We start from the raw sequence: 57,671 nt of genomic DNA on the forward strand, positions 1-57,671 counted from the left end.
CGCACCGATCGCAGCACCGACGACCCGACCATGATATCCACGGATTTCAGCGGAGCGTAGGAAACCTTGTCGGGATAGACGTGAACCGTGTACTCGCCAGCAGGAAGACCGGTGAATTCGAAATCGCCTTCTGCCGTCGTGAACGCCTTCTGTGCCTTCACATTGTTCTCGCGGGGCAACTGCCCCTTCGGAGCGATCCCCACCCAGTTGCCGTCGCTAGCGCGATGAAACACAACGTGCCCCTTCACTCCCGCATCGCCAGACGTCTCAACCGTCAGCTGAACCTGCCTGAGCACGACTTCGCCAAATACCTCCCACTGCTTGCACCCTCCCTCAACACTGGCATCAGGCGTCCCACAGAACGACCGCGTCACATTGATCGCTGTGCCACGACCGAGAAGTAGTTCCTGCTCGTCCTCGTATTTAGCCATTGCTGCGGTCTTGCTCAGATAGGCCGTCGATGTCAGTTCAGGTATCCTCAGTCGCAGAAGGGAATTCCTCAGCTCGAAGTCGGCAGGTGGCTTGTCCATCAAAGTCGTGGAAAGAAAACCCTTGTCGGTGAGCGTTCGTCCGCGCAGCTTCTTGATCTCATCAGGCGACAGAGACAGATTCGCTCCTCTGGCCACAATATACGCTGCGTCTGCTGGATGTCCTGATAGCGCCTTGTCGGTATTGCCAACCCCGGCGACGAAATCTTTCATCTGCCTGTCGGTAAGCTTCCCCGTGCCTTCACGCAAAAGGCGATTGTGGGAGGTTGTCAACGTATATTGGATCAATTCATTCATCTGTGCGTCGGGGAGATTGACCAGGTAACTCTCCCAGTGTGCGTCCGCGGCTTTGATACGCGCTTCCTGCGTCGCATCGCGGACCCCTTTGGAGATTTCTGCTAGCGCTTTCTTTCTCTTTTCTTCAATTGGAAGGTTGTCGAAATCGTCGTCAGACGGCGCTTTCATCCATGGCTTCGGTTCGAGCGTGAATACAGGTTCCCTACTGTCCTGATTCTGCACCTCCGACCACGCAACCGGGGACATTGCCGCCATGCCCGCCGACAAAGCAAGCACGACACTAACCGCCCTGACGGCCGATCTACCTGACATATTCATTACACTTCCTTTCTCGCTTTGCGGATTGTCCCTTGTCAGAGAGAACCGTTGGCAAAAATGACAGAGTTCGTTTTATGGCAAAAGGATAAGTTAGAAATTGTCGCACTTCTTGGGCGAATTCATGATTATTGAATTTAAAGGGCCGGATAAGTTTGGCAGCAGGCAGCACCGGTCTGAACCGCTGCGAAGATTAGCACCGAAGCGATGGGACAAGCGCGGAAAATAGAAGAAATGCAAGCTGATCCTGAACGTTATCAAAGGTTCCATGCATACTATTACCCATATCAGATGAGTTTTAATGGAAGCACTCTGGCACAAGCTTAAAATGAATCTCAGCTTTATAAATGAGTAATCATCTCCACCTCTGATGAATTTCCCTATTTTATTGACTGATTTATAATATACAAGTCGATCTAACCATCAAGCATGACTTATCGTGCAACATTATCCAGAAATGAAAACAACGCGCAGTTCGCCGATGCAGCGGCAAGTATTAATTGATAACAATAATATAGGACTAGATTTATTCCACAACGTCCTCGCAAGGCATGAACGGACTGTCCTGTTTCTAGCCCCCATAACCTGACCCGAGATGCGGCTTACTTTCAGCAAAGGCCACAGATGGAGACCTTCTCTCGATACCTGGCCGATATAGGCATCTGGTTGGTGCGCTCCGGTTCGCTTAGCAAAAAAGGCATGTTCAAGGCCAGCGGGTACGCATCAAACGGTGCGCGTTGACTGACAGGGAGAGATTGCTCCGCCGATCGTCAGCCACTGGCCGTGACGCCCTGGAGAGCGTCACAACAAGTTTCATCAGCAGGGCAGCCCAAGCCCGCTGATGTTGCTTTCATATCTCGATTAACTCTCACCAAATCTCGATTTTTACGGACTTTACAGGTTCATGACAATCATGGGCAAATGCTCCAATCATGTACTGGCCGACTGGCAATTTGCTGATTTTAAACTGCGCGGGGCCGTCAGGACATGGATAATACCGGAGGGGCGGCGCATTTTGCGGGTCCGCATCCCTATTATAGACCCCTATCCAGTTATTATAAGCGTTTTCGGAAAACTCAACATGCACAATGACGAGATCTGCATCTTCATGCGTGACAGAAAGAATGGCCCCGATCTCGATCGGCGCTTTTTCAGATGCAGGCGAGGCTATGCCGTTCGAAATCTGGCGGATAGTGACGCCATCATTCTCATAATATGCGGCTGACAATGAAAACAGTCCGATGGAATCCGCCTTGTCATGAGGCAGCCATACTCCGTGAGCAGTTTTGACCTGAATTTGAGCTGCCGGCTTTGCGTTACCGTCCACTTTTACGAGCCAACCATCACCGTGTGGGTTCTTGGCCAAAGCCCGCGCCCGTCGTATCTGGGGAGCCGGCACATCGGTCAATAGCTTGTCATTTAATTCAATAGTAGTCATGAAAAATTCCTCTACTCTTCCGTTATCAATGTAGCCCGGACAACCGAATGTGGCAGGAATTCAGAACGGTAGCAACAAAAAGTTAGATATAATCTTACTTACGGGCCACGACAATCATTTGCCACCCGCCTATTTCCAGAACTCACGATGGATCACTTCGAAGTCGGTCCTTTTGACTGACACGAGGTTTTCAATGCCCTCACTTTTTCGCCGTCCGGCAGAGATGTCCTGAAAAGCAGTTCCACGCCCGGAGCGCTCCGCCAAGTTCAGTTGCTCCCCCTCCAACAAAGCAGCCAAGTTGGCGACCTGAAACCGGCTTTTACCCACTTCAAGAAGATATAAACCAAGGCGGTCTTTTGAGGGCTATTCTACCTGCCAAAGATTGATCGAACGAGAATGGCGCGAACTCGTCAATGCTTGTATTTATCACCTGCACGGATTGAAGCTTCGCTAAGGAAGCATGTCGTTGTTACCCCAACGACGGTGGCGAATGGTCGCTCGTCTCGCAGTGGTTGTCGATCCTCGCACATTTTCCGGTGTAATCTACTTACTTGCGCCTCGGCCGTTTGGTCAGCATCTGAGGTTTTGAGCCAAATGCTTGGTCCAGAAATTTCTTTGCCTCGCTGGCTGCCATCGCGTCCGGAAAGCCTTTTGGCGGTGTGGCACCATCCCCAACCAGCCTGGTGATCCATTCCATCTGCTTGGGAGAGGCCCGCCTTTGCCAACGCGATTTTTTGGCCTGATCTATCCACTCGGCAAGTTTGCGACCATCCGCCATTGCTTCACGGGACAATTCGAGATCGCGTTCGCGCGCCAGTTTCGTCGCAAATGCAATCTGCTTCTCGCTCGGCCCCAGCCTTTCCGGCTTAAGGGGACCGAGGTAAGCACGACAAGCGTCGAAGCTCTGCGCAATCTCCTTCGAAAGACACATTCCTTCCCGCTTGGCCTTGGCCGTGGCAGCTTTGATCATTGCAGGCGTCGGCGGACGTTTTACTTTGCTTATGGCGGCGGCCCGATTGGTGACGTTCGCACTCTTGAGTCCGGTTGCAAGCTGTGTCGTGCGCTCAATACATTCCGCAATAACCGTGTCTGCTTCCGCCTGTCCACGGTAAATTGCGTTCAGCTTTTCTTCCAGACGTGCAGTCGCTGCAGGATTGACAAGCTCGGGAGCGCCTGCAAGCAGAATCTCATAAAAAGAAAGACCAATCCCCGTAGGCACTATCTTGCCTTTGGCTATCTCAAGGAATTTTTGTCTTATCAGTCCTTGAACAATACTGGCTCGGGTGGCGGCGGTGCCGATACCGTTGGCTTCTTTCAGGCGCTCGCGCTCTTCTGGATCGTCAACAAACTTCCACGCTGCCTTCATGGCTGAAGGCAGTTCGGCTTCTGTATACCTCTTTGGCGGCTCGGTTGTCCTCACCTGAACTCTTGCCTCATCGACACTGACGACCGTTCCATTGGCAATTGCGGGTAGCGGACGGTCTTCGGCATCTACGGGCTCGCTGTCTGCTTCCTCTTCAGCCGCAACAGCAGACACTGCCCTCCAGCCCGGTGTGACGACCACACTGCTTTTCACACCGAACCTGTAAGCGTTCCTGCCAGACGGTATGATGATCTCCGCAACGGTCTCGTCAAACTCATGTTCGGGGGCGACCGCTGCAAGCCAGCCCCGGGCAATCGTGTCAAACACCTTGCGCTCATCCGCATTCAGTCTTGCACAACGCTCACCGAATTCATGAATGACATTGATGTTGGGAATGATTGCATGGTGAGGTTCTCCGTTCAGGCCTGCATCACAGTAGCTGCCGGACTTGCCCTTGCGAATTACAGGTTCTTGCGGTGCAATAGCCTTATACGGCTCTAAAGCAGCCAGTCCTTTCAGCAGGACAGGCGCCTCGCCAGCTAGGTTCTCGGGAAGATAACGGCTTTCGGCGCGCGGATAGGTGATGAGCGCATGGGTCTCATAAAGCGCTTGTGCAACATTGAGCACTTTAGCCGCCGACCACCCCCATGGACCGCCCAGCTTTTGGAGGGTTGTCAGGTCGAGTGGCTTTGGTGGCAAGGTCCGCTTGCGTTCCGAAAAAACGGCAATCGGGCCCTGCCAGGACAATGCAGCCGCACAGATGTCGTCGGCCAGTTCGCGCGAAAAAAGACGGGCTTCACCACGCGGACGATGCCAAAGCGTCACGCTTCCCCCGGCGGTATTCAATGTCGCGGATATCTCGAAAAAGTCGCGCGAAACGAAATTGCGGATTTCTAATTCCCGTTTGCAGACAATGCCAAGGGTCGGTGTCTTGACGCGACCGATACCAAGGGCAGACTTCCATCCCGGTGGCCGAAGCTTGATGGTGGCGACGCGTGTCAGGGTAAGATTGTAGATCTGGTCCACCTGCACCCTTGCCATGCCGGAATCGAATAATGGCCTGTAATTCGCATTGGGCTTTAGATTTGCGAAGGCGCTGCGAAACGCGAGTTCATCCTCTGTTTTCCACCAGGCCCGCATAATCTCGCCAGAAAATCCGAAATGGCGTATAATCGCTTCTCCAATCAACTGCCCTTCCCGATCACTATCGGTCGCGATTACTACACGCGTGGCAGTTGCGAGCACTGCGCCAATTTGCTCAAGAAGCTTCACCTTTCCGTTGTCATGGGCGGGAACGAAGCGATATCGCCCGCCCGGCGGAACAAGGACCTCCTCAGTCCATTTTTGCCAGTCAGGTCGCACCTCTCCCGGTTCTTCCAGACGCAGAAGGTGTCCGCGGGCTAACAGGACCTTTCCATATTCCTCGCCAATAACCTTGCGGATACGCTGCGCCTGAGACGGCTTTTCGCAAATGATCACTGAAGACATACGAACTCCACGAAGAACATCGTCGATCGCAATGAACCATTTCGATTCGAATAGATCATTTCCCGTTGCGGTGATAACGATCTTGCAAAGAATATTGGTAACGTTCTGTGGCGCTGCCATCCAGCAGAACAGGGAAACCTGTTATGGGCAACCTGTTACCGGCTCACTTGCTTAACAGGATTCTGATTGGTCAGTCTAAGTCGTATTCCATCCAAAGCAAGCGACTAATAACGATAGCCCCGAAGCTGACCCGACTGTTTCCCGCTTTGAACCGGCACTCTTCCATCAAACGATTCGACTTCATACGCTGTAGACCTGACCACGGATCACAGTAGATAGGCGCCCCAATTTTTATCGAATTATGAGCGGGATAACAGACTGTCGCCGAGCGGATCGGCTCCTTCAAAGCTGGGTTCTTCATGGTTCACTTCCCTTGCAACAGCCCCCATTTCAATTCTTGTTGCTATAGTAGTGCGCATGCATTGGATCTTCCCCACCCATCACAAGGGTTATACCCCTATCTGTTTTTATAAGCTAATCTTGATGTTGGGAGAGTTTGTAAGATAGAGACGTTATCCGATTTCCTTCAACCGTGAGACCGATAATGACAAATCAAGCCTCCCCGTTGACGATCGATGATATCACCATTGTCGATCAGTCCAAGTTGAAGAAAGCCGTCACGGCCGCCGCTTTGGGTAATACCATGGAGTGGTTTGATTTCGGGGTTTATGGTTTTGTGGCCTTTGCGCTAGGCAAAGTCTTCTTTCCCGAAGTCTCTCCGGCAATTCAAACTATTGCAGCACTGGCGACCTTCTCTGTGCCGTTTCTTATTCGCCCGCTGGGTGGATTGTTTTTCGGTATCATGGGCGACCGCTTTGGGCGGCAGAAAGTCCTGTCGCTTACGATTATAATCATGGCAGCCAGCACATTTTGTATCGGCCTGATCCCCAGCTATAGCAGCATCGGTATCCTTGCTCCCATCCTGCTCTTGCTGTGCAAACTGGCACAAGGCTTTTCGGTAGGCGGCGAATATACTGGCGCGGCAATTTTTGTGGCCGAATATGCCCCCGACCGACAGCGGGGCATCATGGGCAGTTGGCTCGATTTTGGCTCAATCGCCGGCTTTGTGCTCGGCGCCGGTTTCGTAGTTCTTTTACAAACCCTCCTGTCTGAAGGAGCTTTTTTGAGCTGGGGTTGGCGTGTTCCTTTTCTGGTAGCAGCTCCTTTGGGACTTATCGGTCTCTATCTGCGTCATGCTGCAGAGGAAACACCCGCATTCACCCAGCAGCTGGAACGTTTGGAGCAGGAAGACAAATCCGCGCTTCAAGAACGGCCCAGAGTGCCGTTCATCGAAATCTTGACCAGATATCGCAAATCTTTGCTGGTCTGTATTGGCATGGTGCTGGTAACAAATATCACCTATTATATGCTCCTTACGTATTTACCGACCTATCTAACCAGTAACCTGGGCTATTCTGAAGATCATGGGGTTATGATTATCATTGCCGTAATGATCGGCATGCTTTTTGTACAACCGCTCATTGGTTTGACCAGCGATCGCATCGGTCGACGACCATTCATATTGATAGGCAGTATCGGGCTGTTCGCCGTTGCCATTCCTGCTTTTATGTTGATTGCTAGCGATGAGCCCGCGCAGATCTTTGTCGGGCTGTTACTTCTGGCCATCGCACTTAATTGTATGATTGGCGTAATGGCTGCCACTTTGCCAGCACTATTTCCGGCACGCATTCGATATAGCGCCCTGGCCAGCTCCTTCAATATTGCCATAATATTTGCTGGCCTCACTCCCACGCTCGCAGCATGGCTGGTCGCCAGCACCCAAAATCTGCTCATGCCCGCATACTACCTGATGGTTGCGGCAGTTATCGGTGTAATCACTAGTCTGTTCCTGCCTGAAACCGCCAACCGCCCCTTGCGAGGCGACACACCGAATGCCTCAAACCGGGCAGAGGCCAAAGCATTATTGCAGGAATCGTATGATATTATCGAAGAGCGTATCGAAGATATCGACAACGAGATCGCCCTGCTTGAGGCCAAAATGGCAAAGCTCGCTGCGCAGCGTGAAAAGTTGGCAAACCGCCATCCCGACATTCATTGACGGCGCCCAATCAGGGCGACCCAGTTCTACAGTGCGCCCTTCGATTTCTGGAAAGCGGTTGGACGCTGGGGAGGCATTTGAGCGTTGAGATACGTCAGCTGAACGGATCGCCCGTTTCATTTTGCCCGCCCGACGCTGTCGCGATGGCTACCAGACTACTGGCGCACCCATCGCTGCCCGCAAAAATAGGGAGTTAGAGCAGATCGTTCTCGAGCGTGCGCTCGCACGAGCCAAGCAACACCAAAGTATCAGGCTGCTTGCGCTCTGGCGCGTCCAACCGATCACCTCGCTTCGGTGCGGAGAAAGCCGAAGAAGGGTATATGGCGGTCGCGTCTTGTACCGGCGAGCTTGCAGGTGAACAGCCAACCTTCGCGTCCGCAGCTGAGGCCGGTCCAACGTCGTCGTGGTCGGCCTTGGGCGCACGTCCTGCGGATATTTTTCCGCAGCGGCGAGACCGTCTTCGGACAGGGAATGGCGGCGAACCCAGTCATCAACGTACTTGCGCAAATCCGTGACAGCGTGATGTTTGACGACGGCCCAGCTTTCTCTCCTGTGGCGGACCAAGCACTCTTGAAGGATGCCCGTCGCCTTCAGGAGTCTGAGATCAAACGCGGGCATCCCTTTCCAAGCATGATCCAGGAATATCTCCACGATCGCCAGATGCGATCTCATCTCAGCGTCCTGGGTGCCTGTAAAGGCGACCAGCGCCCAGAAGGCGGACAGATCTACTGATCCGTCGGACTTAAGCGCCTCGATGAGGTTCTGGGGATCAATCGTAACGTAGGCTGTGCCGCCATCGCACCGCGCAACAGGCATCCGACTATTACAAGGACGCCAAACGGCGCAGCGGGCTGGCCTCGCGCCAGCTGTGTTGACCGGCTATGCGTACTGGAACGGATGCAACAGTCCAGCCTCCTGGTCAGTCTGAATTCGACAGTTCCTGTTTCAGTTCAGAGAACTTTGCTGCCATCGTCGGATTGCCACGCGTCAACCGCTTCACCGTCAGGTCCTCGGCCTTGTCGTTTGCGAGCCGCAGGTTGTTTGCCGACTTGTGAAGCGCATCTTTGGTTTTTTCCAGATCCTTGATCGCTTCGTCGATGCGTCTGACTGCTTCCTCGAAACCTTCCGAGGCCAGGCGCCAGTTCCGCCCGAACGCAGTTTTGAAATCCTCGAGCTGGGATTCAAAGTTGGTAATGTCGATATTTTGCGCCCGCACCATTGCCAGTTCCGTCTTGTACCTGAGTGAGTTCATAGCCGCATTGCGCAAGAGCGTGATAATTGGAATGAAAAACTGCGGTCTCACCACGTACATTTTGGGAAACCGATGCGATACGTCTACGATCCCAGTATTATAAAGTTCGCTTTCAGGTTCGAGCAACGAAACCAGCACCGCATACTCACAATTCTTGGCGCAACGATCCTTGTCGAGCTCTTTCAAAAAATCTTCATTCCTCTTCTTGGTAGAAGTTTCATCATTCTCGTTCTTCATCTCAAATATGATCGAAACGATTTCAGAGCCCGCATCATCCATATCTCGGAAGATAAAATCACCCTTGCTACCGGAACGGGCGTCATTATCTTTCTCAAAATAAGCTCTCGGGAAAGCGGTGGCACGAATGCGGTCAAACTCGGTCGCGCAATGCTGTTCCAGCGTCTCACCGATCATTTTTGTCGACAACTTCGACTTCATATCCCTCAGGCGTTCAATCGCCTCGTCGCGATCCTTAAGCTGCGTTTCGTACTTGTCCTTCAGGGCAGTTTCGGCAAGCTGTTTTTCCAGTGCGATACGATCCAGTCCGCTCTTCAGTTCATCTCGCTCCTTTTCAACTGCAAGTACGGCTTCGGTCACGGCGATCTTGCGCGAAAGTTCGCCCGCATCAAGCTTGGCTTTGAGACGTTCGATCTCTGCGTCCTTTAAAGACGCGGCTTTCTGTAATTCGGCGGCGAGCCTCGCCTCGGCCAGTTTTGACGCAATCTCCTGCTCCCGCCTGGCGGTTTCGAGGTCATGCAGAAGAGTATCACGTTCTTTCTCCACGACATTCAGGGCTTCGGCTACTGCAAGTTTCTGCGCCACTTCGCCGGACTCAAGCCTGGCTTTCAGCTTCTGAATTTCAGAATCCTTGGCTGCCGCAGCTTTCTGAAGTTCGCTGGTAACCTTTGTTCAGCCAACTCCAACCGCTCGTGCAGTTGTTTTTCGAAATCAGTGTCACGGACCTGCTTCAGGATATCTGCATACCCCGCCTCATCGATCTTAAATGCCTTGTTACAGTGCGGACAGATGATCTCGTGCATGATAATTCCCATTAGCCGTGGCACAACCTTTCGGAGGGCCGCCCCTGCCGGCAGTGATCTGGAGACATGTGAACGAACACTATCCTGCAGGTCAAGTTTATTTCATTTGGCTTCAGTCGACCTGAACTTTTCACCAGAAGAGGCAATGAGCACAGAACGAAAGGTATATTGAGCGAAAGACAATCACGGTTGCCGACAGCAACCTGATGGTGGACAGCCAAACCAATGATCCGAATGTCAGTTGTTGAATCGCAAGGCAACGGACGGGTCCGGTCGTTCGGCTATTTAACTCCAGTAGCTTTCGTCAACACCGCGAGGAACTCGCCATCTCACACAGCTCAAGGAGCCTATTACGGGCCGCATGTTCGCATTTAACGGATTGTATGAAACGCTTGAAGATGCATCCCAGCCTGGACAGGCACACACCATCGCCACAATGGCCTACGACACATGTTCTCAGCTGAGAACGCCGCGCCAGCCACTTCCAGCCCCAGCCGCCTCACCGGCACCCCAACCCATGGCAGCCCCGAAGACGGCGCATATAGGCGGCAGGCCGACGTCATTGCCAGGACGCTCTCCAGGCAAGACTTTCTGGCAGAGGTCCAGGAGCGCGATCCAGTGCACCGGAAGACGATGTCGTTTGCGCGGGCGGTTTAGGGAAGCGTCTTTTCCCTATACTTTTTGTTTCTTTGCAACCGGTACCCCACTTGTCGCAAATCTAATTTAGTGAGAATAAAACACTATCTATTCGCTAGGGGGGGGAGTAAGGGCAGTGGGGAAATCTGGGGCGTTTTGCTTTTATAGATGGCGTCAGTGTTTGATTGGCTTTCTTGGAATATTGGGTGTACTTCTATCGTTGGTGACCGCCAGTGCGGCTCCAGTGACTTCACCGCAATACTTCAGTGGTTCAAAGAATAATGCAATTTCGGGGAAATTGGCGGCCGCAGGGGATACGGCTTGGTTCAGTCTGGTAACCGGCCCCGCCAATGGAGCTCTCACGCTTAACTCCGACGGAAGCTTTACTTACATACCTGCTCCAGATTTTACCGGTGGCGATACCTTTGTTTTCCGGGCAACGGATATCAACCCTCCACACGAGTACTCGGAAAACTCAGTGTATTTCGCGATTTCGGCCGTCGAGCCGAGAGTAACGTCAGTCGCTGTTCCGGCTAGTGGCTATTACAACGCCGGCTCAGTGCTGAATTTTTCGGTGAATTTTGATCAAGCTGTATTTGTCTCCGGCACGCCTTCATTGTCGGTTATTATCGGCTCTGACACAAAGCCAGCAGCGTATGCGGGCGGCAGTGGTACAAACACCCTCACATTTTCTTATAATGTTCACCCCGGCGACATGGACATGAACGGGATAGCGATTGGCGCACTTTCGACCAACGGAGGATCCATCGCAAATAGCGCAAATGTTTCAGCGATTCTATCGCTCAACAATGTTGGGTCGACGTCTCAGATAATAATAAACACTGCCAACCCAACAGTGTCCCTTTCAACTACATCTTCTTCCTACGATACCGTAAAGCAAGTAACGGCTACATTTTCCGAACCGGTGACGGGTTTTACGTTAGCTGATATTGAATTCTCTAACGTCGGAACTGTCGGCGCTTCTGCCCACTCACTGGCAACCGCCGACAACACTACCTATTCTTTTGTCGTTACAATGTCGGGAATTGGCGTATCCGTAGTGCGGATACGAGCTGGATCTGTCACTAATCTGGCAGGAAATGGGAACCTCGGTTCCAACGCACTGAACCTTACGCTTAATCCTCCCCCAAACGCTGACTTGCAGAACCTCATTCCGAGCGCTGGAGCTTTAGCCCCCGCTTTTACTCCAAACACGAGCTCGTACACGGTGAATGTCGCAAACGATGTTGAGAACATTTCGTTCATACCATCGCTTGCAGACGTCAACGCAACGGTTGTCGTCAACGGGTCTCCAACGCCCAACGGAACGTCGAGTGCGGCAATTCCATTGGCGGTGGGGAACAACACGGTTACCGCGATTGTAACCGCGCAGGATGGGGCCACCACGAAGAGCTATACGGTCAACGTCATCCGCGCACAGTCTGGTAATGCCGATCTGGTAGGCCTTGTTCCGAGCGCTGGATCGCTTGACCCTGCATTTTCACCGAGCGCAACGACTTATAGGTTAACGGTTCCAACTGAAACATCGTCATTGCAGTTGACGCCTTCATCTGCTGATCCGACGGCCACCATAACGGTCAACGGAGGAACCGTCCCATCAGGTAGTGCAAGCACTGCGCTTCCGCTCAGTATCGGCAATACGACCCTGACGGTTGTCGTCACTGCGCAAAATGGAACGACACGCAGCTATACGGTAAATGTCATCAGAGCAGCATCCGCAGATGCAACGCTTGCTAGCCTTGTTCCCAGTATCGGCTCGCTGGACCCGGCATTTGATAAAGATACACTCAGCTATTCTGTGAACGTTGAGAATAGTGTCGAGAGAATTTCGTTCGCGCCAACCGTTTCCGAGCCTTCTGCCCGGGTAAGCGTCGCAGGAAGCAATGTGGCGTCGGGAAGTTCCAGCGCTCCCCTAGGACTGGCTATTGGTTCGAACACGGTTTCGATTGTCGTGACCGCGCCAAGTGGGGCCAATCGCAGCTACATGGTTGTGGTCAACCGTGCGGCCATGGTTTTCCCAGACCCGACGCTCGATCCCGAAGTGATCGGTTTGTTGAACGCGCAGGCAAGTGCCGCTAGACGCTTTGCGCAGGTTCAAACGCGGAATTTCCAAAACCGGCTTGAGCAGTTGCATGATGAAGGCGATCGGAGAAAATCTAGCCTCGGCGTGCGACTTGGCGGTCCATCGTCCGCACAGCAACAGGAAGACCCGGCCACTCCCCGTTTGTCAACATCGCCGGTCGGGATTTCAACTCTCGGCTACGCTCCCGAAAAGCGCGATAGCTTTCCGGGCAAGTCTATTGGCTTGAAAGAGCCGGAGCAACATGTGCCCGCCATAGACCCAGACCTTGGACCATTCGCATTCTGGAGCAGCGGCTTTGTGAACTTCGGTCAGCGCGATAGCGGTAAGCTCGATCTGGACTATACGCTTGTCGGCGTGAGTGGCGGCATCGACTATCGGTTCTCGGAACGTTATGTGGCGGGTTTCGGAGTCGGATACGGGCGGGATCGCACAGATATTGGAGACAACGGCACGGAGAGCCGCGCTAATGCCTACAGCGCTGCGGTCTATGGTAGCTTCAAACCGATCGACAATTTCTTTATCGATGCGCTTGTCGGCGGCAGCATTCTGGATTTTGACTCTACCCGATTCATCACGGCAGACGGCAGTTTGACCGATGGCAAACGTAATGGCCATCAATTGTTTGGATCGCTGACGGCTGCTTATGAATTTCGCCAAGAAGCATGGCTGGTCTCGCCTTATGGCCGGATGGAAATGTCGCGCTCATGGCTCGATGGTTATGCCGAAGAGGGTGGCAGTATTTACCGGTTGACCTATGGCAATCAGACCGTGGATACTGTCACGGGTGTGGTTGGTTTGCGCGCCAATTACGCCATCGACTACACATGGGGGCGTCTGACCCCCGGTGTTCGCGCCGAATATGCTCATGATTTTCAGGGCTCGAGCCGGGCCGCCATGGGATATAGCGCGCTTGGCGGGCTTCCCTATGCGCTAGATGTTGAAGGCGAGAGCAGCGATAGCGCCAATGTGGGCCTTTCGCTCGATTTCAGCTTCGATAATGCATGGACCGCGGGCGTCGAATATCGAACCGGCTTTGGTAGTTCTGGCGCAAGCGATCACGCGATGGCACTGCGGGTTGGTGCGAAGTTCTAGTTGATCCCGCAAGTCGATCATCGTCAGATCGGGAGCGGTGCAGCGCAGAGATCGGTACTTCACGTGAGAACAGCCGAGATACCGCTTTGCGAGCAGGTGGTGCGGAACAGCCGTGTGCGCATTCGCGAGCGTATCTGGCGACAACAGCAATGATATCCGTCCATCGGCGGACCCGATGGCCAAGCAGACAATCACCTGCATGCAGCACGATAGCCGGCAGCGCGGCCGCATCGTACGCCAGGCCATAGCTTGCGGAGCCTTTTCCAAAATCCGCGGCAAGAGCCGTACGGGTCCGTGCGAAGCTGGTCAGTCGCGGCGGCGATCCCGGCGAACGTGGTCACGAACCAGTCGCCGACGCGACATGCAATCCCGCGCGCAAGCAAACCGCTGGCCGATCTCGCCGTCGATGCATCGAAAACAATTGCCAGGATTATATGGCCGCGAATGCCGATACCAACGTGGTCGCGATTATTGGCCGATGCTCGTCCCTGCTGACACCGTCATTGGATCGCGATCGCCATGTCAGCAGCTGGTCTGCAACCGGACGCTCGCAGACGATGTATACTGGGCCTGCAGCCCGCGGACATTCGCTTCAAGGAAATGCTCGAAGCTGGAATGTTTCAGCCTTACTGATATCTGGCCCGCGATATAGGCTCGGTCCTCTGGAGTGGCCACTGCAATCTCCTCCACGAGTTCCTCGCGGCCGTCAACAAGCAAGAGGATGCCCTCCGCATCGCGACTGCCGATGACGTCGTCTTCGCCATTCCCGCGATAGGACTGCTTCCTTTCTCACATGCATATAGAGAAACAGATCCTTGTGCGGTAGCAACATCATAATCCCGGCAAGATGACCCAAAGCGCGTTCCGCCAGGCGCAGCCGCTCCAGACGCGCCAACACGTCGATTGCGGTAAAAGCGACGCGAATGCGCGCATGGATGTCACCAGCAACGAGGGCTTTGAGAAAGCGGCCTGGTTGGAGGCTGGATACTACTGATCAGGAGAGGCTCCCATTACACGGGAATAGGCTAATTTAAACAATCAGCCGTCGGCTTAAAAAGAGCTTGGGCTAAGGTAAGTGCTCTTAAATAACGGTTGGCCCTCACAAGCGCCTCCACGCAAGCCGTAACGAAAAACCTGGCAATACCCTTATCACGCGTGCGCCAGCCACATACGCCGTGCGGCGGACCAAAACGTTGAGGTCCTCCCCGCCTCTTTGTTGAAGCCAGGCGGGCAAACTTGCCTTAACCTCAGCGGTACACCCGATCTGGCACGCACCTAATCCAGTTTATTCTGTAAATTTCTAGGGACGCGCTCATATCCGCTGCCCATTTGACTGGCGGAGCTTGAACTCGATTTTTAGCTTCTTGATGGGCATTTCGTAGCCAAGGATTAGGCAGACGCCGGTCCGGACCTCCCTGCCCTGCCCTGCCCTGGTGCTTTCATCTCCCAGGATTTGGGCACGGACTTTTCCGTAAGCCTGAAGAGTTCGTGGCGTGGCCTGGCAGTTGCCGCCTGCACCAGAGTCCATCCCCCTACGGTCGATAGAGAGCTCTTGAACCTGTTCTGTTTGCCTGGAATTGCGTGCTACAACGACAATAAACCGGGTAAGCTATCCGATTGAAAACCCACCGCCCGCCCTCCGTTACTAAAGCGAACCCCCACTTAACTTTAGTCAGGCTGACGGTATCGATGCTGAAAAGGAAAGAGGTATCCTGGCGGACTTGATGGCATAGATGCTACGGTGATTTGGTTAAGAAATCCACTCCGTTTAGTTAAGATTCCTTCTGATCTTGGGTTGGATGCAAGCCCAGTCGTAAGAATGCCCAAACCGGTGCCTTGCCTCGGCAGGCAGACCGACATTGTCGTCAGCCGTATGGCTTACCCGCCTCGGCACCCCCTACCCTCCTATTCTGCGGCGCGCGCTACCTGCAATTCTATCGCTGTTATATCGTCAGGTCTTGCACGGGCGCGATGGCACTCGCTTCGGATGAGCTCTCTTATGGGAACAACACGAACCTTTGGCATCCAGGTTGCATTCCATACCTTCGCGCTGACCGGAGCCCGAGCTGAGCTACACGGAAGCTTGAAACGACGATGGCTGCAGAGACACTACGCCCGCTCCACATCAAGTGGGGTACGAAGCGTAGCTTAATCGACGCTCTGGAAGACGATTTGTCAATCAGTCAGCTTCTTGTCAAAAAGGGGATAGCTTACGACTACATGGCCTGATCGCTCGCAGCCGAATTTTCCGCCCTTTCCGCTCCCTCGACCATCCGTCGAAGCTGACTTTCGAATGAATTAGCGTTCTCGGATTAGCATCATTGCCGCTCGTCATTTGAGAATCGGCATCGCCGCCGGTTATGAGTAGCTTTGGAAAGAGCAGCAATTGTAATTTGTCAGCCGTTTTTTTTGAGGAAACACCCAAATATTTCAAGTGCTTGAATGAAATGAACGGATGTTGTCGTCCGCATTCAGCCGAGCCCTGGCACCAAATCCTATGACCTACGCTATTTCGTTATGATGGTGATAAACACATTGCCGCAGAAATGAGGAGACAAAAGCACAACGCATCGTATTTGCGGAAATCGGTCCGGATTGGCGCAACTTCCTTTATCGTTTCACCGGAAATGACCAACGGCCTTCGCATCGTACAGCAATTTGTCGCCCTCGCATGACGAAATCCGAAAGCGCGGCGAACCTCCAGGCAGAAAGGAAGAAGGTCTCAAGGATTACCCGCCGATCACCACGAGCGACACCGAGTGTCGCCTGATGCAAATCCAGATTGCTATCGAGGTTCGACATTCTTCTGGCGCCCCAGCCGATAGGATAAAGCTGCAAAGTTCTGGCAATTCAAGGCTTGGGGATCGTCCCGACGACTGCTCGCCTGTTAACACGCATAGCGTTATCGGCGAGGCGGATGTAACAAAGCCGACGAAATCTGGCCGCTTTCGGTCGCTTGGGAGTCCTTCCGAACGGTGGAACGCGTTAGGCTGACAAACTGCATACGTGAAAGGAAGATGCCCAAGATTGCTGAAAGTGTCCTCTCTACGAGCCAGCTGTATGGATCTGGAACAGTCTCGACGAGGAGATTCTACCTTCACTTTGGGCTTCGGAAGAATTCCGTTGGCCTCGTTGTTCGCCAAAGCGTGCTGTGGAACCCCGAAGCTGGCAGGACTGCACCTGATGCCGAACCGCCCTGCAAGTCAGCGTCTGGAAAGCCGCACACAGTATCCCCCGCCTCATCAACCTGGATTAAGGATCCGCACGCCTCGCTGTGGGACCTTGAGGAGCAACTCAAGCCGTCGCGGTCGACCCAATGTCCTAATTCCCCTTGATAGGGCGAGCCTCAGTTATTGATACTACCCTGCAAGCGCAGCTTCCGGCGGTACTGCGCGCCCACCGCGTTATCTGATGAGTCCACCTGATTACCATTCTTTGCCGGTTACAAGTGGACCAGTTGGATTGGTATATAAGGTGCAACAGGCTAGTTCAGCTTTGGATCTTCAGCGTGAATGGTCTCGTTAGCCAGACAATGTAACTTCAAGGTTCCCCGCAGGCACAATGTCGAGGCGCAGCCCTGAAGTCCTGCAAGCTCGCGCAGACCCAGGAACCACAAAGCTCCCGGCGGTAGCTTGAGTTCTGTATCCACAGCCTGCGGACAAAAATGCGTTAACGCTCCCTTAACCTTAAATTCCTTGCAGGCATCCCAGAATCGGAATTATAGTTGCGAAAATGTCTCCTCTTCGCATTGTTTTGCGAAACTATCCTGGGAAGGACTAAAGTTCTCCAAATGAGCGAGCAGCTTATAAATCGTTTTGATCATGAAATAGCCCTTCAGGGTTCAAAAATCTCTAGCGCGCTGAATATGTTACGGACGCAACAATATCCACCGGACGCACGCAAGAACCTGCGAAAATTTCAGCTCGCTGAGGTCGCTGACCTTATTGGAGTCACACAATCTCATTTGCGCCAACTGCATAACGAAGGCAAAGGGCCTGAAGTAGAAATCATTTCAGGACGCCGGTACTACACAGCTGAACAGATGCTGGAGCTGCGCGCTTATCTCGAGGATAACAAGAAATCGGACAAGCGCATCTATCAACCAAAGCGCAGGCCGGGGGAGGGGCTGCAGGTACTCTCGGTCGTAAATTTCAAAGGTGGCTCCGGCAAAACGACCACGGCCGCTCACCTTGCACAGTATCTTGCACTTACCGGCCATCGCGTACTTGCGATTGATCTTGATCCTCAGGCATCGTTGACGTCGCTATTCGGCATCCAGCCTGAACTGGATGATATCGCGTCGCTTTATGAAGCAATCCGTTTTGACGAAGAGAAAAAGCCTATTGCAGATATTGTGCAACACACAAATATCCCAAATCTGCAAATCATACCCGCGAACCTCCTGCTGCAGGAATATGAATATGATGTTCCTTTGGCTATATCTGGCAAAAAGGGAGATGAGGGTCGCCTGTTCCACCTGCGCATCGTCAACGCGCTAAAAGACATCGACGCAGATTATGATGTCGTGGTTATCGACTGTCCGCCACAACTTGGTTATCTCACAATCACAGCTCTGATGGCCTCAACAGGCATTCTGATTACAATTCATCCTCAAATGCTCGATATTATGTCGATGTCCCAGTTTCTCCAGATGTTGGGCGGCATCATGACCTCGGTGGCAGATGCCGGCGCTGAAATCAGAATCAAGTGGTTCCGGTATCTCGTGACCCGTTTTGAGCCGACAGATATCCCGCAGGCGCAAATGGTCGGGTTCATGCAATCAATGTTTGCACAGAATATGCTGAAGAACCACGTTCTAAAATCGACGGCAATTTCTGATGCATCCATCAAAAAGCAAACCTTATACGAAGTCGAAAAAAGCGACTTCGTACGCTCAACCTACGAGCGGGCCATGGAGAGTCTTAACGCAACCAATAGTGAGGTAGCGGATCTGATTCACCATGCATGGGGGAGGAGGTAGGCAATTGTCAGCCGTTCTTTTTCGCTTTTTCGCGCGATTTTACAGCGGGTTACGCGAAATGACCAATAAGGATGATTATGCTCATGTCACGTAAAAATCCATTTGCAAACCTCGATCTCGCATCAATCACAAGCGATAATTCAGCTGCAAAGAAGCCGGCTTATGGCATGACTGGAGCCGCCAAGACTGTTGTTCGATCCATTGAGGAAATGGCTGAGAACACAAAGCGGCTGATGGACGGGGAGACAATCATTGAGATTGACCCTCAGCTTCTCGACGTCTCCTTCGTTGCTGATCGACTGTCGGAAGACGAAGTTGAATATAATGAGCTAAAAGAAGCCATCAGGGAACACGGCCAGTCATCACCTATTCTCGTGCGCCCTAATCCGCAAAACGCTGAACGATATATGGTGGTTTTTGGCCATCGCCGGGCAAGGGTTGCGGTAGAACTTGGCAAGCCTGTAAAGGCTGTAGTCAAAAAACTGGACGATATTTCCTCTGCAATTGCTCAAGGCCAGGAAAATTCCGCACGTTCTAACTTATCATTTATAGAACGCGCATATTTCGCTCAGAATTTGCTATCTAACAGCCTTACAAAAGATGTCGTCAAATCCGCTCTGGGCGTCGACGATGCCATGCTGTCCAAAATGCTTAGCGTGGCTGAATCCATACCATCGACAATCATGATGGCATTGGGTGCATCAAAGAAAATCGGCCGGGATAAGTGGCTATCGCTTCGACAAATACTTCTTAATCCAGCCCATCGGAATGTTGCTCTTGAGCGAATTTCCACCGATGAATTCATCAGCCTCCCGGAAGAAGACCGGTTCGACGCCTTACACGAGTATCTGAAGAGATACAGCATACGATCAGCGGCCAAATCTCCTGCCAAAGCGTCTGCTGAGACAACCTGGTCATCGCCCGATCGTTCCGTGAACTTCTCGATGAAACAAAAAGCAAGAAAGGTTGCTGTTGAATTCTCAAATGCTGAAGCCAAGCCATTCAGTAGCTGGATATCGAACAACATGGATCGGCTTTACAACGAGTATAAACAGTCGCAATCCAAACCGAATGGAGCTTAACTAGCAAAAGAAAAAGGCCCCCAAAACGTTGCCGCATGGAAGCCTCTCTCAATCTGTAGCAAGTCTGAGAATCGCATTTCCATGATTCCCTGTCAAGAGTCTTAGCGTCGTTTTGGCGAGCAGATTTCTTTTGCCCGGAAGAGGTAAAAGGAAATGCAAATCCTGGAAACATTAACGCCTGCTTTTCGCGGGCGATCGAAGAATTGTGCCCAATTACAAGTGTCTTCCCGAACGACCGTTGTAAAAACTGTCAGCCGATGGGACGTCTACAAAAACCTGTGTATCGCAAAAACAGCATTTGGCTTGAACGACCGTAGCCTCGCCGTCCTCAATGCATTGCTGTCGTTTCTTCCCGGGAATGTTATCAGCGCCAAACAGTCTCTCGTGGTTTTTCCCTCAAACCGCCAGCTCTCACTGCGAGCTCATGGCATGCCGGAATCCACTTTGCGACGACATTTGGCTTCATTGGTAAAAGCAGGCTTGATTTCTCGCCGTAACAGCCCCAACGGTAAGCGATATGCCTACAAAGATCGGGCAGGGCAGGTAGAGGAAGCCTTCGGTTTTTCTCTGCTTCCACTCTTGGAACGCGGTGCAGAAATAGCGAAATCAGCTGAAAAAATTCGCGCTGATACCATGCTCGCGAAGCGCACCCGTGAGCAGATCACGTTGAAGCGACGTGATCTGGCGGCAAAAATTGACAGCGCACTAGCTGAGCACCCTGGCGAGCATTGGAAATGTGCCCATGTGCGTTTCCGTGCTATCGTTGATGCCATACCGCGCCGAGCAGCCCCAAACGAGCTGTGCATCATTCTTCAGGAATTATCCGCATTAGAGATCGAAATCGATAAGCATCTGAAATTGCAGGTAAATCTAACGAAATCGGGCGGCAATGCCGCTGAAAATGAGCGGCAGCATAATGAATCCCAGACTGAATCCTTTAATAAGATTCAAAAGATAAATTCAGATGATTTGAGAGAAAATTCAAAAAAGTCCAGCACCCCGAATACGCACCACGGGCTGCATCCGTCTTCCTGTTCAAAAGAGTTTCTCGACATTATCCTGAGAACATGTCCAGACATTCGAGACTATAAGCCAACCATAATCACCTCATGGCGAGATCTAGCAGATGCCGCAAAGCTAGTTGCTGGTTTTCTTGGTGTTAGCCAATCCGCATATCACAATGCTGTAGCTGTTATGGGGTTGGAAACGTCATCCGCAGCAATAGCCTGGATATTGCAACGAACAGACCAGATAAAGTGCGCTGGCGGGTATTTAAGGTCACTCACCGACAAAGCCAGAGAAGGCAAGTTTTCGATGGAAGGGCTCGTTGGGTTATGTTTAAAAACAAATGCAATCTGATCAGTGCTTTGGGCCAACGTACGCCCGGGGCTGTTTGTTTGAGACATCATGCCAAACCTGAACCTCGCGCCAAGACGGAAAGCTCCGACAGATTTTGGCATGCTGAAGCTGTATTGCAGCAGCTCTATCTGGCTCAACACAGCGGTGGGGTGAAAGTTGTACAGATGAACGAATGCCGATCCTTTTCAGCGGATCCGATCAGTTTCGTGAGCATGTTTGGCAACCGTTTTTCAGTGAGGCAGCTATGCTCTGAATTGACATGTCCAGAAGATCAGACAGCCAGACAGACCTTGGGATGAAATGATTGCGTGGCCAGTGTCTGGATGTGTCGAGCAAAATCAGCCGCTTAACACTGCGAGGAATTGGCTTGCTTCCGGCAACTATTCCCATTGACAGGACCCGGCCGAAATGTTCGCCCTTCTGGAGCAAGTCGATGGGATACTGCAAACAGTCGCGCAAGTGACGCAGCGAAGCCATTTCCCGCGCCAGACCAAAGCTGCAACCGGCGTTCAGTTCCATTAGGAATTAGAAACCGATGAACTTCATTATAGAGCAATATCGTTCCATTGCCGTCAATGAGGGCGCCGGTAGGCTCATCTGCATAGGCAATGTACTGGTCCCAACGAAAAATCGCCTTCAACGTTTTCTATAAAGGGAGCCCGGCATTCCGCCCGCATGCGTAATAATACTGTTTTCGTCCGACGCCGGGGAGGTGCCCTAATAGAAGTCGAATTGCCCTTCCAACGTCGCACAGTAATGGATATTTCCATTCATCAAAATTACCAAGCGGGCATACCGATGGCGGGTATATTTGCGCGCCTGCTCCTTGGCGATAGAGGAACCTTTATCTTCACATCGTTTCAAAGACAGTCGGCGGATTCTCGTCCTTGCCCAGTAACAGGAAAATCGTTGAACCCTGTCGTACTTTTCTCAAAATCAGCGGGAGGCATCCGATCTGCCAGGTCCGGGGTGTCACGTTCGCGTCAAGGGAGCGCGCCCAACGCGGTTCTTTAGCAGCCGATTGATCCCGTGGAAAACCTTAACAGGAAATCGAGTTTCCAAACCCGTTAAAGCATGGATATTGATCAATCCACCGGCCGAAATTCGGTATCATTATGCCTTTGGAACAAATCCCACTCCAAAACCAAACAATCGGCCAATTTTCACTAACGTTTCGAGCGTTGGATTCGCTGTTCCCGTCTCGATCTCAGCAACCTGGCGCCTGGTGAGCGAAAGTGCCCTGGCAAATTCAACTTGTGTCATCCCAAACCCTTGACGGATTTCTAAAACCGCCCCAGGTAGCCTCAAGTCGCCGTTTCGAGCACGCTCCGCCAGCATTCGCCGATTGTCAAGAATCTCTTCTTTAGTGGGCTTTTTCCAGCGAGCCATCTAGCTGTTCTCCCCTATCATTCGAACGCAGCAAGGACGCTGTCTGCTATCGCTATACAGCGCCCCATAGCATGTTCGAGAATTTCCGAAGACGCCCCCATATTTTTCGCCAGGGCTGGTGCTTGCCGCAGACGTTCAGAAAACTGGAGAAGCTCAACAACGAGCGCTTTCTGCTCCTCTGCTGCAACCATCAGCTCTGCGCAAATCTGTTTCCAATCCGGAAGATGATCGCGACCGCTGTCACGCATCCTGGCCCAACGCGTGGAGCGAACAATCCCCTCTCTGGCGAGCCGCATTGGCGCGAAATCAAAGAGCGGAGAGAGGCGGATCGTGCCGTCGGGATATTTGCTGAGCGCGGAATTTCGACCGTGATTATCGGGATTGCCGAGCGCCAGATTGGCAATGTCGCGCTTTAGATATTCGGCAATATCCGCGAAGGGATTATCAGAATATTGACGCAGAACATCGATGTAGGCCTCATGCGTGCCGACATGGCCAAAATCGGCAACGCCGATCGCGGCTACCAGGCTTTCCTGTCCCAGTCGGACGGTTCCGCCACCTTCTCTCTTCTTCCGGTCGAAACGGGGAATGATCAAAACGCCTTCGGCATAGGTTGACGGTTCGCTGACACCCAGGCCAATCTCTTGAGCGATCCGCGAATAAAGGCCTTCCCCTTCGAGGATAAGGCGATCCACAGGCTCGTTGCTGCGTACCAGCTTGACAATGACGTGGCGGACGGCCTCTTCGTCGGTCACGAAACTGTCGGGATAGTAGAGCCCATCCTCCGCCTGTGTCATCGAGACCTTCGGCCATTCGCCCTGAAGACCGCTTGAACCGGAGGCTAGCATTCCAAAACGATCGGCGACTTCCATGAAGCGATCCGACCGCTCAAGGATTTCCGCTTCCGTCACCCCTTGACGCTTCACACCGCGCAGTCGTTCCGCTTCGGCGTCCGCCGCTTCTTTGATGCGGATGTTGCCTATGCCGCCCGTAGCCGATCGCAGAAGCAATGGCAGATCAGAAGCGCGCGAACCTTCAGCAAGACCAAGGTACCCGGAAAGCTTTCGCCGCGCATGCCCCTGCGGCATAAGATCCAAGAGGAAAGGGGGCCAGCTCCCACTATATCGATTTTCAAGATCGACGGGATAGCGGACGGACAAGGCGCGCTGGTCACGAACCGTTTTTCCGGCAGAAAACTCCGCCGATGCCACGGTGACGAAATAGTCGAGATCGTAGTCGACGATCGACGCGCCCAGGTAGCCCACCGCGTCGTTCTTTAGTTCCAGTGTCGCGGCGTGATGCCATTCATCGTCAAAATGGGTTTGGAGCGTGAGGCGCATTAAATGACCCTTTCAATGGTTCAAATAATACAAATTCTTCAATTATTCAACCCATTAAAATGGGTTAATAAGAGTCAAAAGCGCCTCGGGCACACCGGCCGTTTGACATCACACAGGCAAGCGCGCGCAGTGGGCGACAGGCTGAGCGGCCAGTTTGATTCAAACTTCTGAACGGCTAGCGGAGCTGACCTGCCACTGAACTTTCATCCAACGGCGATTAGAGCCTCGGCGGTTTTGACTACGCCAATTGGCGTGTTGGTAGCAACCGGCGGAAACGCCAAGCTTTCATATTGCGCAGCGTTGGAGCCGGTTGCGGCGATGGATCCAGCATAGACCGCCGGGGTTTGGTATCCCAGCGACGAGTGTGGCCGGAAATTGTTGTAATCGTCGGCCCATTGGGCGATGGCGCTGCGGGCGTGATCGAGGCCAAAGAACAGGCTTTCGTTGAGCAATTCGTCGCGCATCCGACCGTTGAAGGATTCAACATAGCCGTTCTGCATAGGCTTTCCTGGCGCGATATAGTGCCACTCAACCTTGTGATCCTTCGACCAGGCCAGGATGGCATTCGAGGTGAGTTCCGTGCCGTTATCGGAGACAATCATTCCTGGCTTGCCGCGTCGTTCGATCAGTGTCGTCAGCTCCCGTGCGACACGGCGGCCGGAGATTGTGGTGTCCGGGATTGCTGCCAGGCATTCCCGCGTCACATCATCAACGATATTGAGAATCCGGAACCGTCTCCCGCATGCAAACTGGTCGTGCACGAAATCGAGAGACCAACGGGCATTTGCTTTCGCCTCGACCAGGATCGGCGCACGCGTGCCGACGGCCCTTCGTCGAGCCTTCCGCTTGCAAACCGAAAGCCCTTCCTCGCGATACAGCCGATAGATGCGGTTGACGCCGGATGGCTCTCCGTCCCGCCTGAGCAGGACGAACAGCCGTCGGTAGCCGAAGCGCCGTCGCTCGTTGGCAAGGTCGCGCAGCTTCGCCCGCAATTCGACCTCCGGCGGTCGGCAGGACCGATAGCGGATCATCTTGCGATCAGCAGACACAATCTGGCAGGCCCGCCGCTCCGAAAGACCCATTATGTCCTTCAGATGTGCAACGGCGTCACGCTTGGCGGCAGGCCCTACCATTTTTTTGCGAGAAGCTCGCGGAGTGCGGCGGCATCGAGCATCTGCTCGGCCAACAGCTTCTTAAGCTTGGCGTTCTCTTCTTCGAGTGCCTTCAGGCGCTTCGCCTCGGACACCTCCATACCGCCGCATTTGGCTTTCCAGTTATAAAATGTTGCGTCCGAAATCCCATACTTGCGGCACAGGTCGGCCACCTTCATGCCTGCCTCCTGCTCCTTCAGCACCGCAATAATCCGCTCTTCCGTAAATCGCTGCTTCTTCATTCGTCCGTCCTTTATTGGGCCGGAATAATCCATTCTGGAGGAAATTCTCAGTGGCAGGTCAGAGCCAACCCAAGAACAAGGAAACGGCTCCATCACAGCGAAGAAAACCATTCCGAAGCCGCAGCGCCTGGAAGGGTCGCGTTCCAGCAAAATGTCGAGGTCTGTGACTCAGTGCCTTTTTAAAACCCTTCCTATCGAATGAAGGAAACCAGTTTTAGAGGCGCCCGAAACTTCTTGCATACCACCCTGCTTCACTCGCGGACTATAAGATGCCCACAATCCCGGATTTGTTATCCAAGGTGCATCGGTTTCGGCTTTATTTCTGTAAAAGAAGACTTTCCCGGCCAATCTTTCGCGGTTTCTGTATACATAGCGGAGCTCGCTTGCAGTAATGGATTGGCCTTGAGCGCCTTCTTTATGAACAATTTTTTCCTCATCCAGTCCATCGAGCGCAAAGTGGATTCTGTTACCTGCTCCGCTTGCGGTCATTTCAATACCTATTTTGCTGCCCCGTTTCCAAAGAAGCCTCGGGGCCAGTTGTGAGCTGTTTCCATTCCACACATGATAAGGTGATATACCGGGAGATTTTCTGACTTCCCTGTAAATATTGGCTATATTGAATTTGGGATTATTTTCACCAGCCTTAAAAAAGTCGTCCCATAGCGGATAATTTCTAGCTCCTTTCACCAGATCTTTGATGTTGGAAGGAGGTGCTAATTTTTTCTCATATTTTTTTTTGGGCGATATAATGAATTTCGAGATTGCAGCTGGGTCGGCGCTGAGCAGAGATTGTCCAGAAATTGTATTGTTATATAAATCGATAATTATAGCGGGTGCATTCTTATCGTTCGAATCGAATTCCCGTCCTAAAGCCGTTGGAACATAGGCAGTCCGGACTCTAGCAAGGCCGTAGACCATATCGCCTTTTTCTTCTCTGAAATTTTCATTTATAGGTCTTAAGCCATCGTTATCCTTGAGCGTCACGGGATTATTGCGAACCATTCTATACAGGTTCAATCCATCCACTGCCCCAGCTGGATCAGCACTTAACCAGCGTCCCAACCAGGGCTGGTAATAACGATACCCGTAATAGTATAGCCCTGTTACATCACGTTCTTTGCCGGAATATCTGATGGTTTTGTAATCCGCTTCCGTTTGGCTCCGCGCCGTCCATATGGCCGTGCCTCCATATGGATAGTATTCTTCCTTGCTGATCACGTTTCCTTCGCTGTCCAGTTCCAGGGTACTGCTGCCGGTCAGGTTTCCATAGCTCCAGCGTATCTGGGCATTGTCTATTGCATCAGGTTTGCCTTTTTCCCAGTGCAGCACCCTGACCTGTGCCCGGCCGGCTAGGCTGACAGTAATAACCTGCATCCTTTCTGCTTCCCGATCGCCATTGTTTCGGGTTCGCAGTTCCACCCCTGCCAAATAGACAACCCGTCGTGTCTGCATGCCAGTGCCTGTCTTTTGCGTTCCGATTTTCAAGATACGTCGGCCGCCCGCATCATACCGGTAGCACTCGCTGTCGTCCGGGCCGTTCTCTCGGACCACTTGCGTTGCTTTCGACAGCTCGTTGCGCGAGTTCCAGACAAGTGCTTGTCCCGGTCTGAGCTTACTCTGCTGTCCTCCTGTCGTGAACATGGCATCCACGTCAGCGGGCATTTCACACAGTGACTGCATCAAAGCCCGATTACTGCGGTTGCTAATAGTGAGCTTCCTCGTAAAACCGCTGCCTTTACCGGAAAAGTGCCGAAACTGCGTTAGGTTGCCAGCAGAGTCATAGTCGTAATGGCGAGTATAGTTTGTGTAAATCGAATCTGCTACCGGAGGAATAATGGGGGCAGGGAGGCCTCCATCATTCAAAGCGCTGCTAGTCAACTCGCGCCCTGTAGCTTTAACGAGTTGATAGAGGCTGTCATAGATATAAGAATTTCCGGGCGTAACCTTTTGGTTGTGAGAGAAGCGGATTTCTTCGGCTTTATCGTAGAAAGCAACCACGTTGCCCGCTGGATCATATTCATAGCGTAGATCCTGAAGTACTTTCTGCCCCGACCCATGTCCCTTCGGCCTTTCCGTTCTTATTCCGGTCAGACGCTGGGTTTCCGGTTCGAATGTATAGCTGGTGATCACTCCATTGCCGTGTTCCTCACGTTCCGCCTGTCCTGCGGCAGAATATGACAGGGATTTCACGACCGGTTGTTCTTCGCCTCCTTTGATCGTCAGCCAACTGGCCGACAATAATCCCGCGACATCGTATTGGACTCGACGCATGTTGCCTTTTGCATCGGTGAAGGTAAGTAGCGCTCCCGTAGCATCCGCGGTCGAAATAGCGGTGAACTGATCGTCATCCAACAATTTATTCCAGGCGGAGCAATCATTTCCCGGCCACTCAGCTATCGCTTCCGGCTTGTTCGAGTCCTTGCGCAAGCAGCGCGTCACTGAGAGCGGCACTCCTGTCACGGCTACGCTATCGGTTCGCACTACGCCAGCGGTATCGTAATGGCTCACACACTGTCCGGCGAGGTTAAATGCTTTTTCCTCGTCGGAACATCCCGCATATACAAATCGCTCCGTGATACGGGGAACTTCACCCGCGACCTCTTCGGTCACGCTGACGGGCCGCCCTGGCATTTCAGAATCTTCATATTGCCAAGTTTTGGTAACGGCTTGGCTCCTGTCTTCGGTACCATCTTCCAGAATGGCTATGTTGCTGATCAGGATAAATGGACGGCCCGCAGCGTCATTGAGTGAAACTGTAGTTCCGTTATCTGCTCCACTTGTACGGACAATATTCCCGGCAAGGTTAGCCAGATATGTGAAATTTGTATGCCCGGCCTCACGCATACGCGGGTCAGCGCTTTCGGCAAGAAAACCGCGCACATCATAACGATGGCTTGTAATTCGTTCGTTTGTAACCTCCGGTTCGTCGGGATGCCGATGGTAGGTTATCTCGCGTACGACCAGTCCACGGTTATCGACAACCTTGACTGATGGTGTTTTGCTAAACAGCGATACACTCAATAGTCTCTCCCGTTGAGTCAAGCTTCCGATCAGGCGCTTTAGTATACGCGCTCAATAGATTAGGACTCTGCCGCAGCCTGGGGCAATTAGCAGAAAATTCCGAGAGCTGTCCCACCCAGTACATTAATACAAATTCTTTCGATCAAGGATGGGGTAAGGTCTTCCAATCGCAGAATTTTGCATGAATTTTGGCATAGAATCAATTCACGGCTCATATATCTAATGCGGGATCAGCAGCAGTTGCGCGCTCAACGCTTCGATTGCAAAGCGAGGGCTTCAGCAAGCGCCCCGATAGTGTGCCAGAAGAAAGGACCCGGAATACATGGTGCGATGGCAACGCGTTTCTAATGTGTTGCGAGCAACGTATCGGCCTGCCCAAAACTATCATCCGAACGCTCTCGGGCTCAACTTCCTCGGACAGCGAGCTGAATGGGGCCAAGCCAAAAGGACAGCGAGATTGCCTGTTCATAAATGCCAGATCCGATTATTTCCCATTGACTGAAATGCACAAATTCCTGTTTCCTTTGAGGTAACTCGAATATCCTTCATGTAAGTAAATTTGTAACGAATTAATGAAAGCTGGCGGTATATCTCACAGATCGCCATGCTACGTTTTGAAATGCACCAATTGATATAGCTGGTTACAGTCTGTAGGTTTCCGGCTATATGTTTTGAAGGGCGGTGAATATGTATAAGTATGGCGAAATACTTGCTAAGCTGAACCGAAATATAAACACGGAACCGTCGTCATTATATGCGGGGCGGCCAATAACTCTAGCAGATATTATGTTTCTCCCTTTTGCGGAACTAAAGCAGCTCGCGGGTCCGTCCCTTACGTCGCAAGAGCTGACTCGACTGTATGTTGCCGCGCAATTCGAACTCGGGCAGAATAAGCTGGCTGAATCCCACGTACTGACACGTGCGAATCCGCAACTAGCAAGAGTTGCGAAGCTGAACATCCGGCAATCCCTTATGCTGTCCGACTTTCAAAAACTGTTCGAGCAACGAGACAGCAGTTTTGTCAGTGCTGGATCGGTAGCATCCATGTTTTCCCCCGCGGCTTACCTGGTGGAATTATACCGTGAGGCCTTAAACCTCCATCCCGTGGATTCGCAGTATCATCTTGATCTTCGTCGACCGGACCTGTCTACCCTTTTACTTTCCTCGGAAAATCTCGATACTCAGGTCTCTGTCCTAGACCTCTCTAATGAGCTGTTGCTTGACATCATTATCAGGGAGTCGGGCAAGGATTATGACGGGGTGATGGAGATGCTATCGTGTCACCACTCAGGATCGGCAGCATTTCATCAGCCCTTTCAAGCCGTCCGCCAAGCCATACTGTTGCGGAACCGGGATCTGCGCCCCTTCGACGATGTTATCTTTTCGCCAGATGACAACGCTGTAAAGCTAAACGAAATAGCAAACGATATATCGCCGAGCATTTTCAGGATTCTGGACGAAGCAATTACGGCAGAAAATGCAAGTGATTTGGTGAAGAAGACGTTCGGCGATGTCCATCTTGCCACCATTATGAATATTGATTTCCTGGCGAACCATTTCGATGTCGCTCGCGGTGAGTTGTCACCGTTGATAGCTGTGCTGTCGGAAAGAATCCCTGCATGGAAACGATTAAAACTAGGTCAAATGCTCCTGACGACGGATCAACTGGCCGATGATATGCGCTGCTATAAGCAAAACCAGTTGGTTTTCCTCCAGGAAGCTGACGTTTCGCGAAACGGTGTTCTGATCGAACGAAAACCTGGCAAAAATTATGACGATCTTGGTCCGATTGAGTTGCTCCCACTTTCGGGCAAGCATTATCGTCTTCGAATTACCAGAAATGACCGGATTGCCGCGGAAGATACGCGAATAGACGTGGGCACAAAGGGTGAAGGAAGCGACGATCTCATTAAGGACTGGAAGGTTCCGGCTGGAAGCGGTGAAGTAAGCTTCGATATTGAATTAGATGTCGTGCCCGACGGTGTTTCGATTGAAATCTCTGTCTACTCCGCAACGCGGTCTGATCTGCGCATTCGAGCGAATGTGGGATTCCGTGAAACTTCCTATCCTCTGGATGCCTCCTTACTAAAGCTGAACAAGCTCGTTTGGTTATACAAAATCGCGGGAATCCCGTTTGACGATGTGCAGTCTATTATAGACAGCTGCAACGACAATTTCGACATTGATCGGGTGGTGCTTAATCGTTTGTTGCAGGTCAAATTCTATATGCGACACTATGGGATTGATGCGCCAGCTGCTGCGGCTCTAAGCGGCTCACGAATAAGCGAGCAACCTTATGGCAAATCAAGAAGCGCATTTGGCCAGCTTTTTAACTTTCCGTTGTTGGATAACCGCGAGTTTGTTGCTGATGGCACAATCGTCCGACTGGGATCTGACGAGGATGGTGATAGATTTCGAATGAGCGTAATGAAACGTGCATTCGGGGTAAACGATGCCGAGTTGCGCACTTTGTGTGTATTGGCCACAGGTCGGGTGGACACACCGGGCATACACTGCACGATGGACGAAATTTCCCTGCTTTACCGGCTTCGTCTGCTGGCTGCGGTTCATAAACTAGGTGTTGATGAGCTCGCCACATTAATCTCGATTTCACCCTATGGATCGTCGGCGATCGCAACAATCAACGGACCGCGGTGGATAGGATTAGTCGGTTATGTCGATGATTATAGTCGGTGGCTGAAAGATTTGAACTGGGCCGTCCGGGATCTATATAGCATAAGCAACCGCAAATATCCGAGCACATTGACGCCCGAAGTCGAGGCATTGGCGAAATCTCTGAAGAGTGCATTAGCCCATCTGAACGTCTCGTCAGCAGGCACCGCAGGTATCAGTATAGTCGCTCCATATGTTGCGGCAGCCACTCAACTAGACTCAACGGAGCTGGCGGAAGCCATATTACTATGGATAGACCATCTGAAGCCAGAGGGTTTCGGTGTGAACGATCTCCTTGAAATGGGGTCCAGCGAGAACGAAACTCCTGCCCAGGCGTCGCGGTTCACCACCTTTTGTTATGTGCTTGAGCAACTGGTACTGTTCGTGAAGATGTCTGGGCTGAGCGCCCAGGTCTTGTCGTGGGTAGCGACACATCCATCAGTTCTCGCTGACGACCTGGTCGGCTTGGCACCTATTCCTGCGGTGTTCCGCTCGCTGATCGAGCTAGAGAATTTCTTCAAAAGATGTGGGAAGTATGGGCCGCAAATTCTTACCTCACTCACCGGAGATGGTTCCAGTGAAAAGGGAAACCTGGCTGTAGGGACTTTAGCCGACGCCTTGGGATTGAATCCCAAGGAGCTCATGCAGGCGCTCACCAAAACTTCGTCGCAGCCTTATTTTTATAACTGGACGTATCTACAAAAGACCTTACGCTGGCTGGATGCAGCGCACGCTCTTGGTGTGGGGCCTAACGACGTCGATGGTTTGAAAAAACTCCGCCACGATTCCTCCTACTCTGATTGGATTGGTGTCAGTCAGTCTCTGCAGTCCGGCCTCGATGCCGTTCAAACCGGGAAACTGCAAACAATCCTGGCTGAAAAACTAAGTGCTGCAAGCAGTGCTTTTGTTATCAGGAACCACTCGCCACTTTGGGTTACAAACCGCGCGGAGCTATACAACTGGCTCCTGATCGACAATCAAGTTTCGGGTGATGTGAAAACCACAAGAATCGCAGAAGCGATAGCGAGCTTGCAGACTTATATCAACCGCGCACTTGCTGACTTGGAGCCAGGAGTAGTCGACAGCGCAAAGACCGGCCGTTTTTTCGGCAAGGCATGGGACACTTACAACAAGCGTTACAGTACATGGAGCGCAGCCGCCCAGCTTGCTTACTATCCTGAAAACTACATTGATCCCACATTACGTAAGGGACAGACAGGTATGATGGACGAGTTGCAGGTAGCGCTTAGTCAAAGTGAGCTGACAACGGATACCGTTGAAAGTGCATTTAACACCTATATGACGCGGTTTGAAGAGATTGCGAACCTTGAAATTGTCAGCGGCTACCATGACCATGTGAGTGATGCGAAAGGCATCACGTACCTGGTCGGCCGTTCGACCGTCGACTATTACTGGCGCCAGGCGGATATCGAACAATTTACGGATGGAAAATTGCCAGCGAGCGCCTGGACGGAATGGAAGAAAGTTACCATCGCTGTTCGTCCGATTAACAATCTGGTGCGTCCGATCATTTTCCGTTCTCGTCTTTATCTGGTTTGGGCAGAGCGGAGAGAAGCTGCCAGGGAAGCCAATGGCAAGACCGAGAAACACACTGAATGCGTTCTGAAACTCGCCCATGTCAAGCACGACGGTACCTGGAGTGTTCCCCAGTCAGTGGGAACGGATAATGACAGCATTCTCTCACTTCTGGACAATTCGCCAGAAAACGAAATTGGCATGTATTGCGCCTGCGAGGCTAGCAGCGACAGCATGTATGTTTTTTTCTATAAAAAACAGGCCAACTACTCAACATTTCCACCTATTCTCGCCGGGTTGATCTACTCATCAGACGGCGAAGTCGAATACTTCCAGACAGAAAAAGCAGCGCGTGAGGTCGGGCATATATTTCTGCAGCTGGATACCACGGGAGTGACACGGCTTAACACTCGTTTCACCCGCATGACCAATACGGTTCATGTTTCCGATCCAGTCCGTCAGGAAAGCTCGTGGGGTGACGGTCTTTATACGGTTGTCGATGGCTGCGAGATGTCGAACATTGTCGCTTCGGTCGAGGACGCTGGCGTCAGAGTGCAATTCAATGCGACACTTCGCCTGCAGTTTGCAGGTGCACCCGGATCAGCCGATCGTCAGCAGGCGGTTGAGTTAATGAAAAAGGCCGGCACGATCGGGGACAGTTTCAGCGTGCCTGCGGCTTGGACGCAGGGGGGAGGTAGATCTGCCGATTACAATGTAAGTTGCATTATCAATAAGACAAAAGAGACTTTTAATTTTCTTCCGTCAGGCAGCTTCCTGTCGGGGGGATGGGGGGTCCGTTATGTAATAGCGTCTCCGGGGCCTGCGACCTGGAGCGAAGAAGCTGTTTTAGGCTCCAACGCGATCTGGTCCAGGCAAGACAATCGTGCTGGTGCCGTAACCATCAAAACCAATATCATCGCCTGCAGAACCAGTACTTTCTCTCCGCGGGATAAGTATGTCACATTCGGTTCGTTCAAATCTCTTGATACCTCGTTGTCGGAGGAAAATGCCAGGATAACCACATCCATTGGCACGGGTTCGAGCTTTACCGCAGACAAATGTTCCATACACTCCTTTGATGGGTCGTTATTTGAGTTCAGCGGCAAGTCTTTCATTGTCCCCTTAAGTGAGTTTCGCGACAATAGCGCCCATGTCGATATCGAGTTTGCGGTCAACGCTCGCTCCGGAGACTTGCTCTTTCTGGGCAAAGAAAGGATGGGCATTACCCTGACAATGACGGAAGTAAATTCACTGCCCGTCATTTCATTAAACCGAACGCCGAGCAACGCGCAGTACTTGCAGTACGGTATCCATCGCGTTCGCGTGAATACCCTGTTTGCAAAACAGCTCGTAGCACGCGCCAACACTGGTCTGGATACGGTTCTCTCCCTGGAAACGCAGTATCTGCAAGAGCCCAAATTGGGACCTGGAAGTTATGTCGACGTAGTCATTCCGGCGTACGATTCAGGCCAGCACGGTAGTAGCCGTCGGGTTCGCTTGCTGCTGGCAAACAGAAAGACCGAAGGCGATCAAAAGTATACCTTTTGGTCCGGACTATTAATCGATTCGGAACAGACTATTCGAATATACATAGGAACGCAGCAGTCAAAGCAGGGAAAAAATTTCCCCTACGACAGATATGATGGTTTGACGCTATTTCTTTCTTGTGAAAAGGGAACCTTTATTCAGGGATTCTTTGAAAATATCGCGGATGATCTTTCTTTAACGCAATACACACCCGCACAGCCGAAGGTTGTTGGACGTGATGTCAGTGCGTCGATAGCCTCAGCGCTTTCGGAACCCATGGATTTTGGCGGTGCCAACGCGCTCTACTTCTGGGAAATGTTCTATTATGTACCAATGATGGTATTCAAGCGCCTGCTGAGTGAAGGCAAGTTCGATGAGGCCGGGCGCTGGATCAAGTATATCTGGAGTCCCGAAGGTTACCACGACAATGGACAACGCCGTCGACATCAATGGAACGTGCGACCGCTTGAGGAGAACAGCGGCTGGAATGCTCGTCTGGTGGATTCTGCGGACCCAGATGCTGTCGCACAAGCCGACCCGGTCCACTACAGAATTGCAACATTTATGGGATACCTGGATCTTCTGATTGCACGCGGAGATGCAGCCTATCGTCAGCAAAATAGGGATGCACTCAACGAAGCAAGAATTTGGTACTTGCAAGCGCAAAATTTATTGGGGGAGGAACCGTTTCACACATCCGACCCACGCTGGGACCCGCCGAGCCTGGCTGAGGCTGCCAGCACAGCAAAGCAGATCAACTATCAAAGCATGCTTTTCTGCCTCAGAAGCGAGGCGGCGGGAGGAGATAAGTACGCGACCAACTCATTGTCTGGTCTGTTTTTGCCTCAGCGAAACGAGAAACTTGACGGATATTGGCAAACATTGGCGCAGCGTCTTTTCAATCTGCGTCACAATCTCTCCATCAACGGGACTGCGTTGCCAACGGCTGTTTATGCTCCGCCCGAGGAACCATCTGTGCTTTTGAGCCGGGCAAGCGCAACCGGGTCGGGAACGCTGGCTTTGCCAGCCTCGAACATGCCGCATTATCGTTTTCCGGTTATATTGGAAAGTGCGCGGACCATGGTTAGCCAGTTGAACCAGATCGGAAACACACTGCTTGGCCTTAGGGAACGGCAAGACGCTGAAGCCTTGTCCGACCTGCTGCAAACGCAGGGCAGTGCCTTGTCAGCACAGAATGTTGATTTACAAAATAAGCTGATTTCGGAGATCGACGCAGAACGTAGTGCGCTGGAAGAAGCCCGAAACAATGCCAGGGCGCGCTATGAAAAGTATGGGGCATTGTATGCGGAAAACATTACTCGCGCCGAGGCGGAAGCTACCACACTGTTCCAATCAGCGTCGCGTGTTTCCCTGGCTGCTAACGCCTCTTACACTGCGGCGGCCGTACTTGACACGGCTCCCAATATTTACGGAACCGCGGTCGGCGGAAGTCAATATGGCGCGCTCGCGCGGGCAACGGCACTCGGCTTTGAAATTTCGGCAGGGTCGTTACGCATGGAAGCAGAGCGACTGAGCCAGTCGGAGGCTTACCGCCGCCGAAGGCAAGACTGGGAAATCCAGCGTAATATGGCGGAAGGCGAAGTGAAACAATTCGACGCGCAACTTGCCGCACTTGCAGTACGTCGCGAGGCCGCAGTACTGCAGAAGAACATTCTGGAAACCCAGCAGAAGCACACTTTCGCTCAATTGAATTTTCTGCAGAACAAATTCAGCCGTGCTGCACTTTACAGCTGGTTATGCAGCAAGCTGGCTGCGATCTATTATCAATATTACGATCTGACGGTTTCAACATGTCTGATGGCTGAAGAGGCATATCGCTGGGAGATGAACGACACATCTGCATCTTTCATTCACGCTGGCGTCTGGCAAGGCAGCTACGGAGGGTTCACTGCCAGTCAGACCTTAATGCTTGTTCTGGCTCAGATGGAGAATCGGTATCTGAACAAGGCCGAACGCGGCAAGGAAGTCTTTCGGACGGTCAGACTTTCGGAAGTCTACAAGAATCTCTCCGGTGCGGAAGCTTTTGATCTGGCAGAATCGATAGCTAGACTGGTAGAAGACGGTAACGGTAGCGCCGGAACGGAATCCAATGGCCTTGGTATCGATAATGAGGAGCTTCAGGTCAGGCTCAGGCTCCGCGATCTCAATATAGTAAGGGACTATCCTGAATATCTTGGCAAGACCCGGCGCATCAAGCAGATTAGTGTAACTTTGCCGACCTTGCTGGGGCCATATCAGGATGTGCGCGCTGTGCTGCGATATGTCGGGAGCAGCAAGGTGCCTCGGGGCTGCGAAGCAATCGCGGTGTCTCACGGCGTCAACGATAGCGGCCAATTCCAGCTTGATTTCAGCGACGGTCGATGGCTTCCCTTCGAAGGCATTCCGGTAGACGATACCGGTATTCTGGCGCTGAGTTTTCCGGATGCAAGCAGCAGGCAGAAGGCGTTGCTTCAAAACATGTCGGATATCATTTTGCATATCCGCTACCGGATCGCCAATTAGTGTACCGGTAATTGCTCAAGCTTGCTGCCGCGGCCTCTGGAGAACTGAATGCGAGAACAAGCAGCCTCACCAACCATCACAGCGCCGTCCTTGCCTGCGGGAGGCGGCGCCATTGTGGGATTGAAAGGACAGTTGGGAGCGGTCGGGCCCGACGGTGCAGCTACCTTGACGATTCCTCTCCCCGTGAGCGAAGGACGAGGTTACAGTCCCTCATTGAGCCTTGACTACCATAGCCGGCGTGGAAATGGCCCGTTTGGAATCGGATGGAATATTTACTTGCCGTCAATTCGCCTGCGTACGCACAAAGGCGTGCCGGATCTTGACAGTTCCAAGGAGTTTGTAGGTCCGGACGGAGAGGTCATTGTTCCAAAACTTAACGCGCGAGGCGAGCCGGAAATCCGGAGGAGTTGTCGGCTTATGGGGGCTGACCTTGAAACTTCCTTTGAGGTCGTTACGTACCGTTCTCGAATAGAAACAGGTTCAACGAAGTTCGAACTGTGGACCCCCATTAAGGGGGGCGCGCGTTTCTGGGTTATGTATAGTCCGGACGGTCAGGTTCATCTGATGGGGCGTAACCACAATTCTCGCATCACCCATCCGGAAAGCTCCTGTCACACGGCCATCTGGCTATTGGAATCTTCTGTGTCAGCCAATGGAGAACAAATCTACTATCAGTATAAGGAAGAGGATGAAGCCGGCTGTAGCGAGAAGGAGATTCGCGAACATCGGGGGACTTCTTCCCAGCGTTATCTCAGTGCGGTGATGTTTGGAAACAAAAAAGCAGGACGAAGCTTGCCTGCTTTGAATCGAGTTCCGCGAGAAGATGATTGGCTCTTTTTTCTGGTTTTTGATTATGGCGGGAGGGCTGCCGCTTCGGATAAGAGCCGGAACTGGCTAGCTGCTGGATCAGGTGACTGGCCCTGTCGGCCCGATTGCTTTTCCGACTTTGAGTTTGGCTTTGATTTGCGCACCAGACGGCTATGCCGTGAAATTTTGATGTACCACAAGGTCACCGCGCTCGCAGGTTGCGAGAAGCCAGGCGATCTACCGGCTCTGGTATCGCGCCTGGTGCTGACTTATAAAGAAAGTACTACCGTTTCGACGTTGACGTCCGTGCAACAAATGGCAAATGAACCGGATGGTACATTGGTCAGCTTGCCGCCCCTGACGTTAAGCTGGCAGAAATTTGCCCCTTTGAGGGACGCTGCTTGGGAACGACGGACGGATATGGATGGCTTGTGTACCCGGCAAAACTATCAAATGGTCGACCTGAACGGGGAGGGTATTGCGGGTATCCTTATCCAGGAGGAAGGTAGCTGGAAATATAGCGCTCCGTCTCGCGATTTGGAACGGGGGCAGGATGGCATTGCGTGGGGAAAGCCCATCACTTTGCCTATCGTTCCCTCGATAAGAGATGCGGGGACGCTAATCGATTTAAATGGCGACGGCCGACTGGAATGGGTGGTAACCCAACAGGGCGTCACAGGTCGATATGATCGAACAAACGATAATGAATGGAGCAGTTTCACGCCGTTGCAAGCGCTGCCTCTGGAATATGCTCATCCCGATGCCCGGCTGTCAGATGTAGCCGGATCGGGTCTGGTCGATCTGGTTCTAATCGGCCCCAAAAGCGTAAGGCTTTATTGCGGTAATGGTGAGGGATGGGACAGAGCCCAAACTGTATTACAGCAAAGCGACGTTACTTTGCCGGTGCATCATGCAGATGCCGAGGTTCTGATGGCCTTCAGCGACATGGCTGGCAGCGGTCAACAGCATCTGGTGGAAGCTAGCGCAAACGGAGTACGTTATTGGCCCAATCTCGGTCGGGGCCGGTTCGGCTCGCCTGTGAGCATGCCCGGCTTTAATCCTCCAAAGGAGCACTTTAATCCGCAACAGTTACGCCTGGCTGACCTCGACGGCTCAGGTACCACGGATTTGATTTACGTCCACAGAGATCATTTGCTGATTTGGCTTAATCAAAGCGGCAATTTCTTTGCCGCCCCAATCAGGGTGAATATGCCAAATGACGTGTTTTTTGACGATACGTGTTCCCTTCAGGCTGCCGATATTCATGGGCTTGGCGTAGCCAGCCTTGTCCTGACTATTCCACATCCCGCTCCAAGCCATTGGGTTTGTAATCTGACCGAGCACAAGCCCTGGTTACTCCAGCAATTGAACAATAATATGGGAGCCAGACACACCGTTCAGTATCGCAGTTCCGTCCAGTTCTGGCTGGACGACAAAGCTGGATATAAGGACAATGGCAATACAGTACCTTCGTCAGGTTTACCTTTCCCTTTACAGCTATTGCATCGGCTGGAGAGCTTCGATGAAATCAGTCAAAATCGGCTCTCCAGGACCATGCGCTACAAGCATGGGGTCTGGGATTCACGTGAACGCGAATTTCGCGGATTTGGCTTCATGGAGATCGATGAGAGTTTCGGGTCAGCTGCCGCTGCGCAACCGAGCCACAACGTTGCTCCCACGAAAATCCGTAACTGGTACGCGACCGGGTGCCCGGCGATGGATGAAAGACTGTCAGCGGAATATTGGAGAGGCGACCAGGCGGCCTTCCCTGATTTTAAGCTCCGCGTTACAATTCACGATGGGAATGGCGAAAGAGATTATTTGCCGAAAAATGAAGAGGCATACTGGATCCGGCGTGGTCTGAAAGGCTTCTTGCTGCGCAGCGAGATTTACGGGATAGATTGCAGCGAACGGTCCGAGATCCCTTATACCGTCGAGGAAGCACGACCCCAGGTGCGCCTGATCGATGCCTCTGGCGATTGCCCTATCATACAACTTATAGAATTAGAAAAACGAACCTATCATTATGAGCGCGTGAGCTGTGATCCACAGTGCAAACAGCAGATTTTGCTGAATTGTGATATTTTTGGGCGACCCTTGCAGCAACTGGATATTTGCTATCCTCGTCGTCCGCAGCCAGCTCGTAACCCTTATCCCGAAAATCTACCTGAAACGCTGTTCGCAAGTTCCTATGACGAACAGCAGCAGCATATTCGTTTGGTTTTAACCACAAGCAGTTGGCATCAGCTTTCGAACGTCGAGGAAGGAATCTGGCATACCGAGCTTTTGAACGCTAGGCGAAGCGATGTTATGGCGCTGACTGGCGTACGGCTACCGCCAGAAGGAATTACGGCAGAGTTTTATGCGGATATAGCCAGTCCGGTAAGGGAGAATGCTCATGCCGATTTCGCGGGGCAGGAACAGGTGTGGTATCTGGACGAAGCAGACCGCCCCACTACCGGAACTCCGGCATTCCCCCCACGCGTTGCTTTCGAAGAAAAAGCGGTGCTCGATGATGGACTGCTGGATGCACTGAAGCGGGATATTAACCCGGCGAAACTGTGGAGTGCAGGTTACCGGCAAGCAGTCCGACTTTTTGCAAACGCGGAAGATATGAAGGCATCTGTCTGGACGGTTAGACATGGATTCTCAAAATATGGATCTTCGGATCATTTCTGGCTTCCGGTAGCCTATCGGGAAACTCTACAGACCGGGGAAATTCAAGTTGTGCGAGACGCACATGACTGCGTGGTAGTCCTCTCACGTGATGCGGCAGGTCTGACCACGTCGGCGGAGTACGATTGGCGTTTCCTGATTCCGATTAAAGTAACTGACGCAAATGACAACGTAAGTACAGTTACCCTGGACGCGCTGGGGCGCGTCACAACTGTGCGGTTTCGGGGCACCGAACAAGGCAAGGCCACCGGCTTTAGTGACGGCGACTTCACGTCTCCCGGAACGGTTGACGAGACATTAAAACTTCGCGCGCCGCTGCCCGTATTTCAGTGCCTGGTATATATCACGGATAGCTGGATGATGACGGGTGTGAACAAGCTTCCGCCACACAGTGTCTTGCTGACTACGGACCGCTTCGACTGCGATCCGGATCAACAAGTTCGCCAACAGGTGACTTTTAGCAATGGCTTTGGAAACATACTACAGACAGCGGTGCGCAACGAGGCTGGAGCAGCATGGGAGCGGGCGCAGGACGGCAGCCTGAGGGTAGGGCCCGATGGAAAACCTCTTTCGGTCCGGGCGGAATCAAGGTGGTCTGTTTCCAATCGGAGGGACTATGACATTAAAGGGCGCATTCTTCGGACATACCAGCCATATTTCATAAACGATTGGAGATACACTGATGTCGATAGCGCCCGGGAGACCCTTCATGCGGATACGCATTGTTATGATGCTCTCGGGCGAGAGGTGGAAGTTCGACGTTCGAAAGGCTGGTTAGTCCGGAACTTGTTTACGCCGTGGTTCGTGGTGAGCGAGGACGAAAACGATACGCTCGATGAAATTGAGACTAGTTCGTCGTTGTGACGTTGAGATCCATGCTCAGGCCTGCGCTATCAGAATTTTGCAGAGAAACGAGGTAATGGACCAGTCGTATATCCTACGCCAGGCTCTACGTCTTTTCATAGCGGGAAAAGTCTGGCGGTTCCGGGGCCTTCCAGGGGCAGGAAGCAGTTCATCGGGCCCTGATGAAAAAAGGGTCCTGGTCCAATATTGAGAACTCCCCCGTGGAACCTGGATTGCGGGGCTACAAAAGCGATGCCCTTCCAGAATTCGGAACCGAAGAAAAAGTCCGAACTTTTGAAGATCGATCACGTTAGCCAGGATCGCGACCAGGTCGGATCACCAGATTACGTGCTGCGGTGCCGGCTCCGCAGACTACTACCGGCACCTACTCCAGGGAGGCTTCGTATTCCTCAATGCACCTCCTGATTTCAGTGTTTTAGGATCCTGGTGGAGGAGGTGGTGGGGTGTATTCACCTTGTTGCTGTGACCTAAAATAGGTCCATTCCTCAAGTACGCGACCATCAGATGTGTGGCAGTAGCCGACGTCTCCATTAAATTCTTTTCGAATTTCAACTCTCCCACCTTGTCGGACGCAGTACTGTGAAGCCGGATTACCTGACCCTTGTGAAACTGGTGCTGGGCCTGGCGCCGGAAATGTAGTCGTTGTTGTAACCGGCCTGTTTTCGTATTCAGGCACGCAGCCTGCAAGCATGAGTCCAGAAATCATGATAACAATAAAATTGCGCATAATCGTTCCTCTCCTGGAAAATATGCGACAGTATATATGAGCTTGTCCGGGAAGGCAAATTCAACCGTTGAGATTAGATGAGGTTACTGCAACCTCATGGGGAATATAGTGAGTCTGCCGTGTAATGTGCGTATATGAAGGAGGTGAAAACAATTTGGGTTCGGAGCGATCCTTATTCAAGGCGATCTTCCTGTTGGGCGATATACACCATTTCTATTTTATAAGGGTTGGTGGAGGAGGCGTTTCATTTTGAAGCAACTTCATTTTGACTTGGCGTCGCTTTCATTTTGAGAATGATTGCAGTTGCGGGGTACCTTTTAGTCTGACATCTTTTGTTTCTCTGACGGAGAGAGCGATGGAGCTTCGTCGAGCATTGACGGCTTGTTCGCGCTGCTCGACGAGGTTCCACCTGCCCAAGTTTCGCTTCTGTAAATCCGTTAAGAGTTGGCGCAGTTGTCCTTGCTAGCGTGCCCGCTGCGCCTGCAACCCTGCTGCCCCTACGTTCCCTAACTGTAGCGGGGTTGCTCAAATCAGAATGGCGCAACGATTTCTTGCCTGATCATTGTTGCGCCTGCAGCTCCGCCATTATGACGTTCCCCCGGACCCACGGCGGAGCTGCCTTTCTTTCAAATCGCGTCATTCCGCGGAAACTTGTCCAGATATACACTCATCACCCGGCTCTCGATCTCCGGTATCGTCTATTTGCGGGCCGAACAGACGGGAGGATCAATCGCGCCCTATGCCGGCCTATCGGCAATGGCGGAGGCTGTAGATCAATGATGTTCGATTGCTCTATAAAGGGAGGGCAGCGATCCAGGAACCGTTATCGGGTCTAGGGGCGATACGATCTCTGACATGAAAGCACTCCTGACATAGCTCCCTTCGTCGCAACAGAACAAGACAGCCGTGCACAAGGTTCAGGGGAGGGGAAAGCGAAAATGAACTTGTTAGGATTCAAACTGATGAATGGCTGCCTTGTCAGCACCGACGATGCTGGCGATCACATTACCAGACAATTCTACCAAGATCTGAATTGCGCCTGCTAACTTAAGACGCAGCAGGCCGCCCGGACGATCTTGAACGTGCTGTGGAGCCGAAAATGTCCAGCGGGCTGTCGACGCCCGCTGAACACCGCTGTTGGTCCGTGAACCGGGCTTAGACGTCGATGTTTACGGATGCGACTGGATCTCGGGAATTGTTGGCAAAGGCACCAACCATATACTGACCCGGAGATACTGCGCTAAACTCAAAATACACGGGGCTGGTCGGACATTGTTCAAACTGTAACGCTGGCGTGTCATCCGGGTTTGCACCCCGGTCAAAAAGCCCGACCCAATTATTGTAGACATTGTCAGAAAACTCTACATGCACAAGGAGAGGACCCGTTTTGATTTTTCTTACCGAAAGGATGGCGCCGACCTGAATCGGGACTTTTTCCGACTCAGGCGAAGTCTGGCCGTCGTAAACTTGCCGGACGGTAACGCCATCGTTCTCGAAATATCCGGTTGTAAAGGCAAAAATGCCCTGACCGTCCACCTCGGCGTGGGGCATCCATCCGCCGTCAGCGGTCTTTATCTGAATCTGTGCGCCCTCCCGTCCGTTACCTTCCACCCTTACGAGCCAACTTTCCCCGGTGGTATTCTTCTCCGATTTTCGGGCTAATCTAATCACCGGGGCGTCCAGATACATTTCCTCCATTCCGGATACAGTCATTAAGAACTCCTTTTTTCGACTGGTGTTTGCCCCCGACGATCTAATGTGGCAGCAATTTGGGCGACAAGCAATGAAAAGTTAGAAAAAATCAAACTTGCCGGCAGGATTATGGTGCTGTGTGGTTTACCAGCTTTCCGTACGGGAAAGGTCGGGAACGTGAACTTTGGGAGTACTGAGTAATCGGCTGCATTTCCGGGGAGAATGACAGTTGTTCTTGAGGCCGTGATTGCAGTTCGGCAAACAACTTTCAAATTGGCACCAGTTTTAAATGTGTACTGTCGTAAAATCGCCAGATTGACCGGGTTAGGAATTCCGGCACTTTACAATAGGAAGTAGATACTTGCGAATCCTGCTTGTTGAAGATGATATTATACTGGGCCGCTCTCTCTCACAGGCGCTTGAAAAGCATGCTTACGGTGTCGACTGGATTCAGGATGGCGAGGCTGCGATCGAGGCATTGACGACGCTTGATTACAGTATTGTGGTTCTCGATGTGAATTTGCCCAAGCTATGTGGCATTGATGTTCTCCGCAAAACGCGCCAGTCCGGTAACAGTATACCCATACTTTTACTGACTGCGCGCGATCTGCCGCATCAAAGGGTCGAGGGTTTGGATAGCGGCGCCGACGATTATCTCGCGAAGCCTTTCGACCTGGAAGAATTGCTTGCCCGCATTCGTGCCTTGTTGAGGCGGCGTGATGGTCGTGTTGACAGTCTCCTGAGAAGCGGCTCCATTGAGGTGGACCCAGCCGCGATGATTGTCCGCGGCAGTGACGGACCCATTCCGGTTACAGCGAAAGAATTTCAGTTATTGAAGCTGCTAATGGAACGCGCCGGAAAGTACGTTACAAAGCGAGATATTGAATACGCACTTTACAGCACGGATAATGCGGTCGAAAGCAATACAACGGAGGTGATCATCTATAATCTCCGTAAGAAACTGGGGGCCGGTTTCATTGTCTCGATGCGTGGCGTCGGATACATGGTTGAGCGATGAAACAGCCCACTTTGACGTGGAGTCTTTTTGTCCGTGTTGCTCCGACGATACTCGTCGCGCTGGTGTTTATCGGCCTATTGGCTTTTCAAAGTGCGTTGCGTGAAATTAATCATATCTACGACGCTCAGCTGATCAACGACGCCAACGTGCTGTGGAGTTTGCTGCAAAGGCCTCTGCAAAAGAAAAACTTTAGCGAGCCGCGGCAGTTTAAGGATTTCGACTTTGCCATGGAAGATCAGTTGGCGTTGAACGAAGACGTTGACGACTATGCTGATGCGCACATGTTTCGCGTCTGGAAAGACGGAGGAATAGCAGTCTACTCGACAACCGCCTTTCGGCCAGAGCAGCCCCTGTCGCGAAGCGGCCTGGCCGACGTCGTCTATGATGACGAGCTGTGGCGGGTTTATACGCTGCGAATACCAGGAGAACGATTTGTCGTAGAGGTTGGCGAGAAAATTGAGCTGCGGAATACCTTGGCCTCCAACATTCTGCTCAATCTGGTTATTCCGTTACTGGTCCTTATTCCTTTGATCGGGGTATTGATGTGGTTTGGTATCCGACGTGGTTTGCGGACGATTCACTGGCTTATCAACCAGATACGCAGCAGGTCGCCGGATGATCTGTCGTATATCCCGACAGATGGATTGCCCCGAGACCTCACGCCTCTTGGGCGCTCCGTCAATCAGCTGATGAGCAAGCTTGATCGCTCGTTGACGGCTGAGCGCCGATTTGCAGACCATGCGGCACATCAGCTACGTACGCCCCATGCCGGTCTTAAGCTCTTGCTCCAGATGCTGCAGCACTCAGATAATGAAGGCGAGCGGAAAGCCATCATCGCCAGCCTCGTGCAAAGTAACGAAAAGGCGTTGCGTTTGATTGAACAGCTCCTGCAAGCTGGACGCGTTAGCCACCAACATGTCCAATATAGCCGGTTTAATCTTTACGATTTGGCCGCATCCGTCATGGCAGAGCTGGGGCCGGCCGTTCGGCAAAAGCGCCTGGATATCACCCTCGATGGCGTCGAGGACGCCTTGGTAGAGACTGACGAGCCCCTGCTACACTTGCTTGTCGAGAACCTGATCGAAAACGCCATCAAGTACACGCCAGAGGAAGGTGAGATTCACGTTTCACTTCATCATGCAAACGACGTGGAATGGCTACTGACAATCTGCGATACGGGTCCGGGTATTCCTCAGGAGCAGCGAGAAGCCGTATTCCAGCGGTTTTACCGCGTTGGTTCGCCGCAGCCAGAGGGCAGCGGACTGGGGCTCGCCATCGTTGCAGATATTGCAGCGCGCCTTTCGGTAAGAGTTTCTCTGGACGTGCCTGCAAACGGCCGGGGATTGCGTGTCGATCTACTCATCGAAAAAGCTGCAGCGGTCGGGTCGAGTAGCAAAATAGCACATTGGCCATCCGCAATGGATCCAGAACGCCGGGTTACGCCTTGAGTTTCCTTGATCACTGGGAATGAACATCCATCGGAACTTCCTGCGGGCACGGTTACGAAGTGACGGCCGAGATATTCGGCGGGGGGCGGGACGAAAACGAGCTTTGCAATCCATTGATGATCGTTGCTCGTTGGATCGAGGGAGCTAAACGTGACCGGGAGAAGATCACACTCGCTCCAAGGCCCAAGCGACTGAGACCCATCGCCGGACTATGCTTTATTCAGGCCGCGTCGGCGGGTGGGTGCACGCACCGCAAATGTATCAAACGCGGATTCGCGGATGTGTCCGCAATCGGCCCGGATGGACCAGCGTCGGCCCTGTAACCAGACCAGAAATCCAATCAGTAACCGCCTTCCACTGGGGTCTGCTTGTGGGGCTCCGCAGGCAATGGGACTCACTTTGTCTGTTCAGCGCCAAGCCGAATTCGCAAGAAGTGCAAGTGAATTTTTGTTGCGACAGTGACGCTAGGAAGCAGTTTTTCTCAAAACAAGCCAGATTTCAGTTTCGCTTCATTTTCACATCAGCATCGCCTCATTTTGGGATGCTAAAAGATCCCCAATTAATTGAGGCTGGCATGATGCACATCTATTGTGACTTTGACGGAACGATCTCGCTGTATGATGCGACAGATTACGTACTGTCTCGTCTTGCCGATCCTTCATGGGAAGAAATCGAAACGCGGTGGGCCGCGGGGGAAATCGACTCGGGTGCCTGCATGCGGCAGCAGATCGCCTTGATCGACGCGCGTCGTGACGAACTCGACAGGGTGCTGGACGAGATTGAAATTGATCCGGATTTTAGCGCATTCATTGCTTTCTGCCAGTCGGAGTATCTGCCAGTGACCATCGTTAGTGATGGCGTCGATTATTTTATCCGGCGCATTCTTTTCAAGATTGGCCTCGGTGCATTGCCTGTCGTGGCTAACCGGCTTCTGGTAACTGAACATGCCGGGCGCACTAGCTATGCGCTAAAATCTCCTTACGCCGACAGTGGATGTAAGGCTGCATCGGGTGTCTGCAAATGCAAGGTTCTCGATGTTGCCGTCCCTCGCGTCTATGTTGGCGATGGCCGGTCGGATTTCTGCGTGTCCGACCGGCCAGAATTTGTCTTCGCCAAGAAAGACCTGGCAGAATATTGTCGCGACCGGAATATCCCCTTCATGTCCTATGAAGGATTCCGCGACGTAACGCGACGTTTGCGTGTCCTGTTGCCCGTTTTGCGCGAAGGGCCCCGTTCTCGAACCGTGGAAACTGCATAATCATACGTTCCACACAAGTTCCTAAACCGGTCAGTTTTCAGCGCATGCGGTAATCCGTTTACCAACGGCCGGCTGACCGTTACCCAGAAAGTACCTCTATGAACAAATCAGTAACTTCCAATCCATCCCGACCCTACTCAGTCGCTGCCGAAACAGAGGGTGACCTGCGTTTGCTGGAGGAACTCTATTGTTCACACGGGGATACGGTGCACTATTCGCAACATCCGGCTTTTTTCTCAGGCTGTGAAGGGTCCTTTCTGTTCAACGAGCGCGAGACTCCGTTTCTCGATTTGCAGATGTGGTACTCGGCGGTCAATTTCGGTTACCGCAATCCGCGCCTCAATGCTGCTGCGCATCGCCAGCTCGATACATTGCCGCAGGTCGCGTCCCAGTATCTGCACCGGGAGAAGGTGGAACTTGCAGCCTTGATCGCGCAGGATGCCCAACGCAAGTTTGGTACGAAGGGGCGCGTGCATTTCAATGTTGGTGGATCGCAGGCAATTGAAGACTCGTTGAAGCTGGTTCGCAACTTCAGCGGTGGAAAGAGCCTGATGTTTGCCTTCGAAGGGGGCTACCATGGCCGCACGCTTGGAGCCTCGTCGATCACGTCAAGCTATCGCTATCGCCGGCGCTTTGGTCATTTCTCCGATCGGGCTCAGTTTATTGAATTTCCTTACCATTTTCGTGGCCCCAAAGGCATGAGCAAGGAAGAATACGGGCATTACTGCGTGCAGAAATTCGCGCGTTTGTTCGAAAGCGAATATAATGGTATCTGGGATCCGAAGGCTGGCAAGTCGGAATTTGCAGCGTTCTATGTGGAGCCTATTCAGGGGACCGGCGGATATGTTATCCCTCCTATGAATTTCTTCACGGAGCTCAAGAAAGTTCTCGACGAACACGGCATTTTGCTGGTGGTCGATGAGATACAGATGGGCGTCTATCGCACCGGGAAACTCTGGTCGATCGAGCATTTCGGCGTCAATCCCGACATACTGGTATTTGGCAAGGCAATCACCAACGGTCTCAATCCCCTTTCCGGGGTCTGGGCGCGTGAAGACATGATCCATCCGGGCATTTTCCCTCCCGGCTCGACCCATTCCACATTTGCAAGCAACCCAATGGGTACATCTGTTGCTCTCGAGACCCTGAAAATGGTCGAAGAAGAAAAGGATTTCGGCTCATCGATCATGGATAAGGGAGCCTATTTCCTCGAAGGCCTGAAACAGCTAAAGGCAAAATATAAGACTATTGGCGAAGTTGATGGTCTTGGACTGGCGCTCCGGCTGGAGGTTTGCCAGGAGGACAGCTACACACCGGATAAGGCGACGCTTGACTGGATGTGCGACGAAGGCATGAAGGGAGACCTTACGGTCGGTGGCAAGAATTATGGTCTCGTACTTGATGTCGGGGGCTACCATAAGAATGTTATTACGCTGGCTCCCAATTTGCTTATTTCTCGCGAAGAAATTGACCTGGCACTGACGCTGCTTGACCAACTCTTCTCGCGCGCTTCAAAGCGGTGATGCAATGCAGCTCCATTTTCATCTGGACGACATATTGGAGCTGCAATCCGACTTCATGACGACGTGCCGCGATACTGGTGCGTTGGAAAGCGAAGCAAACGCCAAAGGCGATCTTCTTCGCCTTTGGGATCGCCTAGGTGAATTGAACAGGTTGAAGATACAGTTATCGGCTGCCTGTTCGAGAATAGAAATGGCATTCTCCTTGTGCATCATGGGATTCCGTGATGTTCATCGCGGCACATTTGGATTGCTTGAGCTGGCCGTGAAGCAGGCGCGCCGACCGATCACACTGACCCGTTTCTACAAATATCCTGATTGGGTTCATTTCAAAAAGGGTGTGTATGGCGGGTCTTGGGCCAAGCGCGCCGCTTTGAACCGTCTGGAGAAGAAGGTCGTCACCATTGGTGTGGGCAGCAACAATCTGAACTTGGCGGAATCGAAAGGCGCTAATCCAAACGTTTTGAGTAATGAACGGCTTGAGTTTTGTCCCTGCGATCATCTGCGCAGTTGCCTCCGGCGCAACTATCGGAGGGGAGCAAGGCATTCAGCCCGGAGGAGATATGGCTGGAGGACGATTGTCGAATGTGGCAAGCCGGATTTCCTATCGAGCCTGACAGCCCGCATCGAAACCGGAACTGTTTACGTCACCCCAGACCTGGATGTTCTAACCGCCGCCGAAGCAACCACCTATTGGGATCGAGGGGGGATGCGGAGTGCTTTTCTATTGGAGGCGTTGCAAGGAAACGCTGGACGTCAGCGCGCCAACGGGACGGATGTAATTGGTAAGGGTTTTCGCCGGACATGCAGGAGATCGTTCGTACGGCGGCTAGTCAAACGCTTTGCGTTCATACTCGATCAACCAGCCGAACGGCAGGCCATGGAGCATGCAACAGCGGCTAGCTGCGCACTCAATTATCATCTTTTGAACGCATCATGCAGGATGATGCAGGTATGACCGGAAAGCTTTCATTGTCTATGCTGGCACTTGTGCTCTTTTGCATTTTTGCAGAAGTGGGCCGTGAAGTCTGCTTTAAATCCGCTGCGGACCGCGCACCGGATATATGGCGAACCCTTTTCGTGCCAGTCACCTGGCTCGGCGTGGCGTTATGGGCGGTGGAATTATTCTGCTGGATGCTGGTGCTGGAGCGTCTTCCCTTGTCAATTGCCTTTCCTTTAATGGCGCTCAATTACGCGGCGATGGTATTCGCTGGCGCTTGGTTCTTTTCCGAGAAGGTCAATCGACGTCACGCTTTCGGGGTGTCCCTTATCTCAATAGGTGTCATTTGCGTCGGCCTGACTGGGCTTTGAGAGGGCAGGGTTTATGAAACTTTCTGATCCATTTTCATTTTTCATGTCAGGGACAAACGGACAAGCGGTGTTGCTGGTTCACGGCATGACAGGCGCACCGGCAGAAATGCGACTGATCGGGCGACTCCTCAATCGGCGGGGTTTCACGGTCTATGCACCTCTTCTGGCAGGACACGGAGACGGCGAAGCGTCGTTTAGAGCAAGTCGTTGGTGTGATTGGCTTGCTAGTGTCGACGAAGCATCGGAGAAACTGAAAGCCTATGCTGACACGACTTATGCAGCGGGCATTTGTGTCGGGGGAAAACTGGCTCTCTTGTCCGCACATGGAAATCCGGGTTCCATAAAAGCGGTCGCGTTATATTCGCCATGCTTTCATTACGACGGCTGGGGCGTCCCCTTCTTCTATCCGTTTTTGTCCCGACAGATCGGGTGGCTTTCGTATGTGCCATTTCTCAACCGTCTCAATTTTTCTGAAACTCCAGCGATGGGCATCAAGGATAACCGGCTGCGCCGCCTCATGGCGGGCATGTCCACCGAGGGGGTGCTGGAGCATTTTCCGGGTACAGGAATCATCGAAATGTACCGCCTGGGCCGGGTATTTCGCCAACAGCTTCCTGCCATTCGCACCCCGACACTTATTCTCCATGCTCGCGAGGACGATCTCAGCAATCCACGTCAGGCAGAGTATATCGCCCGGCACCTGGGCGCGCCCAACAGGCTCCAATGGATCGAAGACAGTTATCACATGATACACGTTGATCGGCAACATCGGTCGGTCGCGGATTTTACCGCCAGCTATTTCGAGGGTCAGAATGCGCGCGAGCCTGTTTGACGGATTACCTACATGTACCCCGGTCCTTATCAGCAAGACTGCTCATGCTGAAACACGCATAGTTTCCTCTATCGCTCATATCGGCCGTGAAGCATGGAACGGTTGTTTTGAAAGTGAGATCGAGAATTACGATTACCTGCTCGCGGTTGAGCAGGCGGGGATTGATGGTTTTTCCTGGCGCTATCTCACGATCGTGCAAAACGAGCGAGTCATTGCGGCAATGCCGGCCTTCCTTACGGATTATCAACTGGATACCACATTGGATGACGGACCTGTCCGTCGATTGGTGAGGGGCGTACGGCGATATTGGCCCGGTATTTTGAGTTTGCGTCTGGCCTGTCTCGGTTCGCCTTGTACCGAAAATGGAGTCCCCGGGTTTCATGCATCTGTAACGCCGCAGATGCAGTCCGTTTTGTTGAAACAGCTCCTTGCAGGTTTCAGCACAATGGCAGATGCTGAAGGCTGTGCCCTGCGGGGTATCAAGGATGTACCTGAAACACTATCTCCGGCTTTGCTATCTGTCTTTTCTGCTGCGGGATATGCAGCTTTGCCCGGCCTTGCCACAGCCTGGCTAGATATCGATTTTGCTTCTATTGACGAATATCTGGCACGGCTTTCGCCGGGCACGCGAAAGGATATGCGCCGCAAGCTTCGCAATCGCGACGCGGTGGCCGTCGAACATCGCACGGAGATTACCGATATTTTGCCGCGTATCATGGAACTTTACAACGACACGCGGGAGCGAAGTGAATGGCAGTTCGAAGCGCTAACAGGCTCTTACTTCTCGGGAATATTACAGCAGATGCAGGGCCGCGCTTTGTGCACCGTCTATAAGGTTGAAGATCGGATTCTTGCTGCGAATCTTTTTGTTTGCGATGAGGACGCGCTAGTCGACAAATTTTTCTGCATGGATGGAAAGGCCGGCCGTAAGTACAATCTTTATTATCTGAGCTGGTTCGCTAATCTCGAATTTTGTCTCAGGAACGGGATACGGCGCTATCAAAGCGGACAGGCTTATTATGAGAACAAGGTACGGCTCGGTAGCCGTCTGACACGCAATACCATGTTTTTCAAGCACCGCAATCGCGTCATACAAGCCGCCTTGAAGCTGGTCTCACCTATCTTTGCCATTAAGGAAACGCCGGAGAGGGAAGCGTGAGAAGCCACATTTTTCTGTGGATCGCCATCCCCGTCTTGAACACATTGGCTCAGATTTTCGTGAAGCTGGCAGCTGAAGACGTGGGTCATATCACGGCGGCAGGTTTTGGCTGGATTTTCACAGCGGCAACTTCGCCGTGGATGCTGGCTGCCATAGCAGTGGAAATTGCGAGCTTCTTCTTCTGGATGAAGGTGCTTGCCGATTTCGATCTCAGCACAGCTTTTCCAGTTTCCGCCATCAGCTATGTGACGGTATTGGCTACCAGTTGGTTTTGGTTTCGCGAGCCAACCAATTTTCTACAGATAGCGGGAAGTCTCCTTATCTTGTCTGGTGTCTGGCTGGTATCCACGGCCAGACAAGATAGGGAAAAAGATATCAGAAACTGAACTCGAATGACCGGCTTAATATGATACCGAAAGTATTTTGATTGGGAGAACCGCCGTGCTTGACAATTGGACTGCCGGCGGCATCGCCAATAAGCCGTTCAAATTTGTCATAGGCTTGAATGCTCATCATATCGGTTAGCTGGTATGTAACGCTGGCCACAACGCCAGCCGATTTTACACCCCCACGTGCATCATAAACGGGCAAAACAGACCCGTTCGCAACTTCACCGGCGCTGACACCGAAATTGTTTTCCATATAGGTTGCATTGGCGAAGGAGAGCCGAGGGCCGACGGAGAAAATCAGATCCTTGCCCGAGCGTTGGAACCAGTCCGCACCCAGATCAGCGTTAAAGCCGTAATTACGTTTAAGCCCTTGCCGGGCTTCGATACGAAAACGCAGTTTGTCCGGGATTGCCCAGTACTGCGCAAAGGCACCTGCGTCGAGGGTCCAGCGGATTTCATGCAGTCCTTGCAAAGTCGAATCCTCGGAAGGCTTCCGGCTGCCGCGAAGACCGACGGTGGGACCTATCTCAACGCCGCCCAGTTCAAACAACGGGTAATCGATATTGTCGTCAGGGGCGCTCAGATCCGGCTCTTGCCCAAGTCGACGAAAATCAAACGTTGGTACGAAGCCAAACGATTTGCCGCGGGCCCCTTCATAAGATGGACCGTATTCCATTCCGGCGCCCAGCGTGATGATCCAGTGATGTGGTTGCTGCTCAGCGGGGGTATGAATGGATTGCGCAGCCATTGCGCCAGAGGCTGCGAACAGGCAGGCGAGGGCCGGCACTTTGCTTACGCAACGATTGATCCGCTCCATCAGCGCGAAACTCCTTACACCAAACCGTCACAAATCTGATCTCGTCCTCGCGCTAGAACCCATAAGGTGTGCATTTGAGGAGGCATCCGGACAGAAGTTGAATGCCCGACTGTCAGCGTTTCATGTTTCACTGCGAATCCTGGCGCCCCTGAACGCTCAATTGAGCAGCCGAGCCGGCTTTGAAAGATAATGCGTAGACGGGGGACGAAATCACACTTCTGCGTATCGAAATAATGACGAGCAGTCATATCGAGCAGTCAATCATTGCCGCTTCATGACTTCGGTCAATTGACGCACATGCTCTTCCAAAGAATTCAAGCGAGTAATAATCTCGAATTTTGCACTTTCATGCGATTCCAGAAGAGCGCCAATGCCGGGGTAATCGGACAGGGCGATAATCGCATTACAAGACTTACAGATCGTTGCGGCCTGCAAATAATCGGAATGTTGGGGCTTTATAATCTTGATTTCGGTTCCGACGCCGCCACAATGGCCGCATTTGGGTAATCCAAACAGTTTTTTCTCCGGCATTTTTTCTCCGGTGTCTGATGATAAGTTGTTATAGATAGAGTCAAAAAAACGCCTGTTACAGCGGGCAAGGGATCGGCGCGCAACCATCAGGAACGCTGCAACTGATGGCTCCTTTTCAACCACGTGCCTGAATGGCCAAAAAGTTGCAGGAAACCATTTGTCTCTAATTCAGGTTCATCCTTTTTTCGATTCCAGGAGCGCTAAAGGGTGCATCCAATTTCTCAAGGCTGCGGACAAGCTTCCGGAAGTTGATCTGTAACTCAATAACATCGCGGTGAAGCTCGGGACCCAAGCAATCTCCATAATCCTCGCTGTTTTTGTTTAGTAGCGGTAGAAGAGCCTGGCTTATATTTCCGATGCAAGCAGTCAGATGTAATATCGAGTTTATCAATATTTCCCGCTCATTGGACGCACCGTTTTCCAGCATTTGCGATCCCTCATGTGTTCCATCGAGTTATCAGGTGGGGAAGACTTATGGAGATTGTACCTTGCTCCAGGATGGATATTTCCTGACCCGTCTAGAATATGCCAACATAGATCGATAGGACTTCACCGCAATAATACCCCACGAAAAACCGGTGGCGAAAGCTCATTATATGCTCAGCTCCCCTGGTTTTGTTCAATTTGCCAGATTGTTTCCCGCTAGGACGTTTGGCACCTTCATCGTCACCGTTTTCTGAGCAGCGTAACTATGTCAGGTTCAAGACGAAGGCGATAGTACGTCCCGACAACGTGGCAGATCGTGAGCGGAGGAATTTATTCACTTCCGGTGCCGCTCACGGGCAAGGAGGCCAGACGGGAGAGCGGCAGATCAGGCGTCATCCGTTTCTGGAGCCCAGGGTCCTGATAGCTTCAGAGACGGTCGTCTCCTGCTGCGCCAGCAGGTTGTTGACCTGCTCGAAGGCGCGGCTCACGCTGATGAGGCGCGTCATCTCCGTCATGGCGTCGACATTCGATCCCTCGATCATGCCCTGCACGACGCCCACACTGTTGTCATCGGCCACCGGCTGGGCGGGCTTGTTCGGGATTACGCCGGATGTACCGGCATAGGTCAGCTCCGCATCGGCGGGGATGGTGAAAAGACCGATCGCGCCGATCTGCGCGCCGTTCTGGTAGATCGCGCCATCGCTTGAAATCTTCGGTGCGCCGCCAGCCGGATTGAGCACGATCGGCGCGCCGCCGACATCCAGCACCGGATGGCCGGTGACGGTGACGAGATCGCCCGTCGGCAGCATGTTCATGCGCCCGTCACGCGTATAGATCTGGCCCTGCGGCGTGGAGACAGACATCCACACATCGCCCTTGACCGCAACATCCAGCGGATTGTCGGTCTTGAACATCGGGCCCGCCTCGGTGCGGATGAAGCTCTTGCCCGCGGTCGCGAAGCTCACATCGTCGCTGGCCTTGTCCGAAACAATCGAGCTGAACTTGGTGCCCTCGCCCCGGAAGCCGACCGTGGAAACATTGGCCACATTATGGGCAATGGCATCCATCCGCCGTTCCAGCGTAATGAGCGAGGAAAGCCCGACATAGATAGAATTATTCTGCATGCCTAGCGCCCGCCCAACCTGAAGCTCTGCAAGGTGCTCAGGATATTCATCGAAATGCCGACGGAAGAAGTGCCGCCCAAAAGCAGGGACGCAATCGACGCCGGGCTGCTCGCGGACGGGTTTTTCATCTCATGCATAGCGGTAAAGCGCGAAATGAGCTTCGAGACGTAATCGGGGTCCGACATCTTGGTGAAATCGATCTTGTCCTCGATCATCTTCGCCTGCTTGTCGATAGCGGCATTGGATATGGTGGATGGCCAGCCGAAGGTCGTCTGGATCATCGACACCAGCGCCTTGTCGCCCAGAATTTCATAGGCATTGGTCAGCGTCGGCGCCTTGCGCTGGAAATAAAGCGCCAGCCGCACGCCTTCGTTCTGGCTTCCGGCTTCTTTCTCCAGCGTCTGGCGAAGATATTTGTCGACCACGCCCTGCTGCGCCGCAATGCCCTCGGTCGCCTTCTCACCCTTGCCCGCAAAATCGAAGACCGTCGCAAACTCCTTGTAGCGCTTGTCGGTCAGCTTGTTGGCCATGGCATCATCGCCCTTGATGCCTCCGGTCAATATCTTGCGCACGAACGCCTTGGCGAAGGCCATGTCTTCCAGACCGAACGCCTTCAGCGCATAGTTATACAGGCGGCTGTCGGCCATGAATTCATCGATGGATTTCACGTTGCCGATATTCTTCTTGTAGTAGGCGGTTTCCCGCTCCACCATCGGTTCCTTCGAAACACGCTGCAACGACCGCGTCATATTCGACGCGATCAGGCGATAGCTCGTCATGGTATCAAACATATCAATCTCTTTTGGTCAAAAGCGGGTTCCGTCCCGATCACATTATCTGCGTCCAATCGAACCGGAGAATTTCAAGACCGTATCTGGGCTGTGGCTGGAGCGAACGCGCAACGGCTTAATCGGCGGTTAAAATGTCTGATCATAACGAAGCGAGCAATCCCAAGTTATTGGTTGATCCAGTGACCGTTCGTTGCGTGACGGTGTACTGGTTTCGGATACGCGAAGCCTCGTCAACCGCTTTAACCGAGCCGGATCAGGTAATCGCGTGAGAGTAGCCCGAACCAAACTGGAGCCTTGATCAAGTTGGCAACAATCGCGCTGTCGGGGGGATATGCGCCTGACCGGCATCGAGGCTAGCTTACACGGCTCCATGAGCTGCGATCAGAATGACTTGTGGGTATCCAGAACAGCCCGGTCAACACTAGCCGTCCTCTGCAATTCTCTCGCTAACGCTTGATGGAAAATAGAAGCTCAGCCGATAGCTCTCTAAAAGTCATGATATTCAGTGGCATCGCGACGTACCGCTGGCGATAGCGGTCAATAGGGCGGGTGCCTCGATGCTATCGCTTGATTTCCGGCAGGAGGCAGCGGACCCGGAGGCCCACTGCTTGGTCTGGTTGAGTTTCAGATATCCAGGATCGTGATGTTTACGGATTGCAGCGGCGTCAGAGAACCGTCAGCAAAGGCATGGATGGTGAATGAGCCGGGATTCAGCCTTGCTTCAAAATCCCGGGTAGCTGTAGTGATCTGGGTGGACCATACGGGCTCAGTGTCGGAGGGTCGGTCTCCTTCCCTGAAGGCTCCGATCCAGTTGCGAGAATCGGCTCGTGAGAATTCGACATGGCCGACAACGGTCATCAAGGCAGTTGATTCAGCTGACAGGCTTGCACCAGTTCCAATTGGTCCTTTCACCGCTTCTGCAGATGTCTCTCCTTTGATTACCTGTCGCACGGAGATCCTGTCATTCTCGTGATCATCCGTTACAAAAGAGAACTTGCCGTCGGAACCCACTGTCAAGGCAGTCTTCCACGTTCCGCTGCGGGTTTTAAACTGGAGCTGGGCTTCGGGCACCCCTATGCCTTCCACCGCGGTTAGCCAGTTGCCATCAGCTTTCTTCGATGATGCCCAGGCGCGTGAGATCACCGGCGTCGCCACTGCTGCGATGATAGCAGACAGATCACCAGTCAGCCGATGCATGCCCCCGCCAGTGGTAAACGACAAGCCGTCTTTGGCTGCGTGGGTGCCGCTGGTCACATCCAGTTCTGCGGTTAGGCGTGCCTCGACAGTCCAGACGCCTTTCTCATGCCACATTGCGCCAAAATAGTTGACGAGTTTCTTTCTATCTTCCGATAGCCGCCACACCTTTGCATACATTGTGCCGTCTGGTTTCCATGTCTTTACATCGTCGGAAAACGTGAAACCGGCTGGCGCTGTCAGGGTGTTTAGAGCGTATGTGCCTCCGGGCTGGGCCAAGCCCGTTGATTCGAGTTGTATCATCACCGTGCCAGTATCGCCGGGCTTGATCTCGGGAACTGTTGTCTGTTTTGCCCAGTTTACAGCCCGCACGCCTGCGGCAAGCGTTCCTGTTGCTGGAGGTTGGCCATTGACTGCAAACGACAGGCCGCTTTCGGCTTTACGGATGCCCACCGCGTTAGCGTCCTTGTCGGCCCTCAGATTCACAACAATTGTCCATATGCCCTTGGCGTCCCACCAGGCACCGTTATTGGTGAGAACACGCCCGTCCGACGATAGTGTCCAACCGTGTCCGGCGTCCGACCCGTCCGGATGCCTCGTGACGACATCATTGTCGGCGAACGTGAAGCCT

Annotated in this window: 33 protein-coding genes and 1 pseudogene (1 of these 34 running past the window's edge); 17 read left to right on the plus strand and 17 right to left on the minus strand. The window is 52.5% G+C overall.

The genetic code is table 11. The features are described from left to right. From ACOWVS_RS20985 to ACOWVS_RS20995, 3 genes are all read right to left on the minus strand, one after another. Positions 1-1,097 (minus strand): ADP-ribosyltransferase (locus ACOWVS_RS20985; RefSeq protein WP_420973138.1); only part of this gene is annotated, 1,097 nt, incomplete at its 3' end. An 871-nt stretch (positions 1,098-1,968) separates the two neighbouring features. After that, positions 1,969-2,538, minus strand: a complete 570-nt coding sequence (locus ACOWVS_RS20990; protein WP_075042412.1) for a hypothetical protein — start codon at positions 2,536-2,538, stop codon at positions 1,969-1,971. Positions 2,539-3,085: 547 nt separating this feature from the next. Continuing rightward, positions 3,086-5,509, minus strand: a complete 2,424-nt coding sequence (locus tag ACOWVS_RS20995) for a DNA topoisomerase (RefSeq protein WP_075042413.1) — start codon at positions 5,507-5,509, stop codon at positions 3,086-3,088. 484 nt (positions 5,510-5,993) lie between these two features. Here ACOWVS_RS20995 and proP point away from each other — a divergent pair, with 484 nt between their 5' ends. Together proP and ACOWVS_RS21005 are read left to right on the plus strand one after the other, a co-directional pair. Further along, positions 5,994-7,508: a glycine betaine/L-proline transporter ProP gene (gene proP, locus ACOWVS_RS21000; protein ID WP_075042415.1), complete on the plus strand. Its 1,515-nt coding sequence runs from the start codon at positions 5,994-5,996 to the stop codon at positions 7,506-7,508. Positions 7,509-7,979: 471 nt separating this feature from the next. Next, positions 7,980-8,240 carry a hypothetical protein gene (locus ACOWVS_RS21005; RefSeq protein WP_139309315.1) on the plus strand — a complete coding sequence of 87 codons (261 nt, stop codon included), beginning with the start codon at positions 7,980-7,982 and terminating at the stop codon, positions 8,238-8,240. A 187-nt stretch (positions 8,241-8,427) separates the two neighbouring features. Here the strand turns inward: ACOWVS_RS21005 and ACOWVS_RS21010 are convergent, their stop codons facing one another. Then, the gene (locus ACOWVS_RS21010) at positions 8,428-9,582 is read right to left on the minus strand and encodes a DUF2130 domain-containing protein (RefSeq protein WP_282097773.1); all 1,155 of its coding nucleotides are present in this window, start codon (positions 9,580-9,582) and stop codon (positions 8,428-8,430) included. 23 nt (positions 9,583-9,605) lie between these two features. Continuing rightward, positions 9,606-9,800 carry a hypothetical protein gene (locus ACOWVS_RS21015; protein WP_282097774.1) on the minus strand — a complete coding sequence of 65 codons (195 nt, stop codon included), beginning with the start codon at positions 9,798-9,800 and terminating at the stop codon, positions 9,606-9,608. 817 nt (positions 9,801-10,617) lie between these two features. Here ACOWVS_RS21015 and ACOWVS_RS21020 point away from each other — a divergent pair. Next, the gene (locus tag ACOWVS_RS21020; RefSeq protein WP_139309316.1) at positions 10,618-13,632 is read left to right on the plus strand and encodes a cadherin-like beta sandwich domain-containing protein; all 3,015 of its coding nucleotides are present in this window, start codon (positions 10,618-10,620) and stop codon (positions 13,630-13,632) included. Between the two features lie 763 nt (positions 13,633-14,395). Here ACOWVS_RS21020 and ACOWVS_RS21025 read toward each other — a convergent pair. Continuing rightward, positions 14,396-14,518: pseudogene (locus tag ACOWVS_RS21025) on the minus strand (Fic/DOC family N-terminal domain-containing protein); the annotation flags it as partial. A gap of 2,904 nt (positions 14,519-17,422) precedes the next feature. Here ACOWVS_RS21025 and repA point away from each other — a divergent pair. The 3 genes from repA (at position 17,423) to repC (ending at position 21,054) form a co-directional block, all read left to right on the plus strand. After that, on the plus strand, positions 17,423-18,613 hold the full coding sequence (repA, locus tag ACOWVS_RS21030) for a plasmid partitioning protein RepA (RefSeq protein WP_075042421.1): 1,191 nt from the start codon (positions 17,423-17,425) through the stop codon (positions 18,611-18,613). A gap of 83 nt (positions 18,614-18,696) precedes the next feature. Beyond that, on the plus strand, positions 18,697-19,695 hold the full coding sequence (repB, locus tag ACOWVS_RS21035) for a plasmid partitioning protein RepB (RefSeq protein WP_075042447.1): 999 nt from the start codon (positions 18,697-18,699) through the stop codon (positions 19,693-19,695). Positions 19,696-19,848: 153 nt separating this feature from the next. Further along, positions 19,849-21,054, plus strand: a complete 1,206-nt coding sequence (gene repC / locus ACOWVS_RS21040) for a plasmid replication protein RepC (RefSeq protein ID WP_075042422.1) — start codon at positions 19,849-19,851, stop codon at positions 21,052-21,054. Between the two features lie 1,113 nt (positions 21,055-22,167). Here repC and ACOWVS_RS21045 read toward each other — a convergent pair. The 4 genes from ACOWVS_RS21045 to ACOWVS_RS21060 all read right to left on the minus strand — a co-directional run bounded on the left by ACOWVS_RS21045 (position 22,168) and on the right by ACOWVS_RS21060 (position 28,197). After that, positions 22,168-22,443: a helix-turn-helix transcriptional regulator gene (locus ACOWVS_RS21045; RefSeq protein WP_075042423.1), complete on the minus strand. Its 276-nt coding sequence runs from the start codon at positions 22,441-22,443 to the stop codon at positions 22,168-22,170. Between the two features lie 17 nt (positions 22,444-22,460). Next, positions 22,461-23,783: a type II toxin-antitoxin system HipA family toxin gene (locus tag ACOWVS_RS21050; protein ID WP_075042424.1), complete on the minus strand. Its 1,323-nt coding sequence runs from the start codon at positions 23,781-23,783 to the stop codon at positions 22,461-22,463. A gap of 203 nt (positions 23,784-23,986) precedes the next feature. After that, a protein-coding gene (locus tag ACOWVS_RS21055; protein WP_139309318.1) for an IS3 family transposase occupies positions 23,987-25,176 on the minus strand; the annotation gives its coding sequence in 2 pieces (ribosomal slippage) (positions 23,987-24,924 and positions 24,924-25,176; 1,191 coding nt in all). Positions 25,177-25,344: 168 nt separating this feature from the next. Then, positions 25,345-28,197 (minus strand): RHS repeat-associated core domain-containing protein, encoded by a 2,853-nt coding sequence (locus ACOWVS_RS21060; protein ID WP_081375299.1) that lies wholly within the window; start codon positions 28,195-28,197, stop codon positions 25,345-25,347. Between the two features lie 786 nt (positions 28,198-28,983). On the opposite strand from ACOWVS_RS21060, the gene ACOWVS_RS21065 reads away from it, so the two are divergent. Both ACOWVS_RS21065 and ACOWVS_RS21070 read left to right on the plus strand, forming a co-directional pair. Next, positions 28,984-36,456, plus strand: a complete 7,473-nt coding sequence (locus tag ACOWVS_RS21065; RefSeq protein ID WP_170873287.1) for a neuraminidase-like domain-containing protein — start codon at positions 28,984-28,986, stop codon at positions 36,454-36,456. Between the two features lie 48 nt (positions 36,457-36,504). Beyond that, the gene (locus tag ACOWVS_RS21070) at positions 36,505-40,803 is read left to right on the plus strand and encodes a SpvB/TcaC N-terminal domain-containing protein (RefSeq protein WP_075042428.1); all 4,299 of its coding nucleotides are present in this window, start codon (positions 36,505-36,507) and stop codon (positions 40,801-40,803) included. A 415-nt stretch (positions 40,804-41,218) separates the two neighbouring features. Here the strand turns inward: ACOWVS_RS21070 and ACOWVS_RS21075 are convergent, their stop codons facing one another. Both ACOWVS_RS21075 and ACOWVS_RS21080 read right to left on the minus strand, forming a co-directional pair. Then, positions 41,219-41,530, minus strand: a complete 312-nt coding sequence (locus tag ACOWVS_RS21075) for a DUF333 domain-containing protein (protein ID WP_075042429.1) — start codon at positions 41,528-41,530, stop codon at positions 41,219-41,221. A 1,155-nt stretch (positions 41,531-42,685) separates the two neighbouring features. After that, the gene (locus ACOWVS_RS21080; RefSeq protein ID WP_075042430.1) at positions 42,686-43,243 is read right to left on the minus strand and encodes a hypothetical protein; all 558 of its coding nucleotides are present in this window, start codon (positions 43,241-43,243) and stop codon (positions 42,686-42,688) included. Between the two features lie 340 nt (positions 43,244-43,583). Here ACOWVS_RS21080 and ACOWVS_RS21085 point away from each other — a divergent pair, with 340 nt between their 5' ends. The 9 genes from ACOWVS_RS21085 (at position 43,584) to ACOWVS_RS21125 (ending at position 52,154) form a co-directional block, all read left to right on the plus strand. After that, positions 43,584-44,240, plus strand: coding sequence for a response regulator (locus ACOWVS_RS21085; RefSeq protein ID WP_075042431.1), 657 nt, complete (start codon positions 43,584-43,586; stop codon positions 44,238-44,240). Further along, entirely contained in the window at positions 44,237-45,688 is a 1,452-nt protein-coding gene (locus ACOWVS_RS21090) for a sensor histidine kinase (RefSeq protein WP_075042432.1), read from the plus strand. The genes ACOWVS_RS21085 and ACOWVS_RS21090 overlap by 4 nt, the downstream gene beginning before the upstream one ends. Before the next feature lie 574 nt (positions 45,689-46,262). Further along, entirely contained in the window at positions 46,263-46,946 is a 684-nt protein-coding gene (locus ACOWVS_RS21095) for an MtnX-like HAD-IB family phosphatase (RefSeq protein ID WP_420984192.1), read from the plus strand. A 98-nt stretch (positions 46,947-47,044) separates the two neighbouring features. Further along, positions 47,045-48,469, plus strand: a complete 1,425-nt coding sequence (locus ACOWVS_RS21100; RefSeq protein WP_075042433.1) for an aspartate aminotransferase family protein — start codon at positions 47,045-47,047, stop codon at positions 48,467-48,469. Between the two features lie 4 nt (positions 48,470-48,473). Continuing rightward, positions 48,474-49,424 (plus strand): hypothetical protein, encoded by a 951-nt coding sequence (locus ACOWVS_RS21105; protein ID WP_075042434.1) that lies wholly within the window; start codon positions 48,474-48,476, stop codon positions 49,422-49,424. Further along, positions 49,403-49,777, plus strand: a complete 375-nt coding sequence (locus ACOWVS_RS21110; RefSeq protein ID WP_345569252.1) for a permease — start codon at positions 49,403-49,405, stop codon at positions 49,775-49,777. The genes ACOWVS_RS21105 and ACOWVS_RS21110 overlap by 22 nt, the downstream gene beginning before the upstream one ends. Before the next feature lie 13 nt (positions 49,778-49,790). Beyond that, entirely contained in the window at positions 49,791-50,609 is an 819-nt protein-coding gene (locus ACOWVS_RS21115; RefSeq protein ID WP_075042435.1) for an alpha/beta hydrolase, read from the plus strand. Beyond that, positions 50,590-51,768 (plus strand): GNAT family N-acetyltransferase, encoded by a 1,179-nt coding sequence (locus ACOWVS_RS21120; RefSeq protein WP_081375300.1) that lies wholly within the window; start codon positions 50,590-50,592, stop codon positions 51,766-51,768. The genes ACOWVS_RS21115 and ACOWVS_RS21120 overlap by 20 nt, the downstream gene beginning before the upstream one ends. Beyond that, entirely contained in the window at positions 51,765-52,154 is a 390-nt protein-coding gene (locus tag ACOWVS_RS21125) for an EamA family transporter (RefSeq protein ID WP_081375301.1), read from the plus strand. Before ACOWVS_RS21120 ends, ACOWVS_RS21125 begins: the two co-directional genes overlap by 4 nt. Here the strand turns inward: ACOWVS_RS21125 and ACOWVS_RS21130 are convergent. The 5 genes from ACOWVS_RS21130 to ACOWVS_RS21150 all read right to left on the minus strand — a co-directional run. Further along, positions 52,144-52,974: a MipA/OmpV family protein gene (locus ACOWVS_RS21130; RefSeq protein WP_075042436.1), complete on the minus strand. Its 831-nt coding sequence runs from the start codon at positions 52,972-52,974 to the stop codon at positions 52,144-52,146. The genes ACOWVS_RS21125 and ACOWVS_RS21130 overlap by 11 nt on opposite strands. A gap of 261 nt (positions 52,975-53,235) precedes the next feature. Next, positions 53,236-53,505, minus strand: coding sequence for a hypothetical protein (locus ACOWVS_RS21135; protein ID WP_075042437.1), 270 nt, complete (start codon positions 53,503-53,505; stop codon positions 53,236-53,238). Positions 53,506-54,323: 818 nt separating this feature from the next. Next, a complete protein-coding gene (gene flgF, locus ACOWVS_RS21140; protein WP_075042439.1) occupies positions 54,324-55,055 on the minus strand; it encodes a flagellar basal-body rod protein FlgF in 732 nt (243 codons plus the stop codon). Between the two features lie 2 nt (positions 55,056-55,057). Continuing rightward, the gene (locus ACOWVS_RS21145; RefSeq protein ID WP_075042440.1) at positions 55,058-55,846 is read right to left on the minus strand and encodes a DUF1217 domain-containing protein; all 789 of its coding nucleotides are present in this window, start codon (positions 55,844-55,846) and stop codon (positions 55,058-55,060) included. Between the two features lie 624 nt (positions 55,847-56,470). Then, a protein-coding gene (locus ACOWVS_RS21150; protein WP_075042441.1) for an ADP-ribosyltransferase crosses the window boundary here: on the minus strand, positions 56,471-57,671 show its 3' portion. 1,217 nt of this gene lie beyond the right edge of the window; 1,201 of the gene's 2,418 nt are visible here — the last part of the coding sequence; its start codon lies off the right edge, out of view — the gene reads right to left on this strand; it ends in the stop codon at positions 56,471-56,473.

It is taken from the genome of Brucella sp. IR068, assembly GCF_049065885.1.
In the GTDB taxonomy this organism is placed as follows: domain Bacteria; phylum Pseudomonadota; class Alphaproteobacteria; order Rhizobiales; family Rhizobiaceae; genus Brucella; species Brucella intermedia.

What these genes read in the sequence shown, in the direction of transcription:
- proP (WP_075042415.1), top strand. Translation starts at nt 5,994, where the DNA reads ATGACAAATCAAGCCTCCCCGTTGACGATCGATGATATCACCATTGTC.
- ACOWVS_RS21050 (WP_075042424.1), bottom strand. Translation starts at nt 23,783, where the DNA reads ATGCGCCTCACGCTCCAAACCCATTTTGACGATGAATGGCATCACGCC.
- ACOWVS_RS21070 (WP_075042428.1), top strand. Translation starts at nt 36,505, where the DNA reads ATGCGAGAACAAGCAGCCTCACCAACCATCACAGCGCCGTCCTTGCCT.
- ACOWVS_RS20990 (WP_075042412.1), bottom strand. Translation starts at nt 2,538, where the DNA reads ATGACTACTATTGAATTAAATGACAAGCTATTGACCGATGTGCCGGCT.
- repA (WP_075042421.1), top strand. Translation starts at nt 17,423, where the DNA reads ATGAGCGAGCAGCTTATAAATCGTTTTGATCATGAAATAGCCCTTCAG.
- ACOWVS_RS21065 (WP_170873287.1), top strand. Translation starts at nt 28,984, where the DNA reads ATGTTTCTCCCTTTTGCGGAACTAAAGCAGCTCGCGGGTCCGTCCCTT.
- ACOWVS_RS21005 (WP_139309315.1), top strand. Translation starts at nt 7,980, where the DNA reads ATGGCGGCGAACCCAGTCATCAACGTACTTGCGCAAATCCGTGACAGC.
- ACOWVS_RS21145 (WP_075042440.1), bottom strand. Translation starts at nt 55,846, where the DNA reads ATGTTTGATACCATGACGAGCTATCGCCTGATCGCGTCGAATATGACG.
- repC (WP_075042422.1), top strand. Translation starts at nt 19,849, where the DNA reads ATGCAAATCCTGGAAACATTAACGCCTGCTTTTCGCGGGCGATCGAAG.
- ACOWVS_RS21135 (WP_075042437.1), bottom strand. Translation starts at nt 53,505, where the DNA reads ATGCCGGAGAAAAAACTGTTTGGATTACCCAAATGCGGCCATTGTGGC.
- ACOWVS_RS20995 (WP_075042413.1), bottom strand. Translation starts at nt 5,509, where the DNA reads ATGGCAGCGCCACAGAACGTTACCAATATTCTTTGCAAGATCGTTATC.
- ACOWVS_RS21130 (WP_075042436.1), bottom strand. Translation starts at nt 52,974, where the DNA reads ATGGAGCGGATCAATCGTTGCGTAAGCAAAGTGCCGGCCCTCGCCTGC.
- flgF (WP_075042439.1), bottom strand. Translation starts at nt 55,055, where the DNA reads ATGCAGAATAATTCTATCTATGTCGGGCTTTCCTCGCTCATTACGCTG.
- ACOWVS_RS21080 (WP_075042430.1), bottom strand. Translation starts at nt 43,243, where the DNA reads ATGACTGTATCCGGAATGGAGGAAATGTATCTGGACGCCCCGGTGATT.
- ACOWVS_RS21120 (WP_081375300.1), top strand. Translation starts at nt 50,590, where the DNA reads ATGCGCGCGAGCCTGTTTGACGGATTACCTACATGTACCCCGGTCCTT.
- ACOWVS_RS21110 (WP_345569252.1), top strand. Translation starts at nt 49,403, where the DNA reads ATGCAGGATGATGCAGGTATGACCGGAAAGCTTTCATTGTCTATGCTG.
- ACOWVS_RS21095 (WP_420984192.1), top strand. Translation starts at nt 46,263, where the DNA reads ATGATGCACATCTATTGTGACTTTGACGGAACGATCTCGCTGTATGAT.
- ACOWVS_RS21100 (WP_075042433.1), top strand. Translation starts at nt 47,045, where the DNA reads ATGAACAAATCAGTAACTTCCAATCCATCCCGACCCTACTCAGTCGCT.
- ACOWVS_RS21045 (WP_075042423.1), bottom strand. Translation starts at nt 22,443, where the DNA reads ATGGCTCGCTGGAAAAAGCCCACTAAAGAAGAGATTCTTGACAATCGG.
- repB (WP_075042447.1), top strand. Translation starts at nt 18,697, where the DNA reads ATGTCACGTAAAAATCCATTTGCAAACCTCGATCTCGCATCAATCACA.
- ACOWVS_RS21075 (WP_075042429.1), bottom strand. Translation starts at nt 41,530, where the DNA reads ATGCGCAATTTTATTGTTATCATGATTTCTGGACTCATGCTTGCAGGC.
- ACOWVS_RS21015 (WP_282097774.1), bottom strand. Translation starts at nt 9,800, where the DNA reads ATGCACGAGATCATCTGTCCGCACTGTAACAAGGCATTTAAGATCGAT.
- ACOWVS_RS21090 (WP_075042432.1), top strand. Translation starts at nt 44,237, where the DNA reads ATGAAACAGCCCACTTTGACGTGGAGTCTTTTTGTCCGTGTTGCTCCG.
- ACOWVS_RS21105 (WP_075042434.1), top strand. Translation starts at nt 48,474, where the DNA reads ATGCAGCTCCATTTTCATCTGGACGACATATTGGAGCTGCAATCCGAC.
- ACOWVS_RS21115 (WP_075042435.1), top strand. Translation starts at nt 49,791, where the DNA reads ATGAAACTTTCTGATCCATTTTCATTTTTCATGTCAGGGACAAACGGA.